This is a genomic window from Mesorhizobium atlanticum (assembly GCF_003289965.1).
GTDB classification, from domain to species: domain Bacteria; phylum Pseudomonadota; class Alphaproteobacteria; order Rhizobiales; family Rhizobiaceae; genus Mesorhizobium; species Mesorhizobium atlanticum.
Window position 1 is genome coordinate 496,489 of the sequence record NZ_QMBQ01000005.1, and the last position, 57,212, is coordinate 553,700.

Consider the following 57,212-nt stretch of genomic DNA (forward strand, 5'->3'; position numbering starts at 1 on the left):
GATCGGCCTGTCGACCACGCCTTGCGCGCGCCGCTTCGAGGCCTTGCAGGAAACCGGCATCATCAAGGGCTTTGCCGCCGTGCTCAGCCGCCGCGCCGTCGGCCTGACGGTCGAGGTGTTCATCCAGGTGCGGCTGGTCAGCCACAGCGACGGCTCGCCCGAAAGCTTCATCGCCGCCGTGCAGCGCATGGACGAGGTTTCGTCCTGCTGGACGATGACCGGCGACCACGATTTCCTGCTGCATGTCATGGTCCCGTCGGTGGACGATTTGAACGCCTTCGTCATGCATCGGCTGATGCGGCTGCCCGGCGTACGCGACGTCCACACGCAACTGGTGCTGCAGAACATCAAGGGCCCCGGCCATGTGCCGCTCAGCCATCTGCGGCGCTGATCCGGTCAAATCTGGCGAAAAGCTGCTTGGAAACTGCTGAACCGGGCCAAGGCTGCTTCGACATCGGCGATTAGCACAAGCGGACCCAACATGGAGGTCCGCCTTGAACATCGTGCTGATCAATCCGCCGCACACCGCCATCGGCAGCCGCGTGCCCGACGACCATTTGCCGCCGCTCGGCCTGCTGGCGATCGGCGGGCCACTTATCGATTCCGGCCATCAGGTCCAGCTGGTCGATGGCGAGTTCGGGCCGATGCCGCTTGGGTCGCTTGTCGACGAGGCTCTGCGCGGCGATCCGGACTTCGTCCTGATCGGCCATTCCGGCTCGACCTCGGCGCATCCGACGGCCTTGAAGATCGCCGAAATGATCAAGGCGCGCGCGCCGGGCGTCATCGTCATCTATGGCGGCGTCTTCCCGACCTATCACTGGCGCGACATCCTGGCCGCGACCGACGTCTTCGACTTCATCGTGCGCGGCGAGGGCGAGGCGACCGCGACGGCACTGGTCGAGGCGATCGAGATGCGCCAGCCGGTGGCAAGCGTCGCCGGCATCGCCTATCGCGACGATTTCGGTCGCGCCGTCGCCACGCAACCGGCGATGACCATTGCCGATCTCGACGCCTATCGCGTCGGCTGGGAGTTGATCGACCATCGCCGCTACTCCTATTGGGGCGGCAAGCGGGCGGTGGTCATGCAGTTCTCGCGCGGCTGCCCGCATCTGTGCAACTATTGCGGCCAGCGCGGCTTCTGGACCCGTTGGCGGCATCGCGATCCGCTAAAGTTCGCAAAAGAAATCGCCTGGCTGCATCGCGAGCACGGCCTCGAACTGGTCAACTTGGCGGACGAGAACCCGACCTCCTCAAAGAAAGCCTGGCGTGCCTTCCTCGACGCCATGATCGCCGAGAACGTGCCGGTGCTGATCGTCGGCTCGACCCGCGCTGACGACATCGTGCGCGACGCCGATATCCTCCACCTTTACCGCAAGGCCGGAATCATCCGCTGGCTGCTCGGCATGGAGAATACCGACGAGGAGACCTTGTCGCTGATCCGCAAGGGCGGCAGCACGAAGTCGGACCGCGAAGCGATCCGGTTGCTCAGGCGGCACGGCATCCTGTCGATGGCGACCTGGGTTGCCGGCTTCGAGGACGAAACCCTGCGCGACCTGTGGCGCGGCTTCCGCCAGCTCATCGCCTACGATCCCGACCAGATCCAGGCGCTCTATGTCACGCCGCATCGCTGGACGCCGTTCTTCCGCATCGCCGCCGACCGCAAGGTGATCCAGAAGGACGTGCGCCTCTGGGATTACAAGCACCAGGTTCTGCACATGACCCGGCTGAAGCCGTGGATGCTGTTCTTCGCCGTCAAGCTCATCGAAGTCGCCGTGCAGTCGCGACCGAAGGCGCTGGCGCGCATCCTGTTCCACCCCGATCCCGAGCAGCGGCATTCGATGCGCTGGTACACCAAGATGGGCCGCCGCGTCTGGTTCCGCGAAGTCTGGGGGTTTCTTGCCCGCGACGGCCGCGTCAAGGACGGGCCGACGCTCGCCGAATTCTGGGGCGTGCCGCAGGACGCCGAGGAGGAATCGATGATCGTCCGGCGGTCGACACGAAAGCCGGTCGCAACTATTGAAGATCGGAGAAGATTAGCCAGCTAATGGACAGCTCACCGTTTGCGGAAACGGTGAACTTGTCTGCTCTTGTTACGGAACGATCAGCGTGCCGGCGCCATGCTCGGTGAAGAGCTCAAGCAGCACGGAATGCGGCGTCTTTCCGTTGAGGATAACGACGCCCTCGACGCCGCGCTCGATCGCCTCGATGCAGGTCTCGACCTTCGGGATCATGCCGCCCGACACCGTGCCGTCCTTGATCAGCGCCTTGGCCTCGGCGACGGTCAGCTCGTCGATCAGCTTCTTGTTCTTGTCGAGCACGCCCGGTACGTCTGTGAGGAACAAGAGTCGCGAGGCGCGGCAGGCGCCGGCAATCGCCCCGGCGAACGTATCGGCGTTGATGTTGTAGGTGTGGCCGTCGCGGCCCGGCGCCACCGGCGCCAGCACCGGGATCATTTCCGAGCGCGCCAAAAGATCGAGCAGCGTGCGGTCGACCTCGACCGGCTCGCCGACGAAGCCGAGATCCAGCACCCGTTCGATATTGGAGTCGGGGTCGATCATGGTCTTGCGCGCTTTTTCGGCGAACACCATGTTGCCGTCCTTGCCGCAAAGCCCGATCGCCCACTCGCCCTCGGCGTTGATCAGCGCCACGATCTCCTTGTTGATCGAGCCCGCCAGCACCATCTCGACGATCTCGACCGTCTTCTGGTCGGTGACGCGCAAGCCCCCCTCGAACTTGGATTCGATGCCCATCTTGGTCAGCATCGCGCCGATCTGCGGTCCGCCGCCATGCACGACGATCGGGTTGACGCCAGACTGTTTCAACAGCGCGATGTCGCGGGCGAAGGCCTTGCCCAACTCGGTATCGCCCATGGCATGGCCGCCATATTTCACCACCACCGTCTTGTTCTCGTAGCGCTGCATGTAAGGCAGCGCGCGCGAGAGCAGCGCGGCCTGCATTTCGGCGTTGGCGGCGATGTCCGTCATCGGTATCGATCCCAGCTGAGCATGTCTCCCGAAAGTGAGTGCCGGTTTCGGGATGAAGACATGCTTGAAATCAGAGTTAAAGCGTGATTGGCGGCCTCTTAGCGGGAATTGCCGCAGGCCGCAAACGGCTTTGCGGTCACAATGACGAAATCTGCCAATTCCCCGGCACAGGGATTTTGACCGTCGGCCATGTCTGCGTTGGCAGGCGGCATGCGTTGGCGAGTGGCTGAAACGCCCACCCAGTCGTCATCCACGGGCGGAGCAAGGAGCGAAGCGACCCGCGCAGACCCGAGGATCATTCGGTGACGCATGAGCGCTGCCGCGGTGCAGAATTCTGCTCCGCTGCGCCCTTCGATCAAGGTCGTTGCAAATAGATCGCAATCTTCTAATTTGCCGCCATGGCGCCGCAGGACATCAGCAAGCTGATCGTCCGGACTTCGATGAAGGACCGGGCCGCGTTCGATCTGCTTTACCGGCAGACCAGCGCGAAACTTTTCGGTGTCTGCCTGCGTGTCTTGAAGGACAGGGGAGATGCGGAAGAAGCGCTGCAGGAGGTCTTCGTCAAGATATGGACGAAGGCGGACCGTTTCGCGGTTTCCGATCTGAGCCCGATTTCCTGGCTGGTGGCCATTGCGCGCAACCATGCGATCGATCGCATCCGGTCGCGGCGCAGTCCTTCCGCCAACATCGATGTGGCCCTCGACGTCGCCGATCCGACGCCGGGACCCGAGGCGATGGCTGTGGCGGGCGGCGAGGCCGAACGCATCCACCATTGCCTCGACGAACTTGAACAAGACCGGGCGGCGGCCGTCCGGGGCGCCTATTTGAGCGGCGAAAGCTATGCCGAGCTGGCGGAGCGCTTCAAGGTTCCGCTGAACACGATGCGGACCTGGCTGCGCAGAAGCCTGCTCAAACTGAGGGAATGCCTGGAAAGATGACGCTGGCGGAAGACAACGGACCGGAACGTGGAGGCGACGACCTGCTCGCCGCCGAATACGTTCTCGGCGTTCTGCCAGCCGACGAACGGCAGATCGCGTCCCGTCGCATCGACACCGAGACGGCATTCGCCCGCCTGGTCGATGCCTGGGAGGTCCATTTCGCGCCGATGGCCGCCGCCTATGCCGCGGTCGAGCCGCCGGCGTCGGTCAAGGTGGCGATCGACCGCCGCCTGTTCGCGTCGACGGCTTCCACATCCCCGGCGCCCGGTGGGAGCCTATGGACGAGCCTTGCCTTTTGGCGCGGTCTCGCTGCCGCGGCCATTGCCGCTTTGGCCGTCTATGTCGCCCTGCCTTACGTCAATCCGCCGGTTCAGCCGCCCAGGCTGGTCGCCTCGCTCGCCGCCGACAACAGCAACGTCAAATACCTCGCCGTCTATGACGCCGCCCGCCACGAGGTCGGCCTGTCGCTGGTCTCCGGCGATCACGGTGCCGGCAAGGACTTCGAGCTGTGGATGATCGAGGGCAAGAACGCGCCGGTCTCGATGGGCGTCATCCCGGCCGGCCAGACCGCGCGCATGGCCGTTACCCCGGCCGTCCAGCAGAAGCTCGCGCAGGGCGCCGTGCTCGCCGTCAGCCTCGAGCCTGCCGGCGGCTCGCCGACCGGCCAGCCGACTGGCCCTGTCGTTGCCGCGGGTGACCTGAAGGGCATCTGACCGCCGCTTCGGCATAGTCGCGCCCATGAAGACCAATCGAAGTCTATCTTCTTCCTGCCGAAGGCAGGGAAAGTCTGTGGCCGCCATGGGCGGGGCGGACAAAAATAAATCGCACGAGAAAAAATCTTGCGACTGCCGTGAAACTAGATTTTTGGCGCGCCCGTATCTCCTCGTGTTCCCAAGAATGGGAAAAACAACCCGAGGAGACTGACACAATGCGTAAACTCGCTACCCTTTTGCTCGCTTCTACGCTCGGCCTTTCCGCGCTTGGCGCCGTTGCCTATGCCAACCCGATGGTCGGCGGCGCGCCGATGTATGCCAAGAAGAACATCATCGAGAACGCCGTCAATTCGAAGGATCACACCACGCTGGTCGCCGCCGTCAAGGCCGCCGGCCTCGTCGACACGCTGCAGGGCGCCGGTCCCTTCACCGTCTTCGCGCCGACCAATGAGGCCTTTGCAGCGCTGCCGCCGGGCACGGTCGATACGCTGCTCAAGCCCGAGAACAAGGACAAGCTGACCAAGGTGCTCACCTGCCATGTCGTCGCCGCCAAGGCGCTGGCGGCCGACGTGGCCAAGATGGCCAAGGCCGATGGCGGCGCCCATCAGGTCAAGACGGTCGGCGGCTGCGAGCTCACGCTGAAGGCTGAGAAGGGCAAGGTCACCGTCACCGACGAGAACGGCAATGTCGCCCATGTCACCATCGCCGATGTCCGCCAGTCGAACGGCGTCATCCACGTCATCGACAAGGTTCTCTTGCCGAAGATGTAACAAAGCGGGCCTGGTCGGCGAAGACATGGCTGAGCGCCGGCCGCGACATCCAAGATCCGCGCCGCCGGCAAGGGTGTGCTCCGCGTCGCGCCGCAAGGGCGGCGCGGAGCAGCATGCTCAAAACAATAATGGATAGGGCGTCACCGGCTTTTGATTTCCGGGCGGTGTCCTATCTTGGCAAAATGCGTCAGGAGGAACGGCCATGAACCGTCGCGATTTTCTCTGGAGCGGCGCCGCCGCCACCGCTCTCATCGTCGGAACCGGGGCGATGCTGCGCGCCGGCGGACCGAAGCCCGCTCTCGCCGCCGAGACCTTCGAGGTCACCAAGACCGACGCCGAATGGCACGCCATCCTTTCCGACGAGGCCTTCGACGTGCTGCGCAAGCAGGGCACCGAATATCCCGGCACCAGCCCGCTGCTCAACGAGCACCGCAAGGGCATCTTCGCCTGCGCCGGCTGCGACCTGCCGGTCTACCCCTCGGAGACGAAATTCGATTCCGGCACCGGCTGGCCGAGCTTTTGGCAGGAGATCGCCAACTCCATCGGCAAGACGCAGGACACTTCGCTCGGCATGACGCGCACCGAGGTGCATTGCCGCCGCTGCGGCGGCCATCTCGGCCATGTCTTCGACGACGGCCCGCCGCCCACCGGCCTGCGTCACTGCATCAACGGCGTGGCGCTGAGCTTCAAGCCGGCTGCGGCCTAAACAGTTCGAAAAGAATGACCCCGGAAATCGTCGCCGATTTCCGGGGTCACGCGTTGAGGTAGCCAGGCGGGGGTTCCGGCTCCTCAATGGCCTCCGCCGCCACCGCCGCCCTGCTGCGCCGGCTTGTTGATGAACAGCACGAAGAATCCGAGCGAGGCGAACAGCACCGTCAGCATCATGAACACGTCCATGAAGGACAACAGCGCCGCCTGCTGATGCACCATGCCCGACAGTTTCGAGATCGCGGCGCTTGTCGCGTCGAGGCCGGCGGTCTGCTCGAAGTTCAGCGTCATGTTCTGCAGCTTGCTCTGCGCGGCCTGGCTGCCCCACTGCACATGCTCGGCGAGCCGCGCATAGTGGAAAGCGTTGCGGTTGATCAGCACCGTGTTGATCAGCGCGAGGCCGACGGCGCCGCCGAGGTTGCGGGTCAGGTTGAACAGGCCCGACGCATTCTTCAGCCGTTCTGGCGGTAAAGTGCCGAGCGCGATGTTGTTGATCGGCACCATGCACAGCATCATCGAGCAGCCACGCAGGATCTGCGGGATCAAGAGCTCATAGAAATCCCAGTCCGCTGTGAGATGCGTCATCCACCACGTGCCGGTGGCGAAGCCGACGAAGCCGATCATCATCATCAGCCTGAGATCGATCTTGTTCGACAGGATGCCGGCGACCGGCGCGGTGAAGAACATCGCCAGGCCGCTGACGAACAGCGCCTCGCCGATCATCATCGAATCGTAGCCGCGGATGCGTCCGAGGAACACCGGATAGAGATAGGTCAGCCCGTAAAGGCCGATGCCGACGACGAAGGAGAACAGCGAACCGAAGGCGAAGTTGATGTTGCTGAAGGCCCTGAGGTCGACGATAGGCTCCTCGGCGGTGAAGACGCGCCAGAAGAAGATCACGCCGCCGATGGTCATGATAACGGCGCAGGCAAAGACTGCCGGCTCCTGCAGCCAGTCATGGTTCGGGCCTTCCTCCAGCACATATTCCATGCAGCCGAGGAAGGCGGCCATGCCGATCAGGCCCCACCAGTCGAACTTGGAGAACAGTTTCAGGTTGGGCTTGTCGAAATCGATCAGTGCCCACGCCGCCGTCGCAACTAGGATGCCCGGCACGACATTGATCAGGAACAGCCAGTGCCAGGACATGGCATGGCTGATATAGCCGCCCACCGTCGGGCCGATCGTCGGCGCCAGCGTCGCCACCAGGCCGATCATCGGCGAGACGACGGCGCGCTTGGAGGGCGGGAAGATGGTGAAGGCGGCCGCGAACACGCTGGGGATCATGCCGCCGCCGATAAAGCCCTGGATGGCGCGGTAGACGATCATCTGGTCGATGTTGGTGGCGGTCGCTGCCAGCGCGCTGGCCGCGGTGAAGCCGGCGGCCGCGGTGGTGAACAGCACGCGCGTCGACAGCATGCGGCTGAGGAAGCCCGACAGCGGGATCATCACCACCTCGGCGATCAGGTAGGCGGTCTGCACCCACGGGATCTCGTCGGAACTGGCGCTCAGGCCCGCCTGGATCTCCGACAGCGAGGCCGAGACGATCTGGATGTCGAGGATCGCCATGAACATGCCGAACACCATCGCCAGGAAGGCGACGACGCGGCGCACAGGCATATGGTCCGCGGGCAGCGCCGGCGCAGCGGCTGCCGGACGTGCGGGCATTGATCCTGCGGTAATTGTTGCGGTTGCCATCTCATGGCCTCCCTGAGCAATTCCAGGACAACCGCGTGGCGGGTTCTGTCCGGAAATGCGTCGAAACAGTTGGTCGGAGCGGCTCTGCCGCTCGGAAGCAGGCTGGGCGGCTCGGCGCTCGAATGGCCACCGAACCGCCCCCCGATCAGTTGGTCGTCGAAGCCGGCGCTGTGCGGCTGTCGACCGCGACGACGACGCTGAGGCCGGCGCGCAGCTTGCCGGTCTTCAAGACGTCGGCCGGCACGTCGATGCGCACGGGCACGCGCTGCACCACCTTGGTGAAGTTGCCGGTGGCGTTTTCCGGCGGGAGCAGCGAGAACACCGCGCCCGAGGCCGGCGCGAGCGAGGAGACCGTGCCTTCGAAGCTCTGGCCGTCGATCGCGTCGACGGTGATGCGGACTTTTTCGCCGGGCACCATGCGGCCGAGCTGCGTCTCCTTGAAGTTGCCGACGATGTAGAGCTTGTCCATCGGCACGACGACCGCGAGCTTCTGGCCGGGGCTGACGAGGTCGCCCTGCTCGACAGAGCGGTTGCCGACGACGCCGTCATAGGGCGCCTTCAGCACTGTGAAGGAGAGGTCGCGCAGGGCCTTGTCGCGGGTGAGCTGCAGCGAGGCGAGCGTCGAGGCCTGCTCCGCGCGCTGCGCCTCCAGCACGCCGATATTGGCCTGCGCCGCGGCGATCTGGGCGTCGGCGCCGACAAGCGCCGCCTTGGCCTGGTCCAGCGCGGTCTGCGCGTCGTCGAGCTGCGCCTGCGTGCCGACATGGGTCTTGAGCAGCTGCGCCGCGCGGTCCTGGGCGCGCGCCGCATTGTTGGCGGCGGCCTGGTCCGCGACCTTCTGCGCCTCAGCCTGCGACAGCGAAGCCTGGGCTGCCTTGGTCTGCGCGTCGATGCGGTCGAGCGTCTTCGCCAGCGTCGCGATCTGCGCCTCGGCCTGGGCGACGGCTATTCTGTAGTCGCCATTGTCGATCACGAACAGCGGATCGCCGGCCTTGACCTTCTGGTTCTCGCTCACCAGCACCTTGTCGATATAACCGGATATTTTCGGCGACACGAACGACATATCGGCCTGGACATAGGCATCGTCGGTGGAGATCATGAACCGGCCGTCGGTCCAATAGTTATAGCCATAGTAGGAACCGGCGCCGAGCAGGGCCAGGCCGATGATCGGCAAAAGGAAAGAGCGCACCGAACGCTTCTTCTTGGAGGGTGCTTCAGCCGCGGGCGCAGCAACCGGAGCGGCGGGCTGGACAGGGATTTCCGGAGCCTCGGTCGACGGCTGGACCTTGGCGCTGGGAAACGTACGGACTTCGGCGGTGGCGGGCGCGTTGGAGGACATGGGTATCTCTCTGTATATCAGTCGGACTGAACCGTTCGGTTCGAATTGGTGATTGACATAGCGCGGAAAGAGGACCATATCAAGAGCAAATCGAACCGAGTGGTTCGAAATATTTTCTAAGGAATGACTTCCATGGTCGACACGACAGCGGACAGCGATCTGCTCGACTTGCGCAAGGGCCGTCCGGCGGCCGGGCAGGACCCGGTCAAGCGGGCCCAGATCATCGAAGGCGCACGGCGCGTCTTCATCGACAAGGGCTTCGAGGCCGCCTCGATGAACGACATCACGCGCGAGGCCGGCGTCTCCAAGGGCACGATCTACGTCTATTTCGAAAACAAGGAAGAGCTGTTCGAGGCTCTCATCGAGGAAGAGCGCGGCACCATCTTCAAGAACATGTATGAGGTGCTCGACCATTTCGAGGACTTGCGCAAGACGCTGGTGAAGTTCGGAACGGGGCTGTCGATCAAGATCACCTCGGCCAAGGTCATCCAGGCGCAGCGCACCGTGGTCGGGGCCGCCGACCGGATACCCGAGCTTGGCGCGCGCTTCTACGAGCGCGGCCCGAAGCGTGGCCATGACAAGGTCGTGTCCTTTCTCAATGAAGCCATCGCACGCGGTCTGCTGGAAATCCCCGATGTCGATCTTGGCGCCTATCAGTTCACCGAGCTTTGCCTTGCAGGTCTGTTCCGCCAGTGCATCTTTTCCTACCGCACCAAGGCGCCGAGCCAGGCAGAGATCGAGAAGATCGTGACCTCCGGGGTCGATGTGTTTCTCAAGGCTTACGGCACGGAAAAATTCTTCGCCGAGGAACGGGCTTCCGCGTCGGCCTGATTGTCCCGGCCGGCGAAGTCGCTTGCGGGTAGCGCAAGCCTTGAGAATTCGCGCCCGCGGCCTGAAAACTTCGCCGTATCGCGGTGGACCTCGCATGCCGCGAAGACCTGTCTGCCGATCTTTTTCAAACGCCGATCGGCATCCTCCGCGGGCGCTTTTGGAAGGACCTGTTAACCATCGCTTTCTATGTCTCGGGAGACGTTCAATCGGCGAGTCTCGAGTATGACATCCATGCGCTTTCCCCGTGCCAATCTCTCCGGCGATTCCGCCCATCAAGGCGACAACGATCACCGCGCGGACGGGCGCCGTGGCGGGGTCCTGCAGCCGCAGGCGCAAGCGGGACAGGTGGTCGCGTTGCGCGTCGCGCCGGCAGGCGAATCGGACGCGGCTCGCGCTGCGTCGTCCGAATCGGCGGATGGCGGCGAGTTCAGCCGTCCGGCCTGGCAGGACTATTTCTTCCTCGCGCCCAATGTGCGGTTCACCCGCACGCCGGACACCGATCTCGCCCGGCGGGCCGCCCCACAGGAAGATGCCGCGCCGGCCAAGACACCGGCCCGCGAGCCCGTCCGGCCTGCACCGCCGGCTCCGCCGCCAGCCAATTCGGTTCGGACGATTCCCGCGGCTCCTGCGGCTCGAGCCGCGGCGCCGGCGCAAGCCAAACCGGTCATCGCGCCTGCCGCCGCCACGCCCGTCGCTTCCGCTGCCCCGCCCCAGCCCACCGCCGCTCCGGCACAAAAACCACGCCCGAGCGGACTGCGCTGGTTCTATCTTTCCGATCACGCCTTCTTCGAATTCGGCATGCCTTTCCTCGCCGAGCGCCTGGCGCGGGCGCGCCTGAACGAAGCGGACCAGGCCCCCGCGGTGCCGGTGTCGCCGCCCGTCAGGCCGATGCCGGCGCAAGCGGCGCAACCGATCCAGCCCCGTCCCGCCTTCCTGGGCGAGGCGACATCGTTCTACCGGGTCATCGAGTGGCGCTCTAACGCGGCGGACATAAGCCCTGCTCCGGCGCCGACGCCGACGCTGTCCCCAGTGGCCGCCCAGCCGACGCCTGCCGAGACCATGCCGGCTCCGGCGCCGGCAAGCGCAAGAATGGCAAGGCAGGCACCCTCCTTGCCCGTCGCCGGCGAGGTCGTGCCGTTGCCGGCTTCCGTCGGCTACGAGCTTCCCTCCGAGGAACTCCTGCAGATGCCGCCGGAAGGCCAGGGCTTCTACATGTCGCAGGAGCGGATGGAGCAGAACGCCGACTTGCTTGAAAGCGTGCTGGAGGATTTCGGCGTCAAGGGCGAGATCATCCATGTCCGGCCGGGTCCGGTCGTCACGCTTTACGAGTTCGAGCCGGCGCCGGGGGTGAAATCCAGCCGCGTCATCGGCCTGGCCGACGACATCGCCCGCTCGATGTCGGCGATATCGGCGCGCGTTGCCGTGGTGCCGGGCCGCAACGTCATCGGCATCGAGCTGCCCAACGAGACGCGCGAAACGGTCTATTTCCGCGAGCTGATCGGATCGGCCGGTTTCCGCAACACCTCCTGCAAGCTGGCGCTCGGCCTCGGCAAGACGATCGGCGGCGAACCGGTCATCGCCGAGCTCGCCAAGATGCCGCATCTGCTGGTGGCGGGCACCACCGGTTCCGGCAAGTCGGTCGCCATCAACACCATGATCCTGTCGCTGCTCTACCGGATGAAGCCGGAGGAATGCCGCCTGATCATGGTCGATCCCAAGATGCTGGAGCTCTCCGTCTATGACGGCATTCCGCATCTTCTGACGCCGGTCGTCACCGATCCCAAGAAGGCGGTCACGGCGCTCAAATGGGCGGTGCGCGAGATGGAGGATCGCTATCGCAAGATGGCACGCCTCGGCGTGCGCAACATCGACGGCTACAACCAGCGCGCGGCAAGCGCCCGCGACAAGGGCGAGGTCGTGACCATGCAGGTGCAGACGGGCTTCGAGAAGGGCACCGGCGAGCCGCTGTTCGAGGAACGCACGATCGACCTCGCGCCGATGCCCTATATCGTCATCATCGTCGACGAGATGGCCGACCTGATGATGGTCGCCGGCAAGGAGATCGAAGGCGCCATCCAGCGTCTGGCGCAGATGGCGCGCGCCGCCGGTATCCACCTGATCATGGCGACGCAACGTCCCTCGGTCGACGTCATCACCGGCACGATCAAGGCCAATTTCCCCACCCGTATCTCCTTCCAGGTGACCTCCAAGATCGACAGCCGCACGATCCTCGGCGAGCAGGGCGCGGAGCAGCTGCTCGGCCAGGGCGACATGCTGCACATGGCCGGCGGCGGGCGCATTTCGCGCGTGCACGGCCCCTTCGTTTCCGATCTGGAGGTCGAGCATGTCGTGGCGCATCTGAAAGCGCAGGGGCGTCCCGAATATCTCGACACCGTCACCGCCGACGAGGAAGAGGCTGAGGAGGCGGCCGATACCAGCCCGGTCTTCGACAAGGGCTCGATCGCCGAGGAGGACGGCGACGCGCTCTTTGAGGAAGCGGTCAAGGTGGTCAAGCGCGACAAGAAATGCTCGACCTCCTACATCCAGCGCCGCCTCGGCGTCGGCTACAACCGCGCCGCCTCGCTGGTCGAGCGCATGGAGAAGGAAGGTCTGGTCGGCGCCCCCAACCATGTCGGCAAGCGCGAGATCCTCACCGGCCGGCGCGATCGCGAGCCCGAACGCGAAGAGACGGAGTGATTCCGGCGGATCGGTTTCCGGCGGGCAGCGTCAAGTCGCCCTTCGCCGTCACTCCCGTGGCCGGCGCCTCCCAAGGGTATGATCGATGTCTGTTTCGCCACTAGCTTCCGCTCCGATTTGAATCTCGGCCCGATTTGAATCTCGGGACGACGGTGAGCGGCCTGTTTTACCGAACGCCAGCTTGACCTGACGGCCCCGAGGTTCAAACATTCAAGGCGGGCCGCGACGGATCATTGGACCGCAAGGGAGATGGGCTCGGCGCGTGGCAGGCAGGTCGGGGATGGTCGATACGAAGCTCCAGGACCAGATGCGGCGTATCGTGGCGGACTTCAATGCCGGCCGCCACGACCAGGCGCGCCTGCTTTGCGAAGAGGGCCTTCGCCGGACGCCTGATGAACCGGCCCTCAATCATCTTCTGGCGGCCGTCCTGTTTGCAAAGGGAGAGGTGGCGGAAGCCCGCGCCCACATTCGTGCAAGTCTGTCGATCAGGGCCGACAACGCATCCGCTCATGTGCTCGCTGGACGGATAGCGCGGGCGGCGAAGGATTTTGAGCCAGCGCTCCACCATTTCGCGCGCGCGGCGGAATTGGCGCCCGGCGTTGCCGTGCTCATCGAGCGGGCGCGCACGCTCGATGAGGCGGGCGACCGGAGCCAGGCGTATCAGGCGTGGCAGGCGGTGGCACGTGCCGATCCGTCATCCGCCGAAGCTGCCGCGCGTCTGGGCCGCATTCTGTTCGAGGACGGCATGCCAGCCGAAGCAGCGCCCTTGCTGGAGCGCGCTGTCAAGGGCGACGCGCCCGCCTCGGCATGGTTCGACCTCGCCCTTGTCAGGCAGGATCTGCACGAGCACGCGGCTGCCGCCGCCGCTTATCGCAAGGCGCTGGAGAAGCGCCCGGACGATGCCGAGGCCGCGGTCAATCTAGGGGTCGCGCTTCAGGAAACAGGTGACATGGACGCCGCGATCCAGGCTTATCGAACGGCTTACCAGCAGCGCCCCACAACATTCGGCATCATTGCGATGGCGCTGACGTCGGCGCCGCATGGGCGGCTTTGGCTCGATCGCGATGCGCTGAAGGGACTGCTCGGCGAGCCAGGGAAAGTCTGAGCGGTTTTTCACCGTTTCCGTGAAACGGTGAAACGCTCTAGCGGGTACGCTTGTCGCGAAACTGCTTCCGGTAGACGCCGGGTCCGGCGAGGACGTCGGCGACGGTTTGCGCATAGGCGATCTCGCGCGCGGCATCGAAGCTTTCGAAGACGAGTTCGGGTGCCGCGCGCGGCACGGGAAAACATTGCGCGACCGGCGTGCCCTTCGGCAGTACTCCGCGGAAATCCTGGTCGGTCCAGATGGCCGGGAAATTGATGCCGGCGTCCTGGAAATGATCGGAATCGACAACACCCGTCACCAGGCGGAAAGGAAGGTCGTCGCGGTTGACCGGGTGGGTGGCGAACAGGGACCAGCCTTCCTCCAGCTCGATCGTCCAGAAACTGTTGAATTTTATCGCCGCCAGCCCATTGGCGAATGGCGCTCCGGCGAGTTGTTCAGCGACGTGGAAGCTAAGTGGAGACCGTGGGTGCCCCTTCGTTGAAGGCTCCGCGATGTCCCAATGCCATTCGAAGGCGCCGTTCTCCACCGCCACGTCGCATGGCAGCAGGATCATGAATCCATGTGTCATGGCGTCGACGAAGGGCGGACACTGTTTTACCGTTCGGATATCGCGGCCGTGGATCTCCGAGTAGGCTTTTGCCGGCATTTTGCGCAGCCAGTCAGGCAGGACCGTGCGTGCCGGCACAGGTTGCGGCAGCGTCTCGGCAAGTGCGGGGTCGCAACGGAAAACAATGCGCATGGCGTAACCTTAGAGCAATTCCAGGAAAAGTGTGAGCGGTTAGGTTCGGCGCGTTCGCCGTAGCCTTCCGTCGGGAATTGCTTCAAAAACAAAGAGATAGAGCGGATCGCCGTTTCCGTGAAACGGTGAAACGCTCTTGCAGGCCGTGCAATTTTGACGGCTTGCCAAGGCGTGGTCAACGGCGCGCGGCCGTTGTCAGCCGCCGTTCGCCACCAGCACGATCGCGGCGCGCAGCTCGTCGAGACCCGCGGCTTTTTCCGACGATGTCGCCAGGACCACAGGGAAAGCCGCCGGCCGCTTCTTGATCTTGGCCAGCGTCTCCTCGATCAGCCTCGGCACGCCGGCGGCCTTGATCTTGTCGGTCTTGGTCAGCACCACCTGGTAGGACACGGCTGCCTTGTCGAGCAGCGTCAGCACTTCCTCGTCCTTGGCCTTGATGCCGTGGCGGGCATCGATCAGCACATAGACGCGCTTCAGCGTCACGCGACCCTGCAGATATTCATAGATCAGCTTGGTCCATTGATCGACCTTGTCCTTCGGCGCGCTGGCATAGCCGTAGCCGGGCATGTCGACCAGCGCCATCGGCGGCAGGTCGGCGCCTTCGCCGGAAAACCCGTCGGGCACGAAATAGTTGAGCTCCTGCGTGCGCCCCGGCGTGTTCGAGGTGCGCGCCAGGCCCTTGTGGCCGACCAGCGCGTTGATCAGCGACGACTTGCCGACATTGGAGCGGCCGGCGAAGGCGATCTCCGGCGGTCCTTCCGGCGGCAGGAATTTCATCGACGGCACGCCGCGGATGAAGACCCAGCCGCGGGTGAACAGCTCCGGATCGATCTCAGTCCTGTCGCTTTTCATGTTTGGCGCGCTCAAGCCGCAGCCTCCAGTTTTGAAATGTCGGCGCCGCGAATGGCGTCGAGGTTGCGGCCGATCTTGTCGACCGGCCAGTCCCACCAGGCCGCCTTGAGCAGGCGGCGCACGGTAAAGTCGTCGAAGCGCATCTTGACCACCTTGGCAGCATTGCCGGCGACGATCGCATAAGGCGGCACGTCGTGCGTGACAACCGATTTCGCCGCAACGATGGCGCCATTGCCGATCCTGACGCCCGGCATGATCACCGCATCCATGCCGATCCACACGTCATTTTCGACGATCGTGTCGCCGCGGATCTCCTTCGACCATGTCTCAGGGTCGAAGCCTTCCTCCCAGCCATGGCCGAAGATGTTGAACGGATAGGTCGAGAAGCCGGACATGGCGTGGTTGGCGCCGTTCATGATGAAGCGCGCGCCTTCGGCGATGGCGCAAAACTTGCCGATCACCAGCCGGTCGCCGATGAAGTCGTAGTGGTGCAGCACGCATTTCTCGGCGAATTTATCGGGACCGTCGGGGTCGTCGTAATAGGTGAAGTCGCCGATCTCGATGTTGGGCGCGTTCACCAGCGGCTTTAGAAAGCCGACGCGCGGATGCATCGCGATCGGATGCTTGATGTTGGGGTTGGGTCCGGTCATCGCGGTCCCCTCCGTGGCTAAAGGCGCGGCCGGCGCGGTCAACGTCCGATCAAACTAACGTGATCCGCCTGCCGCACCAACCCTTCAGTGGCTGCCGCGGCAGATCACGATCGGTTCGGAAAGGGCGCTGTCGAAGCCGCTGCCCTGATAGACCTGGACGTTCGACGCTCCGGGCGGCAGCGAGAAGCTGCCTTCGACGATTTTTTGCTCGCCCGTCGTCGTGTGCAGAGTCCAGCTGAACGCGCAGAATTGGGGCGGCGCCTTGGGTTGCACGTGGCTGCAATTGAGCTGCGCGCCGCCCAGCATCGCGGCTCCGCCGCAGCTCACCGCGTCCTTCGCGGCGGCTGGAAAAGCGTATCCCATGAGCAGCGCCAGCATGGCGATCTTGAGCCGGTTCATCGTCTCGTCCTTGCCACCAGACAGGCCGGCCGGGCCGGGTTCTGGCCTATGCGATATTTTTACCAAGCGCCTTAGTCGGTCTTGCGCTGCGCGTCCAGCAGGATTATGTGCATGATGATAATAAGCATGCTCACGAAAGTTTGTCCGCCGACTCCGAAGTTTTCCCATGTCCTCCTCGCCCAATATCAGCTTCGTGCTGCACGACGTCGCGCGCCTGCTTCGGAAGCGGTTCGAGCAGCGCTCGCGCGCCTTCGGGCTGACCCGCGCGCAATGGCAGGTGCTGGCCTGTCTTTCGCTGCATGAGGGCATCCACCAGAACAAACTGGCCGACCTCATCGAGATCATGCCGATCACGTTCGCAAGGCTGCTCGACAAGATGCAGGCGCGCGGCCTTATCGAGCGCCGGCCCGATCCGACCGACCGCCGGGCGTGGCTTCTCTATCTGACCCCGAAGGCGCATCCGATCATCGAAGTGATGCGCAGCAACGGCCGGAAAACGCGCGAGGAGGCCTTCACGGGCCTGTCCGCGGACGCGCAGCGGCAGCTGCTGCAAACCCTTTGCCTGATCAAATCCAATCTGCTCGAGGCCTGCACCCAGCCGGCCGTCGACCGGGAGAAAGTCCATGTCTGAAGGAACCTCACCCAGAAAGCCCGCCGGCGAAGACATTGTCGGCGAAAGAGCAAGCGACCAGGTCATCCGCCTGGACAGCCAGCGCGAGCAAAGGCGCGGCAGCAATCCGCCTGTCGTCGAGGACGACGAGCTGGAAGCGCCCGTGGCGCCGGAGCCGGCGACGCTGGAGGCTCCCTCGGCTCAGCCGAAGCTGGCTTCAGTCACGGTGGCTTCGCCCGCTCCCGCCAAGCCGCGCCGCAGCCTGACGCGGCCGATCCTGTTCGCGCTGCTCCCCGTCGCGCTGGTGGCCGGCGGCTACTACTACGTCGTCGGTGGCCAGGTCATGACCACCGACAACGCCTATATCCAGGCGCAGTCGCTCGGCGTCTCGACCGACGTCTCCGGCACCGTCGAAGAGATCGACGTGCATGACAATCAGGCCGTGAAGAAGGGCGACGTGCTCTTCCGGCTGCGGCCGGCCTCCTTCGAGACCGCGCTCGCCGGCGCAAAGGCGCAGCTCGGCACGGTGCGCAACCAGGTGCTGACGCTGCAGGCAAGCTACCGGCAGTCGCTGGCGTCGATCGACCAGGCCGAAGCCGACATTCCCTATTACGAGTCGGCCTTCCAGCGTCAGCAGGACCTGCTCAAGACCTCGACCGCTTCCAAGGCGACCTTCGACAGCGCCCAGCACGATCTCATAGCGGCCCGCCAGAAGGTGACGGTCGCCAAGGCGCAGGCGCAGGCGATGCTTGCCCAGCTCGGCGGCGACGCCAGCCAGCCGGTCGAGCAGAACCCCTTCTACCTGCAGGCCCAGTCGGCGGTGGACGACGCGCAGCGCAACCTCAGCGATTCCGTCGTCAAGGCGCCGTTCGACGGCATCGTCACCAATGTCGACGCCTTGCAGGTGGGCAAGTACCTGCCGGCCTCGCAGCCGGCCTTCAGCCTGGTGTCGTCGACCGACATCTGGATTGCGGCCGAGCCGAAGGAAACCGAGCTCACCTATGTGCGCCCCGGTCAGAAGGCGACGATCAGCATCGACGGCTATCCGGGCGAGGTCTGGCACGGCACCGTCGGCTCGATCAGCCCTGCATCGTCGTCGAGCTTCTCGCTGCTGCCGGCGCAGAACACTAGCGGAAACTGGGTGAAGGTCGTGCAGCGCATCCCGATGCGCGTGACGATCGATGATCCGGACGGCAAGCCGCCGCTGCGCGGCGGCATGAGCGCCGTGGTCGACATCGACACCGGTCACGCGCGCGGCCTGCCCGATTTCATCACCAACCTCTTCAAGCAATCCGGGTCAAAGTCATGACAACGGCTTCCGCGAAAGGCGCGCCCGTGGTCGCCAATCGCGGCGCCATCACCGCCTGCGTCATCCTGGCGGTCATCATGCAGGCGCTGGACACCACCATCGCCAATGTCGCGCTTCCCTACATCCAGGGCAGCGTCTCGGCCAGCGCCGACCAGATCAACTGGGTGCTCACCTCCTACATCGTCGCCGCCGCGGTGATGACACCGCCGTCCGGCTATCTCGCCAACCGCTTCGGCCGCAAGCGCATCCTCCTGGTGGCGATCACCGGCTTCGTCGTCGCTTCCGTGTTGTGCGGCTTTGCCCAGTCGCTGCCGCAGATCGTCGGCTTCCGCCTGTTGCAGGGCCTGTTCGGCGCAGCACTCGTGCCGCTGTCGCAGTCGATCCTGCTCGACATCTACAGCGCCGAGGAGCGCGGCTCGGCCATGGCGCTGTTCGGCGTCTCGGTCATGGTCGGCCCGGTGCTGGGGCCGGTCATAGGCGGCTGGCTGACCGAGAACGTCTCCTGGCGCTGGGTGTTCTACATCAACGTGCCGATCGGCGCGCTGGCCTTTTTCGGCGTCTCGATGTTCGTCCAGGAAACCAAGCTCGACCTCAAGGCCAGGCTCGACTGGCTGGGCTTCGGCATGCTCAGCGTCGCCATCGCCGCGCTGCAGATGTTCCTCGACCGCGGCGAGCAGCTCAACTGGTTCTCTTCGGCCGAGATCGTCGTCGAGGCTTTGGTCTGCGCGTCGGCCTTCTACATTTTCATCGTCCACACTTTCACCGCGCGCGACACCTTCGTGAACCCGCGGCTGTTCCTCGACCGCAACTTCGCCGTCGGCATGATTTTCATCTTCATCATCGGCATCACCTATCTCGCCTCTCTGGCGCTGATGACGCCCTATCTGCAGACGCTGATGGGTTATCCGGTGGTCACCGCCGGCATCGTCATGGGGCCGCGCGGCCTCGGCACCATGGCCTGCATGTTCGTGGTCGGTCGCCTGGTCGGCAAGGTGGACACGCGCTGGCTGCTGTTCATCGGCCTCGCGATCACCGCCTGGGCGATGTACGACATGACCGGCTGGACGCCGGCCGTCTCGCAATGGACGATCATCAGCACCGGTTTCATCCAGGGCGCGGGCCTCGGCTTCCTGTTCGTGCCGCTTACCACCATCACCTTCGCCACGCTGGCGCCGGAGCGGCGCGCGGAAGGCACCGGCCTTTACAATCTGTCGCGCAATATCGGCTCCAGCGTCGGCATCTCGGTGGTCTCGGCGCTGCTGACGCAGAACCAGCAGGTCAATCACGCCAACATCGCCACCTATGTGACGCCCTACAATCCGGCCTTCGGCGACCCGGCCATCTCGCAGGCGCTGAGCCCCTACACCGCCGCCGGCCGCGCCGCGCTCGACGGCCTCGTCACGCTGCAGGCGACGATCATCTCCTATATCGACGACTTCAAGCTGATGATGATCCTGTCTCTGGCCGCGATCCCGCTGGTGCTTCTGCTGCGCAAGCCCGGAACGCCGGCCAAGATCGATCACAGCGCGGTCATGGAGTGAGGCTCGGAGCCGCGAGGGTAATTCCAGGGATAGTGTAAGCGGCTTTCCGTCAGGGAATGCGTCAAAGCAAAGAGATCGAGCGGTTCGTCGTTTCCGTGAAACCCTGAACCGCTCTGGCGCTGGTATCGGCCGGCCTCAGGTTGGTTGGCCCGGAACGGCAACCGCCGCCGGCGCACGCGGGGCGGGCACCCGTGGCATGGATCGTGTCATTTGTAGTAGTCACCGGAGAATCTGACATTCATGCCGCCGCAATTGCCGCTGTCGTTGGCATTGTCGCTCACGATGAGGACTGCCTTATCCAGCGCGGCGATGACGCGGCAACTGTTAGGATCATGATCATCAGGATACGCAAACACGGCGACGTTGTTGTGCGGCGTCGCCGGTCCGGGCGGCATGTCGCCCGTATGGGGACCGCCTGGAGCTTCTTCCTCGGACGGATGCGCCGATGGGTAAAATGCCTCGCCCTCGGCCTCGAGGGCATCGCCTTCGACGCGCAGTTTGATCCAGTTGCCAAATGCTTCGCGCCATTTGCCGTTCCACGCTTTGAGCGGCAACGGCGGGCGTGGCGCGATGTCGGCCTGTTTCACATAACCGCCGACATACGTGCTCGAGCCGGCAACATAGACGCAGACATAGGGACCGGTTATACGGCTCGTCGTGAGCACAAATTCGTTTTTCTTGAGATGTAATCGCGACTTGCACTGGCCGCTATCGTCGGGGCAGGGCGCTTCTGTCTTGCGCAGATCGATGCCCTTCAAGGGTTTGATCTGCGCCAGCCCCAGGCCGGCATTGGCGGGATCACCGATCCGACAGATGTCGGAGGCTTGGGCGTCCGGGGACGAAAGCGCCCCCAGGATGATCGCGCCGAATGCAGCGAATTGCCACGCGGGTCGTGCTGTTGCGGAGGCAATGAACCTCGTCACGGCGCGCGGCATCGAAGACATGGCCAGCTCCTGTTGAACCGCTGCATGCTGAAGCATCGGCGGCTGCGATCCAGATTATCGCTCCTGAAACGCGAGGTCTGCCGGTATATTCACCGCCGAGCCCGATTTTTCATCGCGGCTTCGATGACGGCCACGATTTCAGATATCTCGCAAGCTTATGGCCTGCAGCCGCCGACCTGTTTGGCACGTTCAGGGTCCGCGGAAAGGCCGGGGTCCCGCTGCGGGACCCCGGCCTGCCGGGCGACCTCCCAAACACCGGCGTCGCTGCGCCGGAAGCCACCCGACCTTTTTGGGGAGGACTGGAATCATACGAGGCGAGTTGGCGCGGAGTTTCAGACGCTTCGACAATTTGCCGAAAATTGTGCCGCCCCTGGCATATCGAGGGCAATCACGTATGGGTTTATCGGCGAACGCCGGCGCAACGCCGCCGATCAAGGCTTGGCGGTTATCTGATCTCGGAAAGCCATACGCGATCGCCTTGTCCGAATGGCGCCGACGTTGGAGATCGGCTGACCCCCCGTGACGTCTTCATCCTCTGGCTTGACCCGAGGATCCATTCCGTGACCTTTGCCGCGGAGTGTGACGGTGCAGAATTCTGTAACCGTTGCAACGCCTTGGCGTAACGGCATGGATTCCAGGGTCTTCGCGCGTCGCTTCGCTCCTTGCTCCGCCCTGGAATGACGACCGAGCTATCGTCGCGGCAAATCGCAAAGGTCGGAAGACAACAAAAAACCCCGGCCAAGGCCGGGGTTTTGGCGCGGAAGATGAGGTGCCGGCTATTCGGCCGGCGATGGTTTCTTGCGGAACATCGCCGCCAGATTGTCCCACAATTCGATCTTGGCACCCTGGCGCTTCATGATCACGCCCTGCTGCAGGATCGACAGCGTGTTGTTCCAGGCCCAGTAGATGACGAGGCCGGCCGGGAACGAGCCCATCATGAAGGTGAAGATCACCGGCATCCAGGTGAAGATCGCGGCCTGCGTCGGGTCCGGCGGCGCCGGGTTCATGCGCATCTGCAGGAACATGGTGATGCCCATCACCACCGCCCAGGCGCCCATATGCGGCAGGAAGGCGGGCACCGCGAAGGGCAGCAGGCCGAACAGGTTGAAGATCGAGGTCGGGTCCGGCGCAGCAAGGTCGTGGATCCAGCCGAAGAACGGCGCGTGCCGCATCTCGATGGTGATGTAGAGCACCTTGTAGAGCGAGAAGAAGACCGGGATCTGCAACGCCACCGGCCAGCAGCCGGCCAACGGATTGATCTTCTCGGTCTTGTAGAGCTCCATCATCGCCTGCTGCTGCTTCATCTTGTCGTCCGCGTATTTCTCGCGGATCTCGACCATCTTCGGCTGCACCTTCTTCATGTTCGCCATCGAGGCGTAGGACTTGTTGGCGAGCGGGAAGAACAGGGCCTTGACGATGACGGTGGTGGCGAGGATCGCCAGGCCGAAATTGCCGAAGAATTTGTAGAGCGTGTCGATGAGCCAGAACATCGGCTTGGTGATGAAATAGAACCAGCCCCAGTCGATCAGGAGGTCGAACTGGCGGATCTGCCGGTCCTTTTCATAGGCGTTGATGGTCGAGACTTCCTTCGCGCCGGCGAAGATTTCAGACTCGATCGTCGTCGACTGGCCGGGCGCGACGCTGATGGCGTCGGACAGGAAGTCGGACTGATAGCTGTGGCTGTGCGGCCCGTCCTTGAACTCGAAATAGGAGAATTTCGGCTGGAAGGGCTGCTTCTCTGTCGGGATAAGCGTCACGGCCCAGTATTTGTCGGTAATGCCGAGCCAGCCATCGGTGGATTTGCCGGGCTTGACTTCCTTGTCCTTCTCGATGGCCGAGTATTTGTACTCCGTCAGCCCTTCGCTGCCGGTCACGCCGATCAGACCCTCGTGCAGCACATAGGTGCTGGCGACGGCCGGTTTGTCGAAACGGGTGACGCGCCCGTAATTGTAGAGCGAGACGGCGGCCGTTCCCGAATTCTGCACCGTGTCGGAAACGGTGAACATATATTCGTTGTCGATCGAGATGGTACGCTTGAACGTCAGGCCCTTGTCGTTGGTGAAGGTCAGCGTCACCGGCGTCGAGGGCGTCAGCGTCGGATTGCCTTCAACGCTCCACACCGTATCCGCGCCGGGCACCGCGCCGGTCGTATCGTTGCCGACGAAGCCGATCTCGGCGAAATAACCGTTGGGCAGCGATGACGGGTTGAGCAACTCGATCTCGGGCGAGTTCTTGTCGACCGTCTCGGTATAGTGCTTGAGCTTCAGGTCATCGAGGCGCGCACCCGTCAGGTTGATCGAGCCCTCGAGGCTCGGCGTGTCGATCTTGACGCGCTTGGTCGCGGCAATGGCCTGGTCCCGGCTGGCGGCGGTCACCGCCTCACCGCCGGGTGCGCCGGGAACGCCGCCGGCCGCCGGGGCCGGCGTTCCGGCCGCGCCGGAGTTGGCGCCGCCACCCGCTTCTTTCTTCTGCGCCTCGACGCGCTGCTGCTCGATGCGGGCCTGCTCCCGCTGCTGCTCCATCTTCGGGTTCATGTAGAACACCTGCCAGAGCGTCAGGATCAGCACCGACAGCGCGATGGTGATGAAGAAATTGCGGTTGTTTTCCATCGAAAGCCCTTGGCCTATCGTGCGCCGCGTAGCCGGCGGGAAAGCTCGGCCTTCAACTGGCCGAACGGGGTGGCGAGCACGTCTTCACGCCCGACGATGACATAGTCATTGCCGGGCGCCATGTCATCGGCGGCGTGAACGCGCACGGCTTCCCTCAGCCGCCGCCGGACGCGGTTGCGCACCACGGCGTTGCCGACCTTCTTGGTGACGGTGTAGCCGACGCGCGGCGCAAGGTCGTCGCCGCGGTCGAGAACTTCAACGAGAAAAAGCCGTCCGCGGCGTTTCTCGCCGCCGCGCACAGCCAGGAAGTCCGCGCGTTTCAGAAGCCGCCCGGGAGTTTTCCCCTTTGGCTTGCCGGTTGCGGGCAACGATCTCGTCTTTCGTTCAGGCGCTGAGCCGCTTGCGGCCGCGATTGCGGCGGGCAGCAACGACGCCACGGCCACCCTTGGTGGCCATGCGGGCACGGAAACCATGCCGGCGCTTACGGACGAGCTTGGACGGTTGGTAGGTACGCTTCATTTGTTTTAATACCGCGGGGTGCGGCCCTTCTTGATTCTGTCACTCTGTAACAGGAGCTTTGCCGGGCCGGCTTAGGCGCGATCGAAACCGCGCCGGGACGAATGGCCCGAGCGTGAGCGGGCTTATAGAAAGAAGGTTTTTGGAAGTCAATCCGCCCCACCGCGAGGCAATTTTTCGCGGGGGTGACGATGAAATTGGCAAAAAAGCTGCAAATCGCATAATCTTGCCTGGTCAAGCCTTTGTGAATGCGCGTCAATGACGGGTGAAACTCTGTCCACGAACGAGAAGGCAACCCCCGCGGCGGCAAATCCGACGCGCCGGGTGCCGCTTTCGCGCGGCCTGTCGACCAAGCTCCTCCTGCTCACCATCGCCTTCGTGCTCTTGGCCGAAATTCTGATCTTCCTGCCCTGGATCGCCAGCTACCGGGTGAACTGGCTGAAGGAGCGGCTGAGCACCGCCGCCGCCGTGTCGATCGTACTGTTGCAGGGCGAGCCCAACGCGCTGTCGCACAACGCCCAGAACGACGTGCTGATGGCGATCGGCGCCAAGGCAATCGCCGTGCGCGACGGCGGCGTCTCGCGGCTGCTCGTCGTTTCCGACATGCCGCCGCAGGTCGACGAGCATATCGACATCGCCAATGTCGGGCTGGTCAACGGCATGACCGGTGCGCTCGACACTCTGTTCTTCGGCGGCGAGCGCATGCTGCGCGTGTTCGGTCCGGTCGGCGACAGCGACAAGGAATTCGAGCTGATCATGCCTGATTACCGTCTGCGCGACGCCATGCTGAGATACTCGCGCAACGTCGCCGTCGTCTCGCTGCTCATCTCGCTGTTCACCGCCATGCTCGTCTATGCGGCGATCGACCTGATCATGATCGGACCGATCCGCACCATGACACGCTCGATCCTGTCCTTCTCCGAGGCGCCAGACGATCCCGGGCGCATAATCTGTCCGACCGAGCGCGCCGACGAGATTGGCGTCGCCGAGCGCGAGCTGGCGCAGATGCAGGATCGGCTGCAGAAGATGCTTTCCGAACAGAAGCATCTTGCCGACCTCGGCCTGGCCGTGTCGAAGATCAACCACGACATGCGCAACATCCTGGCTTCCGCGCAGCTCATGTCGGACCGCCTGCGCCACGTGAAGGACCCGACAGTGCAGTCCTTCGCGCCGAAGCTTTTGCGCGCGCTCGACCGCGCCGTCGCCTATTCGGAGGGCGTGCTCGCCTATGGCCGCACGCAGGAGCCGGCGCCGTCGCGCCGGCGCGTGCGGCTGCGGCAACTGGTCGACGACGTGCACGGCTTGCTCGACATCGAGGAGGGCATCGAGTTCATCAACGGCGTCGAGCATGCCTTCGAGGTCGACGCCGATTCCGACCAGCTGTTCCGCGTGCTCACCAATCTCTGCCGCAACTCCGTGCAGGCGATGGCCGCCGACACCGAAAGCGCGGTGGTGCGCCGGCTGGCGGTCGCGGCGGAGCGCCATGGCAGCGTCAGTCGCATCACCGTCATCGACACCGGTCCCGGCCTGCCGCCCAAGGCGCGCGAGAACCTGTTCGCCGCCTTCCGCGGCTCGGCGCGCAGCGGCGGCACCGGCCTCGGCCTGGCGATCGCGCATGAATTGATCCGTGCCCATGGCGGCGCGGTCGAGCTGGTCGAATCGATCGGCGGCCGCACCGTCTTCGCCGTCACCATCCCCGACCAGCCGGTCCGGCTCGACCAGGCGCGCAACGGCCTGCGCCGCCCCGCCTGAGGTGCACCGATATTCAGGTGAGGCCGGCTTGCAATCGCGACACGCCTCAGCAGGGACCAAAGTACCTGCGACAAAACTTTTGCCGTATCGGCTTGCAATTCTCAAATTCAGTCGTTAGGGAACACTCCACATCGCGGCCGGCCGTCTCGACCGGAACGCGGGGCTTGTGTCAAACACGGCCTGTTGCGCGCCCGTAGCTCAGCTGGATAGAGCACCAGACTACGAATCTGGGGGTCAGGAGTTCGAATCTCTTCGGGCGCGCCATTTCAGTACAAAACTATGAACGCCGAACGCCGCCGATTTTTACGCTCGAAGCGGCAATGAGGGTTCTCAGCCGCATTTCTCGATCCTGCCCAGGACGACGCCCGCCATTCGCTGGCCGACGAGGCGGGCTGCCGCCGCTTCGAAGTCGTCGGCCCCGAGGGCACCAAGGACACAGTGTTGTTCTACGAAGTGTACGACGATCGCGCCGCATTCGACGCGCATTTGCAGACCCGCATCTGGAGCGTTTCCAGGCGGCCATGAAGGCGCTCGAGGTCGAAGAGATGGTCGTTCGCTTCGCCGCTCTCGAAAACGGCTGATCCGGCACCGGTCGCCGCGATGAGCGCCACCAGGATCGGCTTCATCGGAACGGGCATCGGCCATCACACGGGCGGTCGTCCTGGCGAGCGGCGCGTATAGCCGAGTCCGCTTCGCGGCAGGGGTGCCTGAGATGGTGCGGCCCGCGACGCGACGCTGCTGATGGACATCATCTCGGCCGACGACCCCCAGGATCCGACTAGCCTTGCATTGCCGGCGACCGAGCACTACGCAACCTCGGCCTCTCCAAATCCGAGGCTAGAAACTTGGCGGGCTGATTGCCCAGATCACGACGGCCTCGCGCGCGCCCGCATTCTTGTACCTGTGCGGCTCACCTGACGAATAGGAGCAACTGTCTCCTTCGTAGAGGTGGAAGTGTCGCTCGCCGACCCAGATGTCGAGTTCACCCGAGACGACGAAGCCGACGCCATCGCCCTCGTGGGTGTAGCTTTCGGCGCTTTCGGTTCCCGGCGGCAGCCGCGTATAGATCATCTCCACCTGCAGGCTCATCTTCGGCGTGACAAGCTCGTCTATGATACCGCCCTCATACTGTATCTTCAGGCGGTTGCCGCTCCTGACGACATAGCCATGCTCTTCCTGCGGCACGGGAGAGGCCCCGGCGAAAAACCATTGCACGGTCACGCCCAGGCTTCGGGCGATGTTCACCAGGGCCGGAATCGATGGGTAGGCAAGGTTACGCTCGATCTGGCTGATATAGCCGATGGAAAGGTTGGCGCTTTCCGACAACTGCGAAAGCGTCATCTTGCGCCGTTTGCGCAAACCGCGAATGCGATCCCCGAGAACCGGGTCGCCGCCAACAGATCCCAGCCCGGTTTCAGGACCCCTCTCAGACGACATGCTCACTCCGGATACAACGCCTAGTGAAACGGGCCACCGGCCAAAGATCTATCGTTCTTGTCGATCAAAGGCGCTGTCCGCAAGGTGAGCATTTGGAATTCCAGCCTTTCCGCATGAATCCTCAAACGTCGCCAGCGTTTTCAGGCCACGGAGAACCATTTCACCGCCAGGGGTAATTCGCAATGAATTTCGTCCACGGTAAAAAAATAGCTGGATTTTTTACCAGGGGCAAAATATGAGAGCGCAGTTTGCCAGCGACGGAGGAGATCGATGGCCGGCGCCGCGCACGTCAAAACACCCTCGACGCCATTCCCGCGCCTTTTCCAACCTTTGCGGATCCGTGGCGTGCGGCTCAAGAATCGTATCATGTCCACCGGGCACGACACGACGTTGCCGACCGACGGCCTGGTCAACGATGCGCTGATCGCCTACCACGAGGCGCGGGCGCGGGGCGGCGCCGGGCTTATTGTCAGTCAGGTCGCGGGCGTCCACGAGACGGCGCGCTACACCTCGCACATGCTCATGGCGACGGAAGACGAATGCATCGCCGGCTACCGGAAGCTGGCCGACATCTGCCATGCGCATGACTGCAAGATCTTCTCCCAGCTCTTCCATCCAGGCCGGGAGATCATGGAAGGCGGCGATGGGCTGCTGACGGTGGCCTACGCGCCATCCGTGTCGCCGAACGAGCGTTTCCGCGTCATGCCGCGCGAGCTCGGCAAACGCATGATCGACGAGATCGTTCGCGGCTACGCCGCAGCGGCGCGGCGGATGCACGAGGCGGGGCTGGACGGCGTCGAGTTCGTGGCCAGCCACGGCTACCTGCCGGCGCAGTTCTTCAACCAGCGCGTCAACCGCCGTGTTGATAACTACGGCGGATCCCTGGAGAACCGGCTGCGCTTCGCCACCGAAGCGCTCGCCGCGATGCGGGCGGCGACGTCCGAGGACTTCGTCATCGGCTTGCGCATCAGCGGCAGCGAACGTGACGAGCGCGGCCTCACCATGGACGAGGCGCTGGAGATCTGCCTTGGACTCGAGCCGTTGCTCGACTACGTCAATGTCACTGCCGGCACCTCCGCTTCCGCCGGCGGCGCGGTGCATATCGTGCCGCCCATGGCCTATCGCAACGCCTATTTGGCAAGCGACGCCGCGCGGTTCCGGCAGGCACTCGACATACCGATCATGGTGGCCGGCCGCATCAACCAGCCGCACGAGGCCGAGGCGTTGCTGACGGAGGGTTCCGCGGATGTCTGCGGCATGACGCGGGCGCTGATCTGCGATCCCGACATGCCCGCGAAAGCCGAACAGGGCCGCACGGACGACATCCGCGCCTGCATCGCCTGCAACCAGGCCTGCATTGGCCATTTCCACCGGGGATTTCCCATCTCCTGCATCCAACACCCCGAGACGGGGCGCGAGCTCAGATTTGGTAAGCTCACACCCGCCCCGCGGCCGAAGAAGGTGATGGTCGTCGGTGGCGGTCCGGCCGGAATGAAGGCCGCCGCCGTCGCGGCCGCCCGGGGGCATCAGGTCACCCTCTATGAGGCGTCCTCTCATCTGGGAGGACAGGCGCTGCTGGCCCAGCTGCTGCCCCGCCGCGCCGAATTCGGGGGCATCGTCACCAATCTTTCGCGCGAACTTGAGCTGACGCAGGTCCGTGTGATGAAGGGCGTGCGCGTCGACCAGTCCGTGGTCGACGCGGAAAAACCGGACGCAATGGTCATCGCGACCGGCGCGAGGCCCTATCTCCCGGAAATGCCCGATGACGGAAGCGTGCAGGTGGTCGATGCCTGGCAGGTGCTGAGGAAACAGGTCAAGACGGGGAGCCGCACGGTGGTGGCGGACTGGCGCTGCGACTGGATCGGACCGGGCATCGCCGAGATGCTGGTCAATGACGGCTGCAGCGTCGAACTTGCCGTCAACGGCACCCATCCAGGCGAGTTGCTGCCGCTCTACGTGCGCGACAACATTGCCGCCGAACTGCACAAGCTTGGCGTGGTCGTAACCCCATATGCCCGCCTCTTCGGCTGTGACGGCGGCACCGTCTACATGCAGCACACCGCCAGCGAGCAGCCGATCATGTTCGAGAATGTCGACACGCTGGTGCTTTGCCTGGGACATGAGCCGGTAAGCGAATTGAGCGACATGCTGGCGGGCAAGGTGCCGGAACTGCACATCATCGGGGACAGCATGGCCCCGCGCACGGCGGAGGAGGCCGTTTACGAAGGATTGAAGGTCGGCGCCGCGCTGTAGGCGGCATCGGACAGACATGCCGGTCGCCTTGGGCACCGGATGACGCGCCGGGGGAATGAATGGGTGACGGACATGCTCGCGAAAAGCCGGCAGCCCGCAGTGGGTCGGTGCCTTGAAGAGCAGCATCATCATCGCGCTCGGGACGACGGCCATCTCGACGATATCCGGGGTCCTCGCGGCTTGGGCGTTCGAGCGTTTCACTTTCAAGCTGGTCGAGGCCGTAACGCCTCGTTACACCGGTATCACAAGGGCGACAAATCCCTGGCAGCCCGACCGCCGGGGCGGGGTCGCTCGCGGGCTGGCGTGTAATCCACAGATCGAAAGACCATACGCGAAAAAAGAGACGGATCGCGCGACGAAATCGTCGCACATCAGGATTTCGAGATCGTGTGGATAGACGTCTCCCTTTGTGTGCCAGAAATTCGTTACCTCATTGACGGTGAGTTGAGTGCCATATCGTCTCGGCGCGTTGAAGCGCCTGTTTGAGTAAAAGGGATTGTAGTCATGTCGAAAGAACGACCACCGAATTCCCTGGCAATCATCCCGGCGGGAGCAGCACCTGACGACTTTGATCCAAAGCTGGCGACCGAAGGCAAAGAGCTGATAAAGGCATTTCTAGGGATTGCTTCCGAGGGGGATCGTCGGCGAGTAATCGAACTGGCGACCACACTCGCTAAGCAAGCGACAGATGGTCATGCGTCTCAGCGTTGATGAGGTGCAGTCCATCACACCTCCTGAAATCTCCCTAAGAAAATCTCCATAATGGCTGCCGACATGCGCGGTGTCGCCGCCGCTGTGCCGCCTTGCCGGGGCGGGTCTCGACAGGTCGAGGGCATCATATCGACCTGTCCCTCTACGACTACATGATCTCCAGGGTGTCGAGGGCGGCGTCTGGCAGGCCGAGGCTGGCTCGCTCGCTTATGCCTTTCCGACCTATGAGGGAACCGGAGAGAAGACCGATCTGCCGCAGGCAGAGCAGCCGAGCATCAAGGGGGCTGCGGGGGCCGCGATGCTCGATGGGGCAGCCGTGGAGCGGCGCCAGGAGGCCCGTTCGCAAGTCCTGCTTCTGCGAGCCTGCCCGCTTCCAGGTCCGATCCCGAATCTCGCCGGCGTGGCTGCCCCCCCATGCACATCAGCGTCAGTCAGCTTATCGGGCTCGGGTCAGTCAGTTTGGCGGCTAAGCTTGCTTGAAGACAGCCAGCGAGCGTTCCGCTAAATAGGTTATGCCCTATTGCCGCATCCGCGATATCGACCTCTGGTTCGAACGAGCCGGCGAGGGAGCGCCTTTGCTGGCGATCTCTGGCTCACGAGGTGATCTGCGTCGGAGCCCAAATCTCCTGGAATCGCCCCTGGCGAGATCCTTTGACCTGCTTGCATATGACCAGCGTGGCCTCGGGCGTACGTCAAAGCCCGACAAGCCCTACCTCATGGCCGATTTTGCGGACGACGCGGCCGGCCTTTTGGATACTGTCGGGTGGGAGCGCGCTCGGGTCGTTGGTGTATCGTTCGGTGGTATGGTCGCGCTCGAACTGGCACTCAGGTATCCACATCGAATAACCAGACTCGCACTCTGTTGCACTTCACCCGGCGGAGAAGGAGGGTCGTCCTACCCGGTCCATCTCCTGCAGGGACTCCGGCCGCATGAGCGGGCGCGGGTCATGGTATCGATTTCCGATACACGATGTGATGCGGACTGGGCTGAGGCGAACCCCGAGAAATACGAGGAACTCATCAGAAGGTTCGACGATAATCGGTTCGCGCAGGAACCGGGTCACAAGGCCGGAACGACGCGCCTGCTGGAGGCACGCCGTCAACACGATACTTGGGAGCGTCTCGGTGAAATTAGGTGCCCAGTTTTCATTTGCGGCGGTCGGTACGACGGGATCGCTCTACCGTCGTCTCAAGAACGTATGGCGAGCAGAATCCCGGGAGCGATGTTGCGGATGTATGAAGGTGGCCATCTATTCATCTGGCAGGATAGTTCGGCGTTCGCCGAGATCGTGGAGTTTCTGAGGGAATGAGCCCTGTTCGAGCACCATTTAGGCGAAGAATGGGATGCCCTGGTTGCGGCGAACTCGAAGGCCGTGCGGGCGGACCTAGCCGCATCCTCTCGCTGCGTTCATGCATGCGCCAAAAACCAATTGCAAAATAAAATCAGTCAGCCTAACCTGAACCGATTGCACAACGCAATCGGATTGCGCGGATGCCATGCGAGGAACAGGCGATGGCGAAGCTCGTCTTTGGAATGAACCAATCGCTGGACGGCTACGTCGATCATACGGAGTTTGGGCCAAGCCCCACGCTCTTCCGCCATTTCATTGGGGACGTGCGGCGGAAGGCGGGAAGCGTCTACGGCCGCCGCATGTATGAGATCATGCGTTACTGGGACGACGATCGTCCGGAATGGGATGCCGATCGACAGGCCTTCGCGGTGGCATGGCGGGACCAGCCGAAATGGGTCGTCTCACGCACGCTGCAATCGGTCGGCCCCAACGCCAGCCTCGTCGGAGAAGACCTTGAGGGCGAGATGCGCAAGCTGAAGGCGGAGCGCGACGGCGAGATCGCCGTCGCCGGCCCTGACCTGGCGCGAAGCCTCACCGACCTCGGCCTGATCGACGAATATCGGATCTACCTGCATCCGGTCGTGCTTGGCCGCGGCAAGCCCTATTTCGCCGGGCCCCGGCCGCCGCTCCGGCTTATCGCCAGTGATCGGATCGATGAGAATGTGATGAGGCTGACCTACGCTCCCGCCTGATCTCGGTCGTTCGGCGCGCCACGGACCATTGCCGCCGTATCGACGGCAGCTAGTTGGATTGAATGGCGATCGACCGCAGGCGCCGGCTGATCCCGTGGAATGACCACAGGAGCAGGGGGCAAAGCAGGAGGGCGACGGTGCCCAGGTCGAGCGCGGCCCTCGCGGTCCCCGCCCAAACGGCAAGCCTGCCGCCGATCGCAGGGGCGGCCAGCATGCCGACATAATAGACGGTGTAGAACACGCCCATCCCGATCGATCGTGTCCGTTGATCGAGCACGCGCGCGGGCAGGCTCATGATCGCGCCGGCTGGCAGGCCGCACACGAGCCCCATGGCGATGACGAGGGGCAGCACCGGTCCGTTTCGCGACAGAAGGAGCGTCAGCAATGCGAAGCCGGCACAGCCCACCGTGAGAATTGCGCCGCCGCGTTGGCTCCGATCGGCCAGCAGGCCGCCGAGCGGGACCGAAAGGGCGGCAAGCCAAAGCACCACGCTGATGGCCGACCCCGCCGCCGCGCTCGACCATCCGCGCTCGACGAGCATCGAGGGGCCGAAGCTGAACACCATGGCGAAGCCGACATTGTAGAGGCACCAGATCAGGCCGGCGGTGATGAGCGCATAGCCTGTCGCAGCCGAAATGCCGGAACGTTCCACCCTTCCGGTGGGCGACTGCTCCGGGGCGCTATAAACCAAGGCGATCAGGCCGATGCCGATGATGACCGGGACCGAAACGGCAACGCCCACGGCGGTCACTCCGAAGCTCGTCCCGATCGCCGGCAAAAGCATGAGCGCGACGGCGATGCCCGCCGGCCAGGAGTTGATGTAGATGGCCATGGCGGTTGCGATCTCCCGGCCGGCGAACCAGTCGGCGACCATCTTGGTCATCAGCACGTTCACGAGAACGCCGCCGGTGCCGGCGATCAGCCGGCCGCCGATCTGCAGGCTCCAGGACGTCGACGACATCATCATCAGCTCGCCCGCCAGCATCATGGCGAGACCTGCCAGAACGGTCGCCTTGTCGCCGTGGCGCTGGCCGATGGACGCGCCGGGCAGTGCCAAAGCGATCCCCGGCGCAAGATAGAGTCCGATCAGGACGCCGATGTCGGCGAGACTCGCGCCGAGGCTGGAGCCGACAAGCGGTGCGACGGCGCCGACGCTCTGAAACTGAAACGCCATCGCGGTACGGGCGACAAAAAGCACAGCAAGGATCGTCCAGCGGCTGCGCACGGTTCCCCCGCGGATTTTCGATTATCCAGGCCTGATATTCTGGTTCAGTCGGAAAAAATTGGTCGGGTCGTACTGCTTCTTGACGGCGGCGAGGCTCGCGTAATTGACACCGTAGGCATCCCGCACGCGCTCGTCACCCTCGTCGCCCAGATTGTTGGCATAGACGCCGCCGGTTGAGAATGGCCGGACCGCGTTCCACAGCTCGCGTGCCCAGCCCATATTGGCCGCGTCGTCTGCCGGGTCGTCCCAGATGGCGATCGGGAAGCAGTCGAGCGCCGCGTCGCGGTTGGCGTAGGGCGAGTCCGAAGCGGGCACCCGGGCGATCGCGCCGCCGACCTGCTGGAAGACCAGCAGGGACGAGCGATTGGGAGCCTTGGCGTAAGCCTCGAGCAGCGCCTCGATCGCGCCGTCGCTGATTTCGCGCAGGAACTGCGCCTTCCAGTAGTAACGTCGCCCGCGCGGAAAGAGGCTGTCGCCCGCCGACTGGATCTGGAGGTAGGGGATGGCCTGGAGACGGCTTTCGACAGGGGATCCGAACTCCATCAGGGGCGCGATGACGGGCTCGCCCGCTTCGGGCGGCCCGGCGTAGCAGGCCGAGATGCTGAAGCCACGCTCGCCCGAGGGCAGCGTGACGAGCGCGGCGTCGACGCTCACCTCGTCCGGGGCATCGCGGGAGAATTTGTCGTAGAATCGCATAGCCTCGCGCGCATGATCGTAGGCATGCAGCACAGAGCAAACGAGAAGCGCCGGGCCGAGCGGGTGCAGCCGGTATTCGAAGACCGTCACGATGCCGAAATTGCCGCCGCCGCCCCGCAAGGCCCAGAACAGGTCGGGGTGCTCGCCGGCGCTTGCCCGCAGCAACCGTCCGTCGGCGGTGACGATTTCGGCAGCGATCAGATTGTCGCAGCTCAGGCCGTGCTTGCGGCCGAGCTTGCCGAAGCCGCCGCCCAGCGTCAGGCCGGCAATGCCGGTATCGCCGTTGACGCCCATGGTGGTCGCGAGCCCATGCGCCTGCGTGGCCGCGTCGAACTCGCCAAGGGTCAGTCCGGCTTCGGCCCTGGCGATGCGGCGTTCGGGGTCGACGACGATCTTCTTCATGCGCGACAGGTCGATCACCATGCCGTCGTCGCATACCGACAGGCCGGCGACGTTGTGGCCACCGCTGCGGACGGCCACGAGGCAGTTTTGTGACCTGGCATAGGTCACGGCTAGGATGACGTCATCGGGATTGGCGCAAAAGACGATTGCGGCAGGACGTTTGTCGATAGCCCCGTTCCAGACCCTGCGCGCCTGGTCGTAGCCTGCGTCCGCCGGCAACACCAGTTCGCCTCGCAAGCTCTGTCGCAGCCGTTCGATTGCCGTGGTCGAGGAATGGGATAAGCCCGATAGCACGTCGGTCTGTCGTGGAAGCTCCATCGTCGTCGCCCCGGTTCCAATGGGATGAACGGTCTCACAGCGCCAGGCCTTCTGCAAAAGCGAAATTCTTAGCTACTGGATGAGCGGAATTCATCTACACTTCGGATATGAGGAACAGTCCGCCGCTCCGCGCTTTGCACGCCTTCGAGGCCGCCGCCCGGCACGGCAGCTTCAAGGCCGCGGCGGCGGAGCTGGGCGTGACGCCGACGGCGATCAGCCATCAGGTCCGCCTGCTGGAAGAGATATGCGGCCGCAAGCTGTTTCAGCGCCGGCCGCGCCCGCTCACGCTGACGAGTGCGGGAGCGCGCCTGTTTCCTGTCCTGCGCAACGGCTTTGATCTCCTCGCCGGTTCCCTTGCCGCGGTCGCCGAGCCGGATATTGAGGCGCCGCTGCGGGTGACGAGCCCGAACGCTTTCGCCAGCCGCTGGCTGGTGCCTCGCTTGCCGAAGTGGCGAGAGGCCAACCCGGCCGTGCCGCTGGAGGTCATCGGAACGGACGCGGTCCTCGATCTCCGCGCCGGCGCCGCGGACGTGGCGATCCGCTACACACGGCGGCCGCCTGTGGGATTTGCGGGGCAGGAGCTGTGCCGCGATTCCTTCTTTCCCATCTGCAGTCCGCGATTGCTGGCAGGCGACGGGCGGACGATCGAGCGTGCCGCCGATCTGTTGCGCTATCCCCTGATCCATTTCGACTGGATGAACCGGGACCCGGACGCGCCGACCTGGCGCCGCTGGCTGGCGACGGCCCGTTCGATCGATCCGGACCTGATCCCGGATAAGGCCTGGGATTTGAGCTTTCGCGAGGAATTGCATGCGATCGACGCGGTCGTCGCCGGGCAAGGCATCGCGATCCTGAGCGATGTCGTGGTCGGCCGCGAGCTGGAAAACGGCTCGCTCGTCAAGGCGCATTCCTTGTCCCTGCCGGGCTACAGCTTCTATGTCGTGTGGATGCAGCACCATCCACGGTTTGCGGTTATGGAGTCGTTTCTGGTGTGGATGAGAACGGTCGTGTGAGACCCTGCTGTACCAGGTTCGACTCTCAAGAGTATGGAACCACGTGTCACGGATATCGCCCTTCGGGTTGGCCGAACGTTCGTTAGGCGATGGCGATTGTAGGAACCCGTAGCGGCATAGGAACACTGCCGCGACGCACGGCCTACGGATAGCTCTCCCGCCCAGGCGGCATTCCAGCCGCTCGGGCCTGTCCGGTGACAGGCGGAAATGTCCGTTGACATATATGCGAAGTAGATATATGTAACTTGCATATTACAGGATGCAATGTGATGAACGAGACCGATTTCCTCAAGGACTACGACCCGAGCGCCTTCCAGCGGCCTCCGGTGGCCGTCGACCTTGTCCTGCTCGGTATCCGCGACAACCGGCCGGCCGTGCTGCTGGTCAAGCGCGACCAGCACCCTCATGCCGGTCGCTGGGCGCTGCCGGGCGGTTTTGTCGGCATCGACGAGTCGCTCGATGTGGCCGCCGCGCGCGTGCTGCGCGAAAAGACCGGCATGGCCGAGGCGCATCTCGAACAGCTCTACACGTTCGGCGCGGTGGATCGCGATCCGCGCATGCGCATCATCAGCGTCGCCTATCTGGCGCTGCTTACCGAGCGGGCCTTCGACGCGGCGCTCGCCGCGATGCCGGCGCTGCTGCCGGCCGCGGTCCATGTGCCTTGGGCCGGAGAGACCGGCGGCTCGGTCGATGTGGTCGCCCCGGAAGGTGAAAAACTGACGCTCGCTTTCGACCATGCCGCCATACTGGCGATGGCGATGCTCAGGCTGCGCGGCAAGCTCGACTATTCCGATGTCGCCTTCGCGCTGCTGCCCGAGCTCTTCACATTGCGGCAGCTGCAGGACGTGCATGAGGCGATCTTGGGCACGTCCCTCAACAAGCCGGCCTTCCGCCGGCGCCAGCTCGACAGAGGATGGCTGGTGGCAACCGGTGCCTATGAATCGGGCGCCGCCTTCCGCCCGGCCGAGCTTTATCGTTTCCAACCTTCCACGGCCGATTGAGGGAGAGACCACCATGGCCACCATTCGCAGTCTAGGCTTCGTCGCCCAGCTTCGCAGCGAGGCAAGCAGCCACGTCATCCGCTACCGCAACGGCCGGGCGATCGAAAGCGGCCGCGGCCTGGTCTTCTGGTTCGTGCCCGAGACCGCCAGCATCGCCGAGCTGCCCATGGACGACCGCGAGATGACGCTCTTCGTCAAGGGCCGCAGCCAGGATTTCCAGACTGTCGCCGTGCAGGGCACGATCGGCTGGCACGTCGTCGATCCGGCGCGGCTCGCCGAGCGCGTCGATTTCAGCATTGATCTCAGGACCGGCAAGCTGCGCGGCGAACCGATCGAAAAAATCCAGGCCCGCATTGCCGGCATCGCCAACCAGGCGGTGCAGCAATATCTCGGCCAGGCCCCGGTGCGCGCTCTGCTCGACGCCGGCCCGGCGCCCTTGCGCGAGCGGTTGCAGGCCGTGGTCGCCGCCGATCCGGCGCTGACCGACATTGGTATCGCCGCCGTAGCGGTTCGGCTCACCAATTTGACGCCGACCAGCGAGCTCGAGCGTGCGCTGCAGACCCCGACCTTCGAGGCGCTGCAGCAGAAGGCCGATGAGGCGACCTTCCAGCGCCGCGCTTTGGCCGTCGAGAAGGAGCGGGCGATCGCCGAGAACGAGCTGGCGAACAAGACCGAGTTGGCGCGGCGCGAGAAGCTGCTCATCGCTGAAGAGGCCGAGAACGCCCGCAATCGCGCAACCGGCGCGGCCGAAGCGCAGCAGATCGAAGCCGGCGCCGAGGCCGAGCGCATCCGCGCCATCGAGAGCGCGAAGGCGGAAGCCGAAAGGCAGCATATCGCCATCTATCGCGACCTGCCGCCCGCGATTCTGCTCGGCCTTGCCGCCCAGCAGCTCGCCGGCAAGCTGGACAGGATCGAGCACGTCAACGTCACGCCCGACCTGCTCGCCACGCTGCTTGGCGAGTTCCGCAAGGGTCCGGCGGTGATCGAGGGCCGGTGAGGAGCGAGCCATGGCCGCGAACCGTCCCCGCGCGGTCTTCGTGACGCGCGAGACCGACTATGAGCTGCTGATCGCGCACCACGCGACGCGCGGTCAGGCCCGCTTCTTCCTCGAGACGCGCGGCCAGCGGCTGGAGGACGTCGAGGCCCGGCACGATCGTTTTCACGCCGTGCTGGGCACCGCCCGCGCCGCGGTGCCGGCCGACTGGCGCCAGACCCTGGTGAGCCGCGCCGACCTCAACCGCTTCCTGTTCGCGCCCGACGACGTCATTGTCGCCGTCGGGCAGGACGGCCTGGTCGCCAATGTCGCCAAATATCTCAACGGCCAGCCGGTACTGGGCGTCAATCCGGCGCCCGATCTCTATGACGGCGTGCTGGTGCGCATCGGCGCCGGCAGGCTGGCAAAACTGCTTGCCGCCAGCGGCGCCGGCGATATCCAGGTTGAATCGCGCACCATGGTCCAGGCCGAGCTCGAAGCGGGTGAGACGCTGCTTGCGCTCAACGAGATCTTCGTCGGCCATCGCAGCCACCAGTCGGCCCGCTATCGCATCGAGGCGGAAGGCGAGGCCGAAGACCAATCGTCAAGCGGCCTCATCGTCGCCTCTGGCACCGGCGCGAGCGGCTGGGCGCGCTCGATCATGGAAGCGACGCATCTGGAGCTGTCGCTCGGCCGCGAGGAACATGCGGTCGGCTTCTGGGTGCGCGAGCCCTTCCCGAGCATCGCCACCGCGACGAAACTGCGGGCGGGAAAGATCACCGAAAAACCGCTCTTCATCACCTCGCGCATGAACGAGGGCGGCGTGATCTTCGCCGACGGCATCGAGCAGGATTTCATCGCCTTCGACTGGGGTCGCCAGGCGCGGCTTTCGCCGGCGTCGCGGGTGCTGCGGCTGGTCGTCGATCGGTAGGACCGGGTTGGCGGCTGCCGGCAGCGGTCAGGCTTGGACGCCGCCGGCCTTTCCGTTCGCGCCGTCGAGCAGCGCGATCAATCCCTTGAGGATTTCGATCGGGGCCGGCGGGCATCCCGGGATGTGCAGGTCGACCGGCACCACGTCCGACACGCCGCCGACCACGGCATAGCTGCCGGCGAAGCAGCCGCCGTCCTTGGCGCAATCGCCTAGCGCAACCACCCATTTCGGGTTGGGTGTCGCCTCAAAGGTCCGCTTCAGCGCCTCGCGCATGTTCTTCGTGACCGGCCCGGTGACCATCAGCACATCGGCATGGCGCGGCGAGGCGACGAAGCGGAAGCCGAAGCGCTCGATGTCGTAGAAGGCATTGTTGAGCGCGTGCATCTCCAGCTCGCAGCCATTGCAGGAGCCGGCGTCGACCGCGCGGATCGACAGGCTCCGGCCCAGTTTCCTGCGAGCCATGCCGTCAAGCGCGCGCGCCAGTTCGTCGACGGCAGCATTGCTGACTTGCGGCGCGCGTTCCGTCAGGGGCGGGCGGATCAGGCTTTCGAAGAGCAGTTTTCGCATGGCGGTGTGCCTTGGCCAGAGTTGGAGCAGTTCAGCGTCTGATAGAATCGCCGACCTGCTCCAACTCTTTGTTTTCGCGCAATTCCGGACGGAAAACCGCTGCGCACTTTTCCTGGAATTGCTTTAGAGATCATGGCCGGAATAGGAGCAGTTGAACGATTTGTTGCAGAGCGGGAAATCGGCGACGATGTTGCCTTCGATCGCCGCCTCCAGCAGCGGCCACTGGAACCATGACGGGTCGCGCAGGTGGCAGCGTTCGATCAGGCCGTTCTCGCCGATGCGCAGCCAGGCAAGGATGTCGCCGCGAAAACCCTCGACCAGCGCCATGCCCTCGCGCGGCCCATCCGGCGCGGGCATATCGACGCGGGTCGGGCCGGCGGGCAGCCGCCCCAGAATCTGCTCGACCAGCGACAGGCTCTGCTCGACCTCCCGCACGCGGATCCAGACGCGCGCGTTGACGTCCCCCTCCTGCAGCACCGGCACGTCGAAGGCGAGCTCGTCATAGGGCGCATAGGCAAGATCGCGCCGCGCGTCGAAATCGCGGCCCGAGGCGCGCCCGACATAGCCGCCGGCGGCATATTGCCGGGCAAGCTCGACCTTGAGCCGGCCGGTCGCCACCGTGCGGTCCTGCAGCGAGGCGGTGTTGTCGTAGAGTTCCACCAGATGCGGGAAGCGCCGCCTGATTTCCGCGACCAGCGATCGGATGGCGTCCGTCCCTGCCTCGTTCAGGTCGCTTGCCGTGCCGCCGGGCAGGATGCGGTCGCGCATCAGGCGATGGCCGAAGGCCGCATCGGCGGCGCGCAGCACGCGTTCGCGCAGCACGCCGCAATGCGCGTGCATGATCGCGAAGGCGGCGTCGTTGCAGATGGCGCCGATGTCGCCGAGGTGGTTGGCAAGGCGCTCCAGCTCGGCCATCAGCGCCCGTAGCCAGATCGCGCGCGGCGGCGGCGCGACGCCGAGCGCCGCCTCCACCGCGCGGGCGAAGGCCAGCGAATAGGCGACGGTGCTGTCGCCTGAGGTCCGGCCCGCCAGCGTTGCCGCGCGATCGATCGATGCGCCCTGCATCAACCCTTCGATGCCCTTGTGCACATAGCCCAGCCGCTCCTCCAGCCGCACCACCGTTTCGCCGCCAGCCGTGAAGCGGAAATGCCCGGGCTCGATGATGCCGGCATGCACCGGCCCGACAGGAATCTGGTGGAGGCCCTCGCCCTCGGCCGTCAGGAACCGGTAGGACGACGCGGCCGGCGGCCCGCCAGGCCGCGCCGCCAGCGGATGTGAGACGCCCCATTGGCCATGGTCGAGCCAGCGCCGGCTGTCTGGCAGGCCTTGCGGCGCCAGCGCGAACAGGTCCGCCGCGGCGCGTTCCAGCCGGAGCGCCGGCGAATGGTGCTGGCCGACCGAAGGGTAGCGGCCGCCACGGCAATCCATGCTGATCACGCCGATGGTCTGCGCCTCGTCGAGAATTGCCATGTGCACTTTGTCCGGCTCCCCCCACAGGCCGAGCAGGCTCCAGCGTCCGGCGGCGAGCTGCTCGACGGCGAGGTTCCAGGCCTTCGGGGCGACCACGGCGCGCCGCCAGGGCGCGTGATGCTCGACCTGGCGGTCGGCCTCGATGAGATCAGCGAGCGCGGGCAAGTTTTTCCTGTTCATGCGCCTACCCCAGGATACCGGCGACATGCTGGAACCAAGCCACCAGCGGCGCCGGCAGATAGATGCCGGCGGCAAACACCAGAGCGAGGTGCGAGTACATCGGCACGTAGGACGCCTCGACCGGCGCCATGCCGCCGCGCGGCTCGCCGAAGGCGAGACCGGTCAGCCGCAACAGCAGCGCGCCGAAGGCGATGAGCAGCCCGAACACCAGCGGGATCGCCAGCCACGGATGTCGGGCGAAGGTCGAGCTGACGACCAGGAATTCGCTCATGAAGATGCCGAGCGGCGGCAGGCCGGCGATGGCCACGACGCCGATCACCAGCGCCCAGCCAAGCCCGGGATGGCTTTCGGTCAGGCCCCTGATCTCGGAGATCTTCTGCGTGCCCTTGACCTGCGCGATATGGCCGACGGCGAAGAAGATCGCCGATTTGGTCAGGCTGTGCATGACCATGTGCAGCAGGCCGGCGAAGTTGGCGAGCGGGCCACCCATGCCGAAGGCGAACACGATGATGCCCATATGCTCGATCGAGGAATAGGCGAACAGGCGTTTGATGTCGCGGCGGCGGTAGAGCATGAAGGCCGCGAAGATCAGCGAGGTCAGACCCATCGTGACCATCAGCGGCCCGGGCCCGATCGCCTGCGGGCTCGCCGCGAGCAGCAGCTTGAAGCGCAGCACGGCGTAGAGCGCGACGTTGAGCAGCAGGCCCGACAGCACCGCCGAGATCGGCGTCGGGCCCTCGGCATGCGCGTCGGGCAGCCAGGCATGCAAGGGGGCAAGGCCGACCTTGGTGCCGTAGCCGAGCAGCAGGAAGATGAAGGCGACGCTGAGCAGCGCGGGATCGAAATGCGCCGCCTTTTCGATCAGCACCGACCAGACCATGGCGTTGGTGCCCTCGCCGACGACCGGCTGCGCGGCCATGTAGACGAGGATGGTGCCGAAGAGAGCGAGCGCGATGCCGACGCTGCCGAGGATGAAATATTTCCACGCCGCTTCCAGCGCCTCATGCGTGCGGTAGATGCCGACCATCAGCACGGTGGTCAGCGTGGCAAGCTCCACCGCGACCCACATCAGGCCGATATTGTTCGACACGAAGGCCAGGTTCATGCCGAACATCATGATCTGGTACATGGCGTGGTAGAAGCGCAGGTTCGGCGCGGTCAGCCGGCCGGTTTCCAGCTCATGCGCGATGTAGGACGCGCTGAACACGCTGGTGGTGAAGCCGACGAATGTGTTGAGCACGATGAAGACGATGTTGAGGTCGTCGACCAGGAGATATTGTCCCGGCGCCGGACGGTCGGTGACGAACAGCGACAGCGCCGCGAGCAAGGTGAGCAGGCTGGCGATGACGTTCACGAGGGCCGTCATCTTGTAGTTCGGCATTGCCGCCAGGATGGCCGCGGCGCCCGCCGGGATGAAAAGGATCGCTGCCACGGCGTCGAAGGAAAACCCGGTCACCGGCGTTCTCCCCGGTAGTCGTCCAGAGCGCCGATATCGACCGAATCGAACCGTTCGCGGATGCGGAATAGGAAGACGCCAATGACGATGAAGGCGATCAGGATCGAGAAGGCGACGCTGATCTCGACGACCAGCGGCATGCCCTTGGCGCCGGTGGCGGCAAGCACAAGGCCGTTCTCCAGCGACATGAAGCCGACGACCTGGCTGACGGCGTTGCGCCTGGTGACCATCACCAGCAGGCCCAGCAGGATGATCGACAGCGCGAAGGCGAGGTCCTCGCGGGCGAGCGGGTCGGCCTCGGGCGTCACCCGAAGCATGAGCACCATGGAGAGCGTCACCAGTCCGATCCCGGCAAGCATGGTCGGGCCGATGCCGACCGCGGTCTCGATGTCGCGGTGGATGCCGAGCCGCTGGATGATGCGATGCAGCCCGACGGGAATGACGATCGCCTTGAAGACCAGCGCGATTGCCGCGGTGATGTAGAGATGATGCGCGTCCTGGATGTAAGCCTGCCAGGCCACCGAAAGCGCAAGCACGACCGCATGCAGCGCAAAGACGTTGATCAGCGCGAACAGGCGGTCCTGGTAGAGCATCATGAAGGAGATCAGCACCAGACTGCCGGCGAGCAGATGGGCGATGTCGAAGGTGAGACCGTTCATCACAGGCTCCGCGAGACGAACAGCAAAAGCGTGCCGAGCAGCGCCAGCATCAGCGCCGCGCCCAGGAAGTCCGGCACCCGGAAGACACGCATCTTGGCGACCGCCGTCTCGAACACGGCAAGCAGGATGGCGAGCACGGCGAGCTTGCAGAGATAGGCGGCGGCGCCGATGGCCAGTGCCTTCGGCCCTGCGCTTGCGCCGTCCAGCCCCCAGGGCAGGAAGACGCAGGCGATCAGCGACATGTAGAGAAGCAGCTTGAGGAAGGTGGCGAGCTCGATCATCGCCAGATGGCGGCCGGAATATTCCAGGATCATCGCCTCATGCACCATGGTGAGCTCCAGATGCGTGGCCGGATTGTCGACCGGTATGCGCGCATTCTCGGCGATCGCCACCATAACCAGGGCGATCAGCGACATGCCGAGCGACACCCGCAATCCGACTTCTGGCGAGCCCATGAAGGCGGCGACCGTCGAGAGCTGCGTGGCGCCGGCCAGCAACGCCAGGCTGAACACGATGAGCAGCATCGCCGGTTCGGCCAGCGACGCGATCATCACCTCGCGGCTGGCGCCGAGGCCGCCGAAGCTGGTGCCAACATCCATCCCGGCCAGCGCCTGGAAGAAGCGCGCGCTGCCGAGCAGCGCCACAATGACGATGAGGTCGGCGGTCCAGCTGAATTCGAGGCCGGTGGCGAATGTCGGGACAAGCGCGGCCGCAACCCACGTCGCGGCGAAGATGAGGTAGGGCGTCACGCGGAACAGCCAGGACGCATTGTCCGCCAGCACGACCTCCTTGCGCATCAGCCTGACGAGATCGCGGTAGGGCTGGATCAGCGAAGGCCCCTGCCGCCTGACCAGCCTCGCCTTCACCTTGCGCACGAAGCCGATCAGAAGCGGCGCCAGCAAAAGCACCGAAAGCATTTGCGCGCCCTGCACGGCCAGCTGGGAGATCATGGCCATAGCGCGAGCACCAGAAGCAGGATGACGAGGTAGAGGAAGACCAGCGTCAGATAGCGGCGGATGGTCAGGAACTGCAGGTGGTTCAGCCGCTCGGTGGCGAAATCGATCGCGCCGGTGATCGGCTGGTAGAAGATCTCCCAGGCCACATCGTGCATCTCCACCTTGAGTCGCGCCGGCTCGAGGGCGCCTGGAGCCGGCATGTCCACCGTCTCGCGCGAGCGGAACGCGAAGCCGCCGAAGACGCGGCGGATGGGCTGCGCGAAGCTGACGGCCGTGTATTGCGCGGCCGGCACCGCGTCCGGGAAGCCGCACCCCCATGCAATGCCCCGGCGCAGCGCATGCGAGGCGAAGCGGTGAATGAAGAAGGCCGCGAGCGACGCCGAGATGGTGATGAAGGCGAACACCAGCAGGCCGTTATAGGAGCTGCGGCTTTCGGCGATCGGAACGATCGACAGCCAGGGCTGCGCCATCTGGACGGGCATGCGCTCGCCGACGAGCGGAAGCGTCACCGTCGACAGGCTATCGATAACCAAGCCTGGCAGGATGCCGGCGAGCAGGCAGAAGGCGGCAAGCACGACCATCGCCGCCAGCGACCAGCGATCGACTTCGTGCGCGCGCTCCACCGCCGCCGACCGCGCCCGGCCAAGGAAGGTGATGCCGAATGCCTTGACGAAGCATGCCGCGGCAAGCGCGGCCGACAGCGCCAGCATGCCGCCGACCGCGGGCACGATGACTTTCAGCCCCCATTGCGGCAGCTCGGGGCTGCGCAATATGGCCTGGAAGACCAGCCATTCGGAGGCAAAGCCGTTGAAGGGCGGCAGCGCCGAGATCGAGACGCAGCCGATCAGGAAGACGAAGCTGGTCACCGGCAGGCGATGGATGAGGCCGCCGAGCTTTTCCATGTCGCGTTCGCCGGTTGCCGAGAGCACGGCGCCGGCGCCGAAGAACAGCAGGCTCTTGAAGAAGGAATGGTTCAGCACGTGGAACAGCGCCGCGGTGAAGGCAAGCGCGGCCGCCGACGGCATGCCGTTCGCCTTGAAGGCCAGCGCAAGGCCGAGGCTGGCGAAGATGACGCCGATATTCTCGATGGTCGAATAGGCAAGCAGCCGTTTGAGGTCCTTTTCCATCAGCGCGTGCAGGATGCCGAGCACCGCCGTCACGCCGCCGATGAGAAGCACCGCCACGCCCAACCACCATGCCGGCTCGCCAAGCAGGTCGAACACCACGCGGATGAAGCCATAGATGGCGACCTTCGTCATGATGCCGCTCATCAGCGCCGAGACGTGGCTGGGTGCCGCCGGATGGGCAAGCGGCAGCCAGGCATGCAGCGGCACGAGGCCGGCCTTGGAGCCGGCGCCGAGCAGCATGAGAACCAGCACCGCGCCGGCGGCGAACCGATCGGGATGCGCCGTCCGCATCGCGTCGAACGCATAGGTTCCCGCCGGCCCGGCCAGCAGGCCGAAGGCAAGCAGCAGCGCCATCGTGCCGAAGCTTGCCATCACCAGGTAGATGTAGCCGGCCCGCCGGTTGGCCTCGTCGCGGTGATGCGCCATGACCAGCGCCCAGGAGGCGAGCGACATGAATTCCCAGGACAACAGGAAGCTGAAGGCGTCGTTGGCCAGCACCACGAGGTTCATGCCGGCGAGGAAGGCCGGATAGAACGGCAGAACCCGATGCGGCTGGGATTCATGCCGGCCGTAGCCGAGACCGTAGAGGCTGGTGATCGTGCCGCCCAGGTTGACGACGACGAGAAAGAATGCCGACAGGCCGTCGAGCCGGAACCGGGCGCCGGTCCAGGGCAGGCCGAGCGGCAAGGTGGCGGAGGCCTCGCCGGGGTTGCCGGCGAGATGGCTGGCGGCAGTCGCGAGCAGCACGGCTGAAATGGCAAGCGTCGCGCCATAGACCAGTCGAGTCGCGGCGGCGAGCCGGCTGGCGCCCGCGGCCATTACGGCTGTTGCCAGAAGCGCGGCAGGACCGCACAACAGAAGGGCGACGGTCGAATTCACGGCATGCTCCCGCCCGGCTCGGCGTCGTCGCCAACGGTCCCGGACGCCTTGGCGGGATCGAAGCCGGCCTTCAGCCGCACGCCGCGCCCGCCGCCCTGGCTGGCCGCGCCTTCTCCGATCAACTCGATGCCGGAGATCTCGAGCGCCGCGATCAGCTTCATCAGCGAATCGACATTGCCCCGGATGATCGAGCCGCTGGCTTCCATGCGCTGGATCGTCGGCACCGACAGGCCGGACAATTCGGCAAGCCGGCGCTGATCGATGCCGAGCAGCGATCTTGCGGCGCGCAATTGCGGTGCGGTTATCACCGACGACTCTCTCGTTCAGTTCTGAGATATGAGGTGTCGGTGCTGTACCCTACATTAAAATGTTCTAACGTCAAGGATTGATGTTTCAAACATCTATGTTGAGGCACGATAGGCGGGCCTATCCAGCTGGTGTTTGAGTGCCGCGATGCTGGAAGGGCTTCTCAGCGCTCCGACGCCGTGTAGGTCAGCGCCAGGATGCATGGGGAGGTGGCAAAACAGACGGCCAGACGCCGGCCCGGCGAAGTGACTGCTTCACCCTTTTCGAAATCGACGGCGATGTCCTCGAAACCCAGCACGCGACCGTCGAGCGGGAACGATGCCTTGTAGGCCGCCTCCTTGACCGCGAACAGGATGCGGCCGCCCAGATTCGGATCGAGATCGCCCAGGCGATCCTCCGGTGCGGCAACCACGGCCCTGAGGTCGTCGGGCAACGGTAAGGCAGGCTCGATGTCGACGCCGACGCTTCGCAGCTCGCCGGATCTCGCGGCGACTGCCACGGCCATCGTATCGTCGTGCGCGATCGAGCCGACAATGCCGGCCGGCCAGATCGGGTTTCCGAATCGGCCGCGCAATATCGCGGGGTTCATGCATCCAAGGCGCCGCAGCAATTCGTGCGCGATGTGGCGGCCTGCTCCCGTGGCGGCGCGCGCGCCGGGCTCGCGCGTCGCCATAGAGGCGTTTTCCTCCGGCAGCAAATATTGCTCGTCGCCGGCCTGGATGTGACGGCAGCCGACGATGAGGCCGAGCGGTGCGAGTCCGGCCAATGCCTGCTCGACGCGTTGGATGCTTGCTGACGTGCCTTGCGGCCGGGTGTTCAACGCTCTATCCGTCCAGTTCGAGCGCGGCGATCATCTCGTCGTCTTCGTCCAGTCCTTGCTCGACGAAGCCGAAACCGGCGTAGAGCCGGCGCGCCGCCTCGTTCTCCGGTTCATAGCAGATTGAAACGCGGCGGATGTGGCCGAGCTTCGCAATCTCTTCCAGCGCCTTGGCGACAGCGGCGCGGCCAAGGCCTTTGCCTTGCTCGCGACGGTCGATCATGAAGCGATAGATGATCGCTTCGTCATCGTCCTCGGGCGCGCTGTACATCAGGAATCCGACGACGCGCCCGTCGGCGATGACCGCCCGGGCGATCGCCTCGTCATCCTGCTTGGCCTCCGCCAGCGATTCGGCGTTGGAGGCGACGAAACCCTGCTGCCGCGGCAACAGTTCGAGCGCCAGTATCGCCGCCCGGTTGCCCTTGCCGACGGGTTCCAGCACAACCGGCTGATCGCCGATGCCGGCGTTGCGCGTCACGGGGCGTGCCCGACTTCCATCGCGCGGGCGTCGATCGGCGTCACCACGCCATAGAGCTTCGCCGGGTTGCCGCGCCAGACCGTGTTCGGCTCCAGCACCTCGCCCTTCATCACGAAGCAGTCGACGTCGGCCACCGATCCCTCGCCCATCACCACCGCGTAATGAACGAAGGAGGACGGCGCCAGCGTGCAGCCGTTGCCGATGCGGATGTAGTCGGACTTGAATGCGCCTTCCTCCAGCGAGTGCGGCTGGATCACGCAACCTTCGTTGAGCGTCACGTCGTCGCCGATCTCCAACAGCGACCGCTCGGTGATGATGCAGCCGCCGTCATAGAGGCGCAGCCCCACCTTCACGCCCAGCATGCGCAGGATCAGCGGCCGGAACGGGGTGCCGGTGAACAGGCCCATGATCGGCGAGTCGGACAGCTTCCAGTGACGTTCGTGCCGCCAGAAGACCGGGTCGTAGATCGTCGCCATCCTGGGCTTCAGGCGACGGAAGCCGAGGCTGGCTCGCTCGAGGAAGATATAGAACGGGATGCCAATCGCCGTGGTCAGCATCACCGCCACGAAAAGTGCCGTCTGCCCCCATTCGCTATAGTAGTTGAGCGCGCGGTCCCAGATGGCGAGCGTCAGGAACAGGATCAGCCACTGCGCGGCCACGAACATCAGCGCGGTGACGAGATTGTGCAGGTTCTTCAGCGGCAGGCGGCGACTGCGCTCCTTGTCTGAGATCAGTCCGAGAAGCTCCTTGTCGCGATTGACCATGCGCGGAATTTCGAAGGGTGGCGAGCCCAGGAGCCCGACATTCTCGCGCATGGGGCCGTCCACCGGCACGTGAACCTTGGTCCCGAGCAGGCAATTGTCGCCGACGCGGGAATCCGGTGAATAGATAATGTTGTTGCCGAAGAAGTTGCGTTCGCCGACCCGTGTGTGCTCGAGCCGGAAGGAATTGGCCGACTTCTGCATGTTGACCATGAACAGACCGTCCGACACCATTGTGTGCGAGCCGATCTCGCTGAGCTGCGGGTTTTCATGCCGCTGGTTGGTGCCGAAATTCGACCCGGTCTGATCCACCTTGTTCAGCTTCCAGCCGATGGCGCGCAGATAGTAGACGACGGCGGAACTGTCGCCGAACAGCACGTTCAGCAGCCGCACATTGCTGACCAGCTCCAGCATCGTTTGCAGCCAGTAGTGGAAGCCGTAGAGCGAGTAGTTCCGGCCGGGCTTCAGCACGAGGTTGAACAGCCGCGGCACGATGGCTGCCAGCAGTACCCCGCCGATGATGAAGCCAGCCACCGTGACCGTGGTGCCGATCGCCACGACGCCGATGGTCTCATCATAGTCGTCGCCGACATTTTCCCAGTAGCTGTGGAACAGAAGCGGGAACGGTGTGACGATGGCAAAAAGGATGAAGAGCTGGATCGCCTCGTAGACGACGCGGCGCACCCGCGACAACGGGACGTTGGGCACGTTGCAGTAATCCGCCTTGGTCGGGATCGCAGGCGAGCCGTGCCAGTGCTCTCCGGCCGGAATGGTCTGTCCGCGATGCAGCGACGAAGCGTGACCGAGCTGGGCGCCGTCGCCCATGCGCGTGTCGATGTCGAGCGTCGATCCGACGCCGACAAAGGCGTTGTTGCCGATATTGACCGGTCCGGTATGAATATAGCCCGCCTGCGCGCGGAACCCGAGGATCGTCGAGTCCTTGCGCAGGATCGAGTTGTCGCCGATGGCGATCAGGTCGGTGCAGACCGGAACGGCCCGGCACTCCACGACGGTGCGACTGCCGAGCCGCGCGCCGAGCAGGCGCAGATAGAGGCTATAGAGCGGGCTGCCGCGGAACAGCACGACCGGCGCGCTGCGAACCAGAGTCTTGACGATCCAGAATCGATAGTAACGCCAACCCCAGATCGGAAAGGTTTCGGCCTTCCAGCGGCCGACCAGCAGCCATTTGGCGACGACGGCGAAGCCGCTCAATCCAAAGAACACGCTGGCGGATAGAACAACGCAACGCAGATAGAGAGACGCCGGGTCGTCCAGGGCGTCATAGACCCAATCGAGGCCGTCATTGATCGCCCACAACGCCACATAGCTGTAGACCGCGTAGAACAGCAGCTGGCCGAATCCCGTTGCCCAGATGGCAAGATTGGAGGCCCTGTGCGTCAGCATGGGCTCGCGCGCGGCAACCGCGGCCATCTGGGGTTCCCGCAGATGCTCGGCAAGCTTCGCTACCGTTGGATGCAGGTAGATGTCGCGCATCGAAGTCGTCGACCAGGCCTTGCGCGAGCGGATGCGCGCGCAGAACCGCGCCATCAACAGCGAGTTCGCGCCGAGGTCGTCGAAGAAGTGGTCTTCGATGGAGATGTCCTCGAATTTCAGCACGTCCGCCAGCGTCTCCACGAGGAACTTCTCATCCTCGTTGCGCGGGTCGATCATCGCATGGCCGGCGGCGACACGCGCGCTCGTCGGCTTTGGCAACTTCCTTAGGTCGACCTTGTTGGAAACGGTCATCGGGATCGTGGGCAACTGCTCGAGATAGGCTGGAACCATGTAGTCGGGCAGCCGTCGCTTCAGCTCCTGCACCAGCACGGTGCGGTCCACTCCGTCGCCGCCGCTTTTGGGGGCGTAATAGCCGACCAGCTCGGTACGCTCGGGTTCGATCTCCCAGGTCGTGACCGCCGCCTGCGCGATGCCCGGCTGATCCAGCAGCACTGCCTCGATCTCGCCCAGCTCGATGCGGTAGCCGCGGATTTTCACCTGCGTGTCGATGCGTCCGTGATATTCGATCTCGCCCTTGTCGTTGATCCGGCCAAGGTCTCCCGTCCGATAGATGCGGCCGCTTGGGTTGTTCGGCAGGCCGATGAAATCATGGATGAATTTCTCATCGTTCAGTTCCGGCCGGTTGAGATAGCCGACCGCCACGCCCATGCCGCCGATGCAGATTTCGCCCAACTCGTCGCCGCTCAGCACCTGTGGCTTTTTCGGGTCGAGGATGGCTATCGAATAGGTCGGCAACGGCCTGCCGATCGTCACCGGTTCGTCCGGCGTCAGCAAGGCCATGGTGGCGGTGACGGTCGCCTCCGTCGGGCCATAGGTGTTCAGGATCTGACGGCCGGGCTTTGCCCAACGCACCACGAGCTTGTGAGAGCAGGCCTCGCCGCCGACAAGGATCGCGCGCAGGCTTGGCGCGTCGCTCTCGATCGACGACAGCAGCGTCGGGCTGCAGGCCATACAGGTGATGTTGTGCTCGCGTAGGAAACTGGCCAGTTCCTCGCCCACCAACGGCTGCTGGCCGGGCGCCGGCACGACGGTTGCGCCTGCGGCAAACGGCACCCAGATCTCCTCCGAAGAGAAGTCGAAGGCGATGGTCATGCCCTGGTACACGCGGTCGCCGGGCTGGTAGCCGTAGGACGCGGCGGCGACGCGGATGAAGTTGCAGAAGCTCTGATGGGTGATGACCACGCCCTTGGGCTTGCCCGTGGTGCCCGACGTGTAAAGGATATAGCAGGTCTGATCCTGGGCGCCGTCCGGCAAGGGCGCCGTTTCCGGCTGGAGCGCAATTTCAGACTCCGCCGAATCGATCGAGATATGCGGAACGGGCAGGCGTGACACGCGCGCAGCATAACCGGAGACGCTGATCACCATCGTGACGTTGGCGTCCTCGATGATCATCACCATGCGGTCTTCGGGAAAAGCGGTGGCCAAGGGCACGAATGCCGCCCCGGCCTTCATCACGGCAAGCACCGCGATGTACGTCTCTGCGGAGCGGTCGAGCAAAAGGCCGATCCTGTCGCCTGGCTTGACACCGCGCTCGATCAACAGATGGGCGAACTGGTTGGCGCGGCTGTTAAGCTCGCGATACGACCAGGCTCGACCGCCGGAGATGACCGCTGGTGCTGCGTCGAAGCGGCTCGCCAGATCGGCGAAGAACCGGTCGAGCCGCTCTTGCGGCTCGCCTTTCTGGATGAAATCAGGGCCGATCAGGATCTGCTCGCGCGCCGGCGCCGCGGTCGCTGCTTTGGCCTTGCGGGAATTCTGCTTGGCGGGCTTGGTGGCTTCGGTGAAAGACATCGGAGAACCTCGCGGGCTCCTATCCGCCCGCATTACGTGATTGGTGAAAAGACAAAAACTAACGACGGCCGGCCAGGCGCCCTCTTTGCGGACGGTGAAAATGATCGTGCCGTGGCGCTTAGGGGACCGGGAACTGGCCGACTTCGAGCAGGCCTATGCTGCCGCGCTGATGGCCGATCCGTGACGATCGCGCGACTTCACGATTATTTGATGGAGGAGTGCCTCACGCGACGGTCAAACGGCGACGGGACGGATGTGGGCATTCTCGAGGCAGTAGGGTGCATGGCGGAAATCGCGGATGCGCACGACCTCTTCGCCGCGCCAATGGACCAGCATGAAGCCGCGCACCGCATCGTCCGCCTGCAGGTTGCGAATGAGGATTGCCGGCCGGGCCTCGACGAAGCCGAGCGACAGCGCCCAGTCGCCGAGGCGCTCGTAATTGCCGAAATAGGTCGAGGCTTCCTTCTTGCCTTTGAGGCGGGTGCGGTTGACGACGTCGACCTGGACGTCCTCGGCGATCAGCGCCCTGACCCCGTCGAAATCGCGCGCGTTGAACAGGTCGATATAGCGGCGCAGCCGGCGCTCCTCTTCCGGTTCGAGTTTGGGCACCGCGACGTCGGTCGGCGCCGAAGCCAGCGCCTTCAACTCAGTCCGGCCGCGATGCAGTGCCGCCTTGGTGGCGGCAAGTGTCGAGCCCGTCACCTCACAGGTCTCGTGCAAGGTGAGGCCAAGCACGTCGACGAGGATCACGGCACTGCGCTGCGCCGGCCTAAGCTGCATGAAGCTGCGCAGGCTTGCCGCCGCAGCGAGCCGAACCTCCGCGTTGGCGGAGATATCTTCAATTCCGGTCATGTCGGCTTCGGTCATGCGCGAGCGCTCCCGCTGGCGGCGGCGCAGATGATCCTGCGCCGCGTTGTGGGCGATGCGGAACAGCCACTGCTCGGGGCGTTCGACCAGGGCGCCGCCGTCATGGGCGGCGAGCGCCTTCACCACCGCCTCCTGCACGATGTCCTCGCCCTCGATCACCGAGCCGGCCATACGCGCAACATAGCGGTGCAGTTTCGGGCGCAGGCCGACGAGCATGGCTGCAAGTTCCGCGCGGCCGAACCCTGCCAAGCTCATCGTCCTCTTTCTCGCCTCGCCGATGACTAAAGCATGTCTCCCGAAAGTGGGAACCGGTTTCGGGATAAAGACATGCGCAAAACCAAAGACCTAAAGCGCATGGAGCGAATCCGAAGGATCGCGACGCGCTTTAGATCAGGCGGGCACGGCTTCATAGGCCTTGGCCAGCATACGATAATTGCCGACGATCTTCGCCGGCGACCTCACCAGCGGCGTTGAACGCCGCCCGGCGTGATCGGCACCAAACACCTTGAACGCGTCGAGCTCGGTCAGTGTCGAGCTGTCCTTGTCATAGCCGACGAGGTGGACGAATTCGCCGTTATCGAGTTCGAGCACCAGATAGCGCACCGATTGAGGCTGCGCCTCGTCCAGCGCCTCGAACACTTTTTCCACCAGCGCCCGGTTCTCGGCGATGCTGGCGTCGTTCACGCCGTAGCGGATCAGATTGAAGGTCATGGTCGTCTCCTGTTTGCGGGTCTGCATGAGGAAGACGTTCCATGGGCTCGAAAGGATTCTCAGGCCGAGCTCTATTTTTTGATCGCCTCCGGCGATCAGCCGGTTCCGCCGGGCGCGTCGATCACGGCGGCGATCGTGGCGTCGCTGGCCGATTGCGGCTGCATCCGGCCGCTGGCCAGCTCGATCGACAGTTTGCATAGGGCTGCGTTGACCGGCGTCGCTATGCCGTGCAGCCGTCCGAGCAGCACGATCTCGCCATTGAGGAAGTCGGTTTCGAGGGAGCCGGTCCGGCGCACGATGCTCTGCAGCGTCGACGACCCGACGCGCGTTCGGCCGGGAATGGCGGTAATGGTCAGTTCCTCGCGGGCCATGGCATCGGTCTTGTCCCACGCAATACCGGCGGCGCTCAGCACCGCTTCCGCCTCGGCGCGTGCCTTGGCATGCCATTTCCGCTGAAGCTCGGTGTCAGCAAGAGCCGCGTCGATGATGTTGCGAAGATTGGCGAGCAGCTTGCGGTATTTGCTGCTCATCACATTGTCCCTTGGGTCGACGATAAAGCCGGACGCGCTGAGGATTCCGCACAGTTTCTCGACGCTGCCGTCGGTACCGGACGGATAGCGGCCGATATCGAAGGCGCCGATCTTGGGCGCGAAATAGGCCGCGACCTCGCCGGGCGTGTCGTAATCGGCTGGCAGCATCACCGTTGCGCCATAGACATTGGCGAAGAAGCGCAGGGCCAGCGCCTCGTTGGCGACGCCGTTCTGGAAGCAGAACACCGGCTGCGCGGCCAAGCCTGCGGCGTTGAGCCGTTGCAGCGCGCCGAGCGTATCTGGCGTCTTCATGGTCAGCAGCACGACATCGTCCGGTTCGAAGGAGATCTCCGACGGGTCGGCGTGGACAGGAAAGCGCGCGGTCCTGGTGCCTTGCGGGGTAGACAGCGACAGTCCCGAGGCGCGGATGGCGTCGAGCTGCCTGCCGCGGGCGATGCCGATGACCGTGTGGCCGGAAAAACTTAGCTGGGCCGCGATGGCGCCGCCGATCGCGCCGATGCCATAGACGATAATGCGCATCTCGTTCTCATTGCGGTTGGAGTTCGTTCAGGGAAAAGTGGGAGCAGTTTTCCGTGTGGAATTGCGTCAAACAAAGACATAGGGCGCTTCACCGTTTCCGTGAAACGGTGAAGCGCGCTCACGCCTATCGTTCACGCAATCGTGGCCGCCGCCGCTCGTCCCGCGCTGCGGCCTGAAAAGATGCAGCCGCCAAGGAAGGTGCCTTCCAGCGCCGCATAGCCATGCACGCCGCCGCCGCCGAAGCCGGCCACCTCGCCGACCGCATAGAGACCCGGCACCGGCTGCCCAGTGGCATCGAGCACCCGGCTGTCGAGATCGGTCTCAAGCCCTCCCAGCGTCTTGCGGGTGAGGATATTGAGGCGCACCGCGATCAGCGGCCCGTTCGCCGGATCGAGCATCTTGTGCGGCCGGGCCGTGCGGATCAGCTTGTCGCCGAGATAGGCGCGCGCGCCGCGCAGCGCGGTGATCTGCGCGTCCTTGGAGAACGGGTTGTCGAGCTGCATGTCGCGGGCGCGGATCTCGCGCTCGACCTGGGCGACGTCCAGCAGCGGCTCGCCGCCGGCCAGCGCATTCATGCGCTTGACCAGCCGGGCAAGGTCCGCCTCGACAATGAAATCCTCGCCCTTTTCCATGAAGGCTTTCACCGGACCGGGAATGCCCGACGTGGCGCGGCCCAGCACCTGCCGCCAGCTTTTTCCCGTGAGGTCGGGGTTCTGTTCGGAACCCGACAGCGCGAACTCCTTCTGGATGATCTTCTTGGTCAGGATGAACCAGGAATAGTCGAAGCCGGTGCCCATGATATGGCTGAGCGTGCCTAAAGTGTCGAAGCCCGGATAGAGCGGCACCGGCAGCCGCTTGCCGCGCGCGTCGAGCCAGAGCGAGGATGGGCCGGGCAGGATGCGGATCGCATGATCGGTCCAGATCGGCGCCCAGTTCTTGATGCCCTCGACATAGTGCCACATGCGGTCGCGGTTGATGATCCTTCCGCCCGCAGCCTCGGTGATCGCCAGCATGCGCCCGTCGACATGATCGGGCACGCCGGTGATCATCCGCTTCGGCGGCGCGCCCAGGCGCTCAGGCCAATTCTTGCGCACCAACTCGTGATCGCCGCCGATGCCGCCGGAAGCGACGATCACCGCCTGCGCGCCGAGTTCGAATTCTCCGGCCACGGTACGCGAGCTCTTGTGTCCGCGCTCGACACTGCTCGGTTCCAGCACGTCGCCGCGCACGCCGGTGACGGTGTTGCCGGCGCGGATGATCTCGTTGACCCGGTGGCGGAACCGGAACTGGACGAGCCCGCGCTTCTGCGCCTCGCGCACGCGCAGCACGAATGGTTCGATCACGCCGGGGCCGGTGCCCCAGGTGATGTGGAAGCGCGGCACCGAGTTGCCGTGGCCGGTCGCGTTGCCGCCACCGCGCTCGGCCCAGCCAACGACGGGGAAGAATTTCAGGCCCCTCTCGATCAGCCAGGAACGCTTCTCGCCGGCGGCGAAGCCGACATAGGCCTCGGCCCATTTGCGCGGCCAGAAATCCTCCGGCCGGTCGAAAGCGGCCGTGCCCATCCAGTCCTCGAGCGCGAGGTCGTGCGAGTCGCGGATGCGCATGCGCCACTGCTCCGGCGAATCGACCAGGAACAGCCCGCCGAAGGACCAGAAGGCCTGCCCGCCCAGCGACTGCTCCGGCTCCTGGTCGACGATGATGATTTTCTTGCCGGCCTCCGCCAGTTCAGCCGCGGCAACGAGGCCCGCCAGCCCCGCGCCGACAATGATCACGTCCGCGTCAGCCATTGTCCCTCCCAGAATGAGCCGGCGAATTTATCGCGTTCAGACGGTTTCCCAGCCGTCCTTGTCGCCGGCGCGGAAGATGGCGTCGATGACCTTCTGGTTCAGTACCGATTCCTCCAGCGTGAAGACGCGGTCCTTGCCGCCCTGGGCGGCGCGCACGAAGGCTTCGCATTCCAGCCGGTACTGCTGCGTGCCGGGGAAGCGGAACACCTGCGCCTCGGTGTGGTTCTGGTTGTGCAGCTCGATGCGGTGGTGCTCGTAGAGCCCGGCGTTGAACGGGCCGAAGACCTCGATGAAGCCTTTCTCGCCGTGGAACACCATCACCTGGCGCGCCGCCATCTGCGTCGACAGATAGAAGGACAATTCGAAGTCGCCGAAATCGGCACGGATCGAGGAATAGATGTCGGTGCCGAAGGTCTTGTCGCGCTCGATCGTCGCCTGCACGCGGATCGGCTCCTTGCCGGTCGAGAACCGCGTCGACACGGTCGGATAGACGCCGATATCGGGCAGCGCGCCGCCGCCGAGATCGAGCTGGTTGCGCATGTTGTTGGGATCGACATTGTAGTAGGAGAACGCGCCTTGCACGTGCCGCAGCCGGCCGATGGCGCCGCCGGCGATGAGATCGCGCACCTTGATCCATTGCGGGTGGTAGACGACCATGAAGGCCTCGCAGACCAGCACCTTCTTCTCGTCGCGCAGCTTGATCAGCGGAGGGATGTCCTTGGCGTCGAGCGCCAGCGGTTTTTCCACCAGCACATGTTTTCCCGCTTCGATGGCTTTGGCCGTCCATTCGACATGCTGCGAGGTCGGCAGCGGAATGTAGACGCCGTCGACCTCCTTGGAGGCAAGCAGCTCCTCATAGGAGCCGAAAGCATGACGGGCGCCGAAACGCTCGCCCAGTGCCTTGGCCTTCGACAGGTCGCGGCTGGCGATCGCCGACAGGACGCCGTTCTCCGAATCCACGATTGCCGGCAAAAGCTGCTCGCGGCCGATCTTCGCCGTCGACAGAACACCCCATCGGAACATCACGCTTCTCCATGTCGGTTTACAGGCGACGAGGTTTGCCCGAAATCGACGGAAAAGCCAATCGGGAGGCAGCGCACCTTCCTCGCC

Annotated in this window: 51 protein-coding genes, 1 tRNA gene and 1 pseudogene (1 of these 53 running past the window's edge); 23 read left to right on the top strand and 30 right to left on the bottom strand. The window is 64.6% G+C overall.

The window, feature by feature from the left end; all coding sequences use genetic code 11:
- Together DPM35_RS19895 and bchE are read left to right on the top strand one after the other, a co-directional pair.
- Positions 1-391 carry the 3' portion of an Lrp/AsnC family transcriptional regulator gene (locus DPM35_RS19895; protein WP_040984916.1) on the top strand. It extends 86 nt beyond the left edge of the window, so the window shows 391 of its 477 coding nt (coding positions 87-477); the start codon falls outside the window, past its left edge; the stop codon is at positions 389-391.
- A 103-nt stretch (positions 392-494) separates the two neighbouring features.
- The gene (gene bchE / locus DPM35_RS19900; protein ID WP_112128944.1) at positions 495-2,045 is read left to right on the top strand and encodes a magnesium-protoporphyrin IX monomethyl ester anaerobic oxidative cyclase; all 1,551 of its coding nucleotides are present in this window, start codon (positions 495-497) and stop codon (positions 2,043-2,045) included.
- A gap of 45 nt (positions 2,046-2,090) precedes the next feature.
- Here bchE and argB read toward each other — a convergent pair whose 3' ends face one another.
- A complete protein-coding gene (gene argB / locus DPM35_RS19905; protein ID WP_041009675.1) occupies positions 2,091-2,984 on the bottom strand; it encodes an acetylglutamate kinase in 894 nt (297 codons plus the stop codon).
- 398 nt (positions 2,985-3,382) lie between these two features.
- Between argB and DPM35_RS19915 the strand changes: the two genes are divergently transcribed.
- From DPM35_RS19915 to msrB, 4 genes are all read left to right on the top strand, one after another.
- Complete coding sequence (locus tag DPM35_RS19915) at positions 3,383-3,922, top strand: sigma-70 family RNA polymerase sigma factor (protein ID WP_112128946.1); 540 nt, start codon at positions 3,383-3,385, stop codon at positions 3,920-3,922.
- A complete protein-coding gene (locus tag DPM35_RS19920; RefSeq protein ID WP_112128947.1) occupies positions 3,919-4,635 on the top strand; it encodes an anti-sigma factor in 717 nt (238 codons plus the stop codon). Before DPM35_RS19915 ends, DPM35_RS19920 begins: the two co-directional genes overlap by 4 nt.
- Before the next feature lie 215 nt (positions 4,636-4,850).
- Complete coding sequence (locus DPM35_RS19925; protein WP_112128948.1) at positions 4,851-5,405, top strand: fasciclin domain-containing protein; 555 nt, start codon at positions 4,851-4,853, stop codon at positions 5,403-5,405.
- Between the two features lie 202 nt (positions 5,406-5,607).
- Positions 5,608-6,111, top strand: a complete 504-nt coding sequence (msrB, locus tag DPM35_RS19930) for a peptide-methionine (R)-S-oxide reductase MsrB (RefSeq protein WP_112128949.1) — start codon at positions 5,608-5,610, stop codon at positions 6,109-6,111.
- An 83-nt stretch (positions 6,112-6,194) separates the two neighbouring features.
- On the opposite strand, the gene DPM35_RS19935 is transcribed toward msrB, so the two are convergent.
- The gene (locus tag DPM35_RS19935) at positions 6,195-7,808 is read right to left on the bottom strand and encodes a DHA2 family efflux MFS transporter permease subunit (RefSeq protein WP_112128950.1); all 1,614 of its coding nucleotides are present in this window, start codon (positions 7,806-7,808) and stop codon (positions 6,195-6,197) included.
- Positions 7,809-7,953: 145 nt separating this feature from the next.
- The gene (locus tag DPM35_RS19940; RefSeq protein WP_112129117.1) at positions 7,954-9,147 is read right to left on the bottom strand and encodes an HlyD family secretion protein; all 1,194 of its coding nucleotides are present in this window, start codon (positions 9,145-9,147) and stop codon (positions 7,954-7,956) included.
- A 132-nt stretch (positions 9,148-9,279) separates the two neighbouring features.
- Here DPM35_RS19940 and DPM35_RS19945 point away from each other — a divergent pair, with 132 nt between their 5' ends.
- The 3 genes from DPM35_RS19945 to DPM35_RS19955 all read left to right on the top strand — a co-directional run bounded on the left by DPM35_RS19945 (position 9,280) and on the right by DPM35_RS19955 (position 13,780).
- A complete protein-coding gene (locus DPM35_RS19945) occupies positions 9,280-9,978 on the top strand; it encodes a TetR/AcrR family transcriptional regulator (RefSeq protein ID WP_112129118.1) in 699 nt (232 codons plus the stop codon).
- Positions 9,979-10,200: 222 nt separating this feature from the next.
- Positions 10,201-12,675, top strand: coding sequence for a DNA translocase FtsK (locus DPM35_RS19950; RefSeq protein WP_425373390.1), 2,475 nt, complete (start codon positions 10,201-10,203; stop codon positions 12,673-12,675).
- 280 nt (positions 12,676-12,955) lie between these two features.
- Positions 12,956-13,780 carry a tetratricopeptide repeat protein gene (locus DPM35_RS19955; RefSeq protein WP_245431583.1) on the top strand — a complete coding sequence of 275 codons (825 nt, stop codon included), beginning with the start codon at positions 12,956-12,958 and terminating at the stop codon, positions 13,778-13,780.
- Positions 13,781-13,817: 37 nt separating this feature from the next.
- On the opposite strand, the gene DPM35_RS19960 is transcribed toward DPM35_RS19955, so the two are convergent.
- The 4 genes from DPM35_RS19960 to DPM35_RS19975 form a co-directional block, all read right to left on the bottom strand.
- Positions 13,818-14,519, bottom strand: a complete 702-nt coding sequence (locus DPM35_RS19960) for a hypothetical protein (RefSeq protein ID WP_112128952.1) — start codon at positions 14,517-14,519, stop codon at positions 13,818-13,820.
- A 195-nt stretch (positions 14,520-14,714) separates the two neighbouring features.
- Entirely contained in the window at positions 14,715-15,371 is a 657-nt protein-coding gene (gene yihA / locus DPM35_RS19965; RefSeq protein WP_112128953.1) for a ribosome biogenesis GTP-binding protein YihA/YsxC, read from the bottom strand.
- 11 nt (positions 15,372-15,382) lie between these two features.
- On the bottom strand, positions 15,383-16,021 hold the full coding sequence (locus DPM35_RS19970; RefSeq protein ID WP_112128954.1) for a CatB-related O-acetyltransferase: 639 nt from the start codon (positions 16,019-16,021) through the stop codon (positions 15,383-15,385).
- A gap of 84 nt (positions 16,022-16,105) precedes the next feature.
- Complete coding sequence (locus tag DPM35_RS19975) at positions 16,106-16,420, bottom strand: hypothetical protein (RefSeq protein WP_112128955.1); 315 nt, start codon at positions 16,418-16,420, stop codon at positions 16,106-16,108.
- A 166-nt stretch (positions 16,421-16,586) separates the two neighbouring features.
- Here DPM35_RS19975 and DPM35_RS19980 point away from each other — a divergent pair, with 166 nt between their 5' ends.
- Genes DPM35_RS19980 through DPM35_RS19990 form a run of 3 tightly spaced genes read left to right on the top strand, consistent with a single transcriptional unit; the run spans position 16,587 to position 19,880 of the window.
- Positions 16,587-17,051, top strand: coding sequence for a MarR family winged helix-turn-helix transcriptional regulator (locus DPM35_RS19980; RefSeq protein ID WP_112128956.1), 465 nt, complete (start codon positions 16,587-16,589; stop codon positions 17,049-17,051).
- Positions 17,044-18,339: an HlyD family secretion protein gene (locus tag DPM35_RS19985; RefSeq protein ID WP_112128957.1), complete on the top strand. Its 1,296-nt coding sequence runs from the start codon at positions 17,044-17,046 to the stop codon at positions 18,337-18,339. Before DPM35_RS19980 ends, DPM35_RS19985 begins: the two co-directional genes overlap by 8 nt.
- Complete coding sequence (locus DPM35_RS19990; RefSeq protein WP_112128958.1) at positions 18,336-19,880, top strand: DHA2 family efflux MFS transporter permease subunit; 1,545 nt, start codon at positions 18,336-18,338, stop codon at positions 19,878-19,880. The genes DPM35_RS19985 and DPM35_RS19990 overlap by 4 nt, the downstream gene beginning before the upstream one ends.
- 206 nt (positions 19,881-20,086) lie before the next feature.
- Here DPM35_RS19990 and DPM35_RS19995 read toward each other — a convergent pair whose 3' ends face one another.
- The 4 genes from DPM35_RS19995 to rpmH all read right to left on the bottom strand — a co-directional run bounded on the left by DPM35_RS19995 (position 20,087) and on the right by rpmH (position 23,952).
- Positions 20,087-20,824: a hypothetical protein gene (locus tag DPM35_RS19995; protein WP_146767973.1), complete on the bottom strand. Its 738-nt coding sequence runs from the start codon at positions 20,822-20,824 to the stop codon at positions 20,087-20,089.
- A 776-nt stretch (positions 20,825-21,600) separates the two neighbouring features.
- The gene (gene yidC / locus DPM35_RS20000; protein WP_112128960.1) at positions 21,601-23,433 is read right to left on the bottom strand and encodes a membrane protein insertase YidC; all 1,833 of its coding nucleotides are present in this window, start codon (positions 23,431-23,433) and stop codon (positions 21,601-21,603) included.
- Between the two features lie 14 nt (positions 23,434-23,447).
- Positions 23,448-23,801, bottom strand: coding sequence for a ribonuclease P protein component (rnpA, locus tag DPM35_RS20005; protein ID WP_112128961.1), 354 nt, complete (start codon positions 23,799-23,801; stop codon positions 23,448-23,450).
- 16 nt (positions 23,802-23,817) lie between these two features.
- On the bottom strand, positions 23,818-23,952 hold the full coding sequence (gene rpmH, locus DPM35_RS20010) for a 50S ribosomal protein L34 (protein ID WP_008833937.1): 135 nt from the start codon (positions 23,950-23,952) through the stop codon (positions 23,818-23,820).
- Between the two features lie 255 nt (positions 23,953-24,207).
- Between rpmH and DPM35_RS20015 the strand changes: the two genes are divergently transcribed.
- The 3 genes and pseudogenes from DPM35_RS20015 to DPM35_RS33320 all read left to right on the top strand — a co-directional run.
- Positions 24,208-25,701 (top strand): sensor histidine kinase, encoded by a 1,494-nt coding sequence (locus DPM35_RS20015; protein ID WP_112128962.1) that lies wholly within the window; start codon positions 24,208-24,210, stop codon positions 25,699-25,701.
- Between the two features lie 187 nt (positions 25,702-25,888).
- A tRNA-Arg gene (locus DPM35_RS20020) sits at positions 25,889-25,965 on the top strand.
- 111 nt (positions 25,966-26,076) lie between these two features.
- Positions 26,077-26,139, top strand: a pseudogene (locus DPM35_RS33320) (antibiotic biosynthesis monooxygenase); the annotation flags it as partial.
- 8 nt (positions 26,140-26,147) lie between these two features.
- Here DPM35_RS33320 and DPM35_RS33325 read toward each other — a convergent pair.
- The gene (locus DPM35_RS33325; RefSeq protein WP_425373391.1) at positions 26,148-26,327 is read right to left on the bottom strand and encodes a hypothetical protein; all 180 of its coding nucleotides are present in this window, start codon (positions 26,325-26,327) and stop codon (positions 26,148-26,150) included.
- Between the two features lie 211 nt (positions 26,328-26,538).
- The gene (locus DPM35_RS20030; RefSeq protein ID WP_112128963.1) at positions 26,539-27,138 is read right to left on the bottom strand and encodes a helix-turn-helix domain-containing protein; all 600 of its coding nucleotides are present in this window, start codon (positions 27,136-27,138) and stop codon (positions 26,539-26,541) included.
- Positions 27,139-27,408: 270 nt separating this feature from the next.
- On the opposite strand from DPM35_RS20030, the gene DPM35_RS20035 reads away from it, so the two are divergent.
- The 4 genes from DPM35_RS20035 (at position 27,409) to DPM35_RS20050 (ending at position 32,146) form a co-directional block, all read left to right on the top strand.
- Positions 27,409-29,391: an oxidoreductase gene (locus tag DPM35_RS20035; RefSeq protein WP_112128964.1), complete on the top strand. Its 1,983-nt coding sequence runs from the start codon at positions 27,409-27,411 to the stop codon at positions 29,389-29,391.
- A 504-nt stretch (positions 29,392-29,895) separates the two neighbouring features.
- Positions 29,896-30,102 carry a hypothetical protein gene (locus tag DPM35_RS32210; RefSeq protein ID WP_146767974.1) on the top strand — a complete coding sequence of 69 codons (207 nt, stop codon included), beginning with the start codon at positions 29,896-29,898 and terminating at the stop codon, positions 30,100-30,102.
- A 512-nt stretch (positions 30,103-30,614) separates the two neighbouring features.
- Positions 30,615-31,412, top strand: a complete 798-nt coding sequence (locus DPM35_RS33330; protein WP_112128966.1) for an alpha/beta fold hydrolase — start codon at positions 30,615-30,617, stop codon at positions 31,410-31,412.
- A gap of 203 nt (positions 31,413-31,615) precedes the next feature.
- Positions 31,616-32,146 carry a dihydrofolate reductase family protein gene (locus tag DPM35_RS20050; RefSeq protein ID WP_112129120.1) on the top strand — a complete coding sequence of 177 codons (531 nt, stop codon included), beginning with the start codon at positions 31,616-31,618 and terminating at the stop codon, positions 32,144-32,146.
- Positions 32,147-32,195: 49 nt separating this feature from the next.
- On the opposite strand, the gene DPM35_RS20055 is transcribed toward DPM35_RS20050, so the two are convergent.
- Positions 32,196-33,371, bottom strand: coding sequence for an MFS transporter (locus DPM35_RS20055; RefSeq protein ID WP_112128967.1), 1,176 nt, complete (start codon positions 33,369-33,371; stop codon positions 32,196-32,198).
- Positions 33,372-33,392: 21 nt separating this feature from the next.
- A complete protein-coding gene (locus DPM35_RS20060) occupies positions 33,393-34,787 on the bottom strand; it encodes an FAD-binding oxidoreductase (protein WP_181592078.1) in 1,395 nt (464 codons plus the stop codon).
- A 134-nt stretch (positions 34,788-34,921) separates the two neighbouring features.
- On the opposite strand from DPM35_RS20060, the gene DPM35_RS20065 reads away from it, so the two are divergent.
- The 4 genes from DPM35_RS20065 to DPM35_RS20080 all read left to right on the top strand — a co-directional run bounded on the left by DPM35_RS20065 (position 34,922) and on the right by DPM35_RS20080 (position 38,705).
- Positions 34,922-35,800: a LysR substrate-binding domain-containing protein gene (locus tag DPM35_RS20065; protein WP_245431585.1), complete on the top strand. Its 879-nt coding sequence runs from the start codon at positions 34,922-34,924 to the stop codon at positions 35,798-35,800.
- A gap of 269 nt (positions 35,801-36,069) precedes the next feature.
- Entirely contained in the window at positions 36,070-36,801 is a 732-nt protein-coding gene (locus tag DPM35_RS20070; RefSeq protein WP_112128969.1) for an NUDIX hydrolase, read from the top strand.
- Between the two features lie 13 nt (positions 36,802-36,814).
- On the top strand, positions 36,815-37,798 hold the full coding sequence (locus tag DPM35_RS20075) for an SPFH domain-containing protein (RefSeq protein ID WP_112128970.1): 984 nt from the start codon (positions 36,815-36,817) through the stop codon (positions 37,796-37,798).
- Positions 37,799-37,808: 10 nt separating this feature from the next.
- Positions 37,809-38,705, top strand: a complete 897-nt coding sequence (locus DPM35_RS20080; RefSeq protein ID WP_112128971.1) for an NAD(+)/NADH kinase — start codon at positions 37,809-37,811, stop codon at positions 38,703-38,705.
- A 27-nt stretch (positions 38,706-38,732) separates the two neighbouring features.
- Here DPM35_RS20080 and DPM35_RS20085 read toward each other — a convergent pair whose 3' ends face one another.
- The 15 genes from DPM35_RS20085 to DPM35_RS20155 all read right to left on the bottom strand — a co-directional run bounded on the left by DPM35_RS20085 (position 38,733) and on the right by DPM35_RS20155 (position 57,125).
- Positions 38,733-39,272 carry an NADH-quinone oxidoreductase subunit B family protein gene (locus DPM35_RS20085; RefSeq protein ID WP_112128972.1) on the bottom strand — a complete coding sequence of 180 codons (540 nt, stop codon included), beginning with the start codon at positions 39,270-39,272 and terminating at the stop codon, positions 38,733-38,735.
- A gap of 123 nt (positions 39,273-39,395) precedes the next feature.
- Complete coding sequence (locus tag DPM35_RS20090; RefSeq protein WP_112129122.1) at positions 39,396-40,907, bottom strand: hydrogenase large subunit; 1,512 nt, start codon at positions 40,905-40,907, stop codon at positions 39,396-39,398.
- 19 nt (positions 40,908-40,926) lie between these two features.
- Positions 40,927-42,378, bottom strand: coding sequence for a hydrogenase 4 subunit F (locus tag DPM35_RS20095; protein WP_112128973.1), 1,452 nt, complete (start codon positions 42,376-42,378; stop codon positions 40,927-40,929).
- Positions 42,375-43,037 (bottom strand): hydrogenase-4 component E, encoded by a 663-nt coding sequence (locus DPM35_RS20100; protein ID WP_095819077.1) that lies wholly within the window; start codon positions 43,035-43,037, stop codon positions 42,375-42,377. The genes DPM35_RS20095 and DPM35_RS20100 overlap by 4 nt, the downstream gene beginning before the upstream one ends.
- Positions 43,037-43,993 (bottom strand): respiratory chain complex I subunit 1 family protein, encoded by a 957-nt coding sequence (locus DPM35_RS20105; RefSeq protein ID WP_112128974.1) that lies wholly within the window; start codon positions 43,991-43,993, stop codon positions 43,037-43,039. The genes DPM35_RS20100 and DPM35_RS20105 overlap by 1 nt, the downstream gene beginning before the upstream one ends.
- Complete coding sequence (gene hyfB / locus DPM35_RS20110; protein WP_112128975.1) at positions 43,984-45,999, bottom strand: hydrogenase 4 subunit B; 2,016 nt, start codon at positions 45,997-45,999, stop codon at positions 43,984-43,986. Before hyfB ends, DPM35_RS20105 begins: the two co-directional genes overlap by 10 nt.
- Positions 45,996-46,307, bottom strand: a complete 312-nt coding sequence (locus DPM35_RS20115; RefSeq protein ID WP_112128976.1) for a helix-turn-helix domain-containing protein — start codon at positions 46,305-46,307, stop codon at positions 45,996-45,998. Before DPM35_RS20115 ends, hyfB begins: the two co-directional genes overlap by 4 nt.
- Before the next feature lie 161 nt (positions 46,308-46,468).
- Positions 46,469-47,071, bottom strand: coding sequence for a 4'-phosphopantetheinyl transferase family protein (locus DPM35_RS20120; RefSeq protein WP_245431586.1), 603 nt, complete (start codon positions 47,069-47,071; stop codon positions 46,469-46,471).
- A 58-nt stretch (positions 47,072-47,129) separates the two neighbouring features.
- Complete coding sequence (locus DPM35_RS20125; protein WP_245431587.1) at positions 47,130-47,600, bottom strand: GNAT family N-acetyltransferase; 471 nt, start codon at positions 47,598-47,600, stop codon at positions 47,130-47,132.
- Positions 47,597-51,667, bottom strand: a complete 4,071-nt coding sequence (locus DPM35_RS20130) for a Pls/PosA family non-ribosomal peptide synthetase (RefSeq protein WP_245431588.1) — start codon at positions 51,665-51,667, stop codon at positions 47,597-47,599. The genes DPM35_RS20125 and DPM35_RS20130 overlap by 4 nt, the downstream gene beginning before the upstream one ends.
- A gap of 234 nt (positions 51,668-51,901) precedes the next feature.
- A complete protein-coding gene (locus tag DPM35_RS20135; protein WP_112128978.1) occupies positions 51,902-52,789 on the bottom strand; it encodes a sigma-70 family RNA polymerase sigma factor in 888 nt (295 codons plus the stop codon).
- Between the two features lie 135 nt (positions 52,790-52,924).
- The gene (locus DPM35_RS20140; RefSeq protein ID WP_245431589.1) at positions 52,925-53,245 is read right to left on the bottom strand and encodes a hypothetical protein; all 321 of its coding nucleotides are present in this window, start codon (positions 53,243-53,245) and stop codon (positions 52,925-52,927) included.
- Between the two features lie 95 nt (positions 53,246-53,340).
- Positions 53,341-54,315 (bottom strand): ketopantoate reductase family protein, encoded by a 975-nt coding sequence (locus DPM35_RS20145; protein WP_112128979.1) that lies wholly within the window; start codon positions 54,313-54,315, stop codon positions 53,341-53,343.
- Between the two features lie 131 nt (positions 54,316-54,446).
- Complete coding sequence (locus DPM35_RS20150; protein WP_112128980.1) at positions 54,447-56,102, bottom strand: FAD-binding dehydrogenase; 1,656 nt, start codon at positions 56,100-56,102, stop codon at positions 54,447-54,449.
- 36 nt (positions 56,103-56,138) lie between these two features.
- Complete coding sequence (locus DPM35_RS20155) at positions 56,139-57,125, bottom strand: Gfo/Idh/MocA family protein (protein WP_112128981.1); 987 nt, start codon at positions 57,123-57,125, stop codon at positions 56,139-56,141.
- Positions 57,126-57,212 lie beyond the last annotated feature (87 nt).

Coding starts and splice junctions, on each gene's coding strand:
- argB (WP_041009675.1), bottom strand. CDS start 2,984: ATGACGGACATCGCCGCCAACGCCGAAATGCAGGCCGCGCTGCTCTCG.
- DPM35_RS19915 (WP_112128946.1), top strand. CDS start 3,383: ATGGCGCCGCAGGACATCAGCAAGCTGATCGTCCGGACTTCGATGAAG.
- DPM35_RS19920 (WP_112128947.1), top strand. CDS start 3,919: ATGACGCTGGCGGAAGACAACGGACCGGAACGTGGAGGCGACGACCTG.
- DPM35_RS19925 (WP_112128948.1), top strand. CDS start 4,851: ATGCGTAAACTCGCTACCCTTTTGCTCGCTTCTACGCTCGGCCTTTCC.
- msrB (WP_112128949.1), top strand. CDS start 5,608: ATGAACCGTCGCGATTTTCTCTGGAGCGGCGCCGCCGCCACCGCTCTC.
- DPM35_RS19935 (WP_112128950.1), bottom strand. CDS start 7,808: ATGGCAACCGCAACAATTACCGCAGGATCAATGCCCGCACGTCCGGCA.
- DPM35_RS19940 (WP_112129117.1), bottom strand. CDS start 9,147: ATGTCCTCCAACGCGCCCGCCACCGCCGAAGTCCGTACGTTTCCCAGC.
- DPM35_RS19945 (WP_112129118.1), top strand. CDS start 9,280: ATGGTCGACACGACAGCGGACAGCGATCTGCTCGACTTGCGCAAGGGC.
- DPM35_RS19950 (WP_425373390.1), top strand. CDS start 10,201: ATGACATCCATGCGCTTTCCCCGTGCCAATCTCTCCGGCGATTCCGCC.
- DPM35_RS19955 (WP_245431583.1), top strand. CDS start 12,956: ATGGTCGATACGAAGCTCCAGGACCAGATGCGGCGTATCGTGGCGGAC.
- DPM35_RS19960 (WP_112128952.1), bottom strand. CDS start 14,519: ATGCGCATTGTTTTCCGTTGCGACCCCGCACTTGCCGAGACGCTGCCG.
- yihA (WP_112128953.1), bottom strand. CDS start 15,371: ATGAAAAGCGACAGGACTGAGATCGATCCGGAGCTGTTCACCCGCGGC.
- DPM35_RS19970 (WP_112128954.1), bottom strand. CDS start 16,021: ATGACCGGACCCAACCCCAACATCAAGCATCCGATCGCGATGCATCCG.
- DPM35_RS19975 (WP_112128955.1), bottom strand. CDS start 16,420: ATGAACCGGCTCAAGATCGCCATGCTGGCGCTGCTCATGGGATACGCT.
- DPM35_RS19980 (WP_112128956.1), top strand. CDS start 16,587: ATGTCCTCCTCGCCCAATATCAGCTTCGTGCTGCACGACGTCGCGCGC.
- DPM35_RS19985 (WP_112128957.1), top strand. CDS start 17,044: ATGTCTGAAGGAACCTCACCCAGAAAGCCCGCCGGCGAAGACATTGTC.
- DPM35_RS19990 (WP_112128958.1), top strand. CDS start 18,336: ATGACAACGGCTTCCGCGAAAGGCGCGCCCGTGGTCGCCAATCGCGGC.
- DPM35_RS19995 (WP_146767973.1), bottom strand. CDS start 20,824: ATGTCTTCGATGCCGCGCGCCGTGACGAGGTTCATTGCCTCCGCAACA.
- yidC (WP_112128960.1), bottom strand. CDS start 23,433: ATGGAAAACAACCGCAATTTCTTCATCACCATCGCGCTGTCGGTGCTG.
- rpmH (WP_008833937.1), bottom strand. CDS start 23,952: ATGAAGCGTACCTACCAACCGTCCAAGCTCGTCCGTAAGCGCCGGCAT.
- DPM35_RS20015 (WP_112128962.1), top strand. CDS start 24,208: ATGACGGGTGAAACTCTGTCCACGAACGAGAAGGCAACCCCCGCGGCG.
- DPM35_RS33325 (WP_425373391.1), bottom strand. CDS start 26,327: ATGAAGCCGATCCTGGTGGCGCTCATCGCGGCGACCGGTGCCGGATCA.
- DPM35_RS20030 (WP_112128963.1), bottom strand. CDS start 27,138: ATGTCGTCTGAGAGGGGTCCTGAAACCGGGCTGGGATCTGTTGGCGGC.
- DPM35_RS20035 (WP_112128964.1), top strand. CDS start 27,409: ATGGCCGGCGCCGCGCACGTCAAAACACCCTCGACGCCATTCCCGCGC.
- DPM35_RS32210 (WP_146767974.1), top strand. CDS start 29,896: ATGTCGAAAGAACGACCACCGAATTCCCTGGCAATCATCCCGGCGGGA.
- DPM35_RS33330 (WP_112128966.1), top strand. CDS start 30,615: ATGCCCTATTGCCGCATCCGCGATATCGACCTCTGGTTCGAACGAGCC.
- DPM35_RS20050 (WP_112129120.1), top strand. CDS start 31,616: ATGGCGAAGCTCGTCTTTGGAATGAACCAATCGCTGGACGGCTACGTC.
- DPM35_RS20060 (WP_181592078.1), bottom strand. CDS start 34,787: ATGGAGCTTCCACGACAGACCGACGTGCTATCGGGCTTATCCCATTCC.
- DPM35_RS20070 (WP_112128969.1), top strand. CDS start 36,070: ATGAACGAGACCGATTTCCTCAAGGACTACGACCCGAGCGCCTTCCAG.
- DPM35_RS20075 (WP_112128970.1), top strand. CDS start 36,815: ATGGCCACCATTCGCAGTCTAGGCTTCGTCGCCCAGCTTCGCAGCGAG.
- DPM35_RS20080 (WP_112128971.1), top strand. CDS start 37,809: ATGGCCGCGAACCGTCCCCGCGCGGTCTTCGTGACGCGCGAGACCGAC.
- DPM35_RS20085 (WP_112128972.1), bottom strand. CDS start 39,272: ATGCGAAAACTGCTCTTCGAAAGCCTGATCCGCCCGCCCCTGACGGAA.
- DPM35_RS20100 (WP_095819077.1), bottom strand. CDS start 43,037: ATGAACGGTCTCACCTTCGACATCGCCCATCTGCTCGCCGGCAGTCTG.
- DPM35_RS20105 (WP_112128974.1), bottom strand. CDS start 43,993: ATGGCCATGATCTCCCAGCTGGCCGTGCAGGGCGCGCAAATGCTTTCG.
- DPM35_RS20130 (WP_245431588.1), bottom strand. CDS start 51,667: ATGTCTTTCACCGAAGCCACCAAGCCCGCCAAGCAGAATTCCCGCAAG.
- DPM35_RS20135 (WP_112128978.1), bottom strand. CDS start 52,789: ATGAGCTTGGCAGGGTTCGGCCGCGCGGAACTTGCAGCCATGCTCGTC.
- DPM35_RS20140 (WP_245431589.1), bottom strand. CDS start 53,245: ATGACCTTCAATCTGATCCGCTACGGCGTGAACGACGCCAGCATCGCC.
- DPM35_RS20145 (WP_112128979.1), bottom strand. CDS start 54,315: ATGCGCATTATCGTCTATGGCATCGGCGCGATCGGCGGCGCCATCGCG.
- DPM35_RS20150 (WP_112128980.1), bottom strand. CDS start 56,102: ATGGCTGACGCGGACGTGATCATTGTCGGCGCGGGGCTGGCGGGCCTC.
- DPM35_RS20155 (WP_112128981.1), bottom strand. CDS start 57,125: ATGTTCCGATGGGGTGTTCTGTCGACGGCGAAGATCGGCCGCGAGCAG.